Here is a 57332-nt window from a genome sequence, read left to right as displayed (position 1 = left end):
AGCGCATCCGGCGTGGCGGCGAGGGCGTGCCGGATCAGCGCGAGCTTGCCGCTACGGATGGCGGCGTGCGGGGCGGGGATGGCGGCCCCGTCAGTCGGGAAGGGTTCGAATGGGTCGCGCTGCATGGCGGCGTCCTCCGTCGGGACTGGCTCGCCGTCCGCCGCAAGGAGAGGGCGGGAACGGTGGCGGGCTTGGGGGAACGCCAGCCTACGTACCGTGCTGCGCGATTTCTTACGAAAATGTGTCGGTAGTTCAATCTTTCGCAACAACAGCGTCGGTACTGTTGCAGGAAAGCAGCGAACTGCGAATGGGGGTGCCGGGTTGCGTGCTACCGCAGGCGAGGGGAATCAAGGGCGAGCCGGGGGCGCGCCGGAGAACAAGGGGCGAGGCCGCAAGGGGCGAGGCCGGCGGTGGCCTCGCCGTGTTTGGGCGGCGTGCGCGGGCGTCAGGTTCTGCGCCGCACCAGCCCGTAGATGACCAGCAGCACGATCGCGCCGATCACCGAGGCGATCCAGCCGGCCGGCTCCCCGGGGCGATACCAGCCGAGCGCCTGGCCGACATATCCGGCGATCAGCGAGCCGCCTATGCCAAGCAATATGGTCAAGATCCAACCCATCTTGTCGTCGCCAGGCTTGATGGCCCTGGCGATCAGCCCGACGATCAGGCCAACGATCACCGTACCGAGGAATGACAGCATACGCATCTCCCAGTTGCGAGCGGCCGGCGGGTCCGAGCCGCTTCGGCGCCATCTTGCCACGGCTTGCGGCGCAGGGCGAGCGGTCGAGGCCATCCGACATTCAGAGTTTTTGAAACGATCGTCCAGTCCAGGACCGGCCGCAGTGGCCGCAGTGCTGGCAAACTTCGCCCTTATCGCGAATCATCGCGCCATCGATCATTCATCGGGAGACCGCCGTGGGCGAATTGCAAGTCCTGCTGGAACAGCACGGACTGACGCTGGTATTTCTGAACGTCCTGATCGAGCAGGCGGGCCTCCCGGTACCCGCGTACCCGCTGTTGCTGGTCGCCGGCGCGCTCGGCATGCGGGAGACCGGCCCGTCGATCGGCGCGGTGCTGGGCGCCGTGGTGGTCGCCTGCCTGATTGCCGATTCGCTTTGGTACTTCGCCGGCCGGCGTCTTGGCCAACCAATGCTGCGCACCATCTGCAAGGTATCGCTGTCGCAGGACAGCTGCATCCGGCAGACGCAATCGCTCTATCTGCGGCTGGGACCGCGCTCGCTGATCTTCTCCAAGCTGTTGCCGGGCGCGGGCGCGCTGTCGACCGCGATGGCCGGCATGACGGCCACGCCGTTCGCGGTGTTCCTGTTCTACGACGCCCTGGGTGCGGTGGTCTGGGCCGGCGGGGCGCTGATGATCGGCGCGGCGTTCAGCGATGCGATCGACGCCGTGCTGGACGCTTTCGGCACCTATGGCCATCTGGCGCTGATGCTGGCGCTGCTCGCGCTCGCGCTGTTCATCGTCTGGCGTTGGTGGAAGCGGGTCCGGCTGCTGCGCCGCACCCGGAGGATTCCGCGCATGAGCGTGATCGAGCTGGAGGCACGGCGCCAGGACGGCCGCCTGCCGCTGGTGCTCGACGTGCGCGCGCCAGGCAGCGCGGCGCTCGAGCGCATTCCCGGCGCGCTTGCGGTGGACCCCGACGCGCCGCTGGATCTGCTCGCCGAACACCCGCCGGCGGTCGAGATCGTCGTCTATTGCGCCTGCCCCAACGAACTGTCCGCCGCGATGCTGGCCGAGCGCCTGCGTGCCGCGGGCTACGCCAATACCTGGGCGCTAATGGGCGGCATCGACGCATGGAAGCAACTGCACGGAGAGCGGGCGGCGGCGGCTTAGTCGAGCCCCGCACCGGTCGATCGGGGCGGGAGACCCTTCCGACAACGAGGGAAGAGAACGGCTATAGTTGCCGTTCCAATCGATCGCCGCCCCGGCAGAGGCCGTGGCGGCGCCGGGATGTGTCGATGCCTCGATGTGCCAACGTGCCATCGATCGCCACGCCCGGCCACAAACCGTTCCCGCATCGTCTTCCCGCATGACCGCTCCCACCACTGCCTACTCCCTGCTCGACCTTTCGCCGATTCCCGAGGGAAGCGACGCCGCCCAGTCGATGCGCAATTCGCTGGACCTGGCCCAGCACGCCGAACGCTGGGGCTATCGCCGCTTCTGGCTGGCCGAGCACCACAATATGCCGGGCATCGCCAGCGCCGCCACGGCGGTGCTGATCGGCTACGTCGCCAATGGCACCTCAACCATCCGGGTCGGCTCGGGCGGCATCATGCTGCCCAACCATTCGCCGCTGGTGGTGGCCGAACAGTTCGGCACGCTGGCCTCGCTGTTTCCGGGCCGTATCGACCTCGGGCTGGGCCGCGCCCCGGGCACCGATCAACTGACCGCGCGTGCCTTGCGCCGCAGCGCGACCCACGATACGGCCGACACGTTCCCGCAGGACGTCGAGGAGCTGCAGGCCTATTTCGACGAGCCGCGGCCCGGCCAACGGCTGCGCGCGGTGCCGGGCGCGGGCCTGAAGGTGCCGCTGTGGCTGCTGGGCTCGAGCCTGTTCAGCGCCCAGCTGGCGGCATCGATGGGCCTGCCGTTCGCCTTCGCCTCGCATTTCGCGCCGGGCTTCATGCGCCAGGCGGTCGATCTGTACCGGCAGACGTTCCGGCCCTCGGAGGCGCTGTCCAGGCCGTACGTGATGCTCGGCCTGAACGTGTTCGCGGCCGACACCGAGGCCGAGGCGACCCGTCTGTTCAGTTCGCTGCAGCAGCAGTTCCTGGCGCTGGTACGCGGCACGCCCGGACGCATCCGACCGCCGGTCGACGATATCGAATCGATGTGGACCGAGACCGAGGCGGCCCATATCCGCCGATCGCTGTCCTGCTCGGTGGTCGGCGACCTCGAGACGGTGAGCGAGGGCATGCAGCGCTTCGTCGACGATCTGCGTCCGGACGAGCTGATGCTGACGGCGCAGATCTACGATCACCGGGCCCGCCTGCGTTCGTTCGAGCTGGCAGCGCAGGCCGCGCAGCAGTTGCGGCCGGTGAGCGGCGCGCAGACGCTGTAGCACCGCATACTGGCCACCGGCGTCGCCGACGCCCAGCTGCGGCTTCAGCCTCTGCTCATGCCGCGGCGGTGGTGACCCCGGTGGCCGTGCCGCTCGGCGCCTGCCGATGGCGGCGTACGTTCTCGATCAATTCGCGCCGTGCCGCGTCCAGCCATGCGGTGCGATGCCTGACCGGGTCCCTGGGCGACAGCGTCGCCGCGCTGATTTCGCCCAGAAAGTAGCGCACCATGCTGCCGGCGCGCGCCGGCACCGGCATCATGCCAAGCAGCTGGCCGGCGCCGATGACGCCGGCGTCGGCCGCGTGGCACAGGCCCGCCCAGGCGGTGCGGCCGAGCGCGAGATAGAGCGCATCGTTGCGGACACGCGCCAGCCGCTCGAGGAATTGGGTCTCGAACGCGCGGCGCAGCATGGGAACGGCCAGCAGCGCTTCCAGCGTGCCATCGAAGGCCAGTCCCCGCCGCATCGTCGCCTGTGGCAGCAAGGCCAGCGGTTGCAACAGGTGGAAGCCGTCTTCCCACAGGACCGTCGCGCGTTCGACGCCGACCAGCGCGGGGATGTCGAAATGATCGAGCATGCGGATCAGGTTCGGCCGTACCAGTGGCCCGCCGAGTTCGATCTGGCGCTTGTTTTCCAGCTGGACGATCCGGCCAGGAGCGTGCGCGCGCAGCAGTGCCTCGGTCAGTTCGGCGGCGAGCCGCACGTGCATATGTCCTGGGGTCGTGCTGACCAGCACGAGCCGCGCAGTGGCATTGACGTGTTCGAACGGCACGTAGCTCATCACGTAGGTGCCGTCGTTGTCCACGACGATCGGATGCGCGATCACGGCATTGGCGCCGCCTTGCCGGATGCGCCCGCAGTAGTCTTCGATGTAGCTGCTCAAGTTGCCCCCGTTCCACAGCGACGTATTGTTCTGCCTGCTTCTCGGCGGTTGCCGATATCCGTCGGTTGCTTGCATGGTAAGCGCCGGAATGGGGCAGGCAAAGTCGCGGCGCGACGTTTCGGGCGCGGTGCAGTGCGCCATTGGTGGGGCAGCGAACAGATGGCGTCAACCGCGCTTGAGGAAGCCCTGGGCGGTGCGCGCCGTCGGGCGACAAGCGCCGTTCAACCGCCGGTGCAGGCGAGCGTGGCCGGTCCGGCCTGCGGGTCCATCGCCACGATGGTCGGTGCCAGCCCACGCAGCAGCTTGACGGACAAGGCGCTGGTGAAGTTGTAGCGCGCCGCATGCGGGCCGCGCACATGCAGCGTGACGGTGCCGAAGTAGCGCTCGCCGATCGTGAAGACGAAGGTCGCCGAGCGGCTGACCGCGCGCGATGCAATCACGTAGCCGCCGCGGCCGAACACCATGTGCCGATGATCGCCGGTGCCGGTCTTGCCGCCGAGCGCCATGCCGCGTTCGGCAGGAAAGACGCCTTGCGCCGAGCGCGCGGTACCGCCCTCGACGACGTCCAGCAACGAGCGCCGCGCCAGCTCCGCGACGTCCTCCGGCAGCAGGCGCTTCCGTTGCCCAGGTCGCAGCACGAACCGGGTTTCGTAGGGCGTGCCGGTGGCGAAGTCGAGCCAGCGCACGGTCTCGGTGTACGGCTGCACGCCGCCGCTGAGCAGGATGCCGGCCAGTTCCGACAGCGCCGCGGGACGATCGCCGGAGGCGCCGACCGCGGTGCCATAGGAAGGCGTCAGCGTGTCGAAGGGATAGCCCAGCCGGCGCCAGCGCTCGCCGATCCGTTCGAAGGCATCGCGCTCGAGCAGGATGCGGATGCGGTTGTCCTGCCCGGCCTTGCTGCGCGTGCGGAACAGCCAGGTGTAGACCTCCTGGCGCACGTCGGCGCTGGCCTCCAGCACCTGTTTCAAATCGGCCTCGGAGTGGTCGTCCAGATAGTCGATCAGCCACAGTTCGAGCGGGTGAATGCGCGACAGGTAGCCCCGGTCGTTCAGCGAGAATTTGTCCTTGCCGTACTTGTCGTAGAGCGCAAACACATCCTCGTCGTCCAGCTTGGTGCCGAGCTTGGCGCGCAGATGGCGGGCGAAGGTGGCCTCGTCCATGGTGGGATCCGCGCTGCGCAGCGCCACCGCGACGCGTACCGCGATCGGCTTGACCCGCTGCAGCAGCAGCGCGATGCGGGCCTCCTTGTCGAGCGCCTGGTATTTGCGATAGAAGCCGGTCAGGAACTGGCTGCCTTCTTCGTCGGCAAAGCGCACCAGCCATTTGCGCCGCCCGGGGGCATCGCGATCGGCGAGCAGCTCGCTGGCATCGGGATGCGCGCGGTGGACCTCGTAGCGGACGATGTCGCGCATCATGCGGATGAACACCAGATTGACCGAGTGCTGGAAGGCACGACGCACCGTCATGTTCTGCACGCTGGCCGAGCGCTCGAAGTTGGTGAAGGTCTGCAGCCCGCCGCCGGTGAAGAACGCTTCGCCGGCGCCCCCGGCGTACTTGCGTTCGAGCGCGGCCTCGAGCATGGTGCGGCGATCGCTGCCCGGGTTCTTCAGCAGCCAGTCGATCGACCATCGCGTCAGTCCGTCCTGCGGCGAGACGGGGACGCGCTGCAGCTCCGTGCGCGTCATGCCGGCGTAGCGGTCGTGCAGTTCGGCGATCAGCTCGAGATACGTCACCAGCGTGCGCAGCTTGGCGGTCGACCCGAGGTTGAGCCGCGCGCCGCTGTTCAGGTCGAACGGCTGATCGATATTGTCGGCCTGCACGCGCAGATAGCTGGCGTTGCCGACCCGCTCGAACAGCGTGAAGCTGGCCGCGAGCTTCGACGGATCGTCATGGTCGCGCAGCATGTTATGGCCATAGAGGCCGAGCTCGCGCGCCCCCTCCTTGTCGCGCAGCTTCATCAGCGTCGCGGTGATCTGGCGCTGCGCCTCGGTGTTGATGGTGCTGGCGACCGTCAGATCGAGCCGGTCCAGATCGTAGCGGCTCGAGACGCCGAGCAATCGCGACAGGTCGGTGCGTACCTGGTTGATGGCCTTGCGCGTGACGAAGGGATCCGCGGGCGGCAGCGAGGGGATCGGCGCCTTGTCGAGCCGCGCCGCGAGGGCGGCGTCGCGCAGCCGGGGCGTGATTACGCCGGCGCCGGCGAGCAGGCGCAGATAGCTGTCGGTCAGCGGCTCCAGGTTGGTGTCGTAGCGGCGCAGGTGATACGAGGGGCGGCGCTGCGCGATGATCAGCGACAGCGCCTGCTTGAAGACCTGCGCCTCGCGCGGGGTCGGCGGCCTGTGCTCGATCTCGTGCAACATCCGGTTCGCTTCGTCGAAGTCCTCGCCGTACCAGTAGTACATGCCGTCGCCGATGCCGTGGATCTCGCCGCGGCCATTGCGCGCCGACAGCGGTACGGTATTGAGGTAGTCGACCACGATGCGTTCGCGCGCCCGCACGGTATCGCGGCCTTCAAGATAGGCGCGGACCGAGGCCGAGCCCATCTGTCGCAGTTTCTCCGAGATCGACGACGTGCGTCCCTGCGGCGAGTGGCGGTATTTCTCGATCTGCGTGGCGAGCGTGCTGCCGCCCGGCGTATCGCGCTCGCGGTCGACGATGGAGATCAGTTGATCGACCCCGGCGCGCGACAGCCGCCGCCAGTCGAGCGCCGGATTGCGGGTCGGATATTCGGGATTGAGCAGCCCCTGGTTCTCGACGAACAGCAGCGAGTTGGCCAATACCGGCGGCACCTCGCGGTAGTCCTGGTATTGCCGCTCGGGAAAGCGCTGCACCGACACGCTGCGGTCGTTGCAATCGAGCAGCGCCAGCCCGGCGCGGGTCTTCTCGCGATAGGGCGTGTACAGGCCGAGATCGAGGTATTCGAGCATCGCCTCCGACATCCGGGCCTGATGCTCGCGCACGAAGCCGCGCGATTCGAGCAGCTCGGTGTAGTGCGGCAGGCGGGCATAGCCGAGCCGCATGTCGTAGGGCCCGGCGTCGGGGAAGCGGATGCGGTCGCTGGCGCCCGGCGCGATGGTGTAGGTCAGACGCTGACCCCAATCGTGAAAATAGCGCGCCTGCCACCGCGAGGTGCGAACCTCGTCGGCGATCAGATGAGCGGCGAAATAGCAGGCGCCGCCAACCAGGACCAGCAGGACAACGATAGGCCAGACACGACGCGACACAGTTCGCTTCCGGTGCTATTGGTGGTCGATCGAAGCGTCATTGCGCACTACGGGCCGCGCGCCTCCGACCTCTAGTATTGGCGCAAGTCGGCGTTTGCACAGGGCTGCCGACAGAAATTTTTCTGGCCGGGTCGTCGAGGTCGGCGAACGCGAGCGGGCGATCGGCTCGCAGGGCCAAGTATGCCTTGACCGTCGCTCGCCGAGAAGGGAGCCGCCCCGAGTTGGTCTAAGGGCGGCCGTGCGGGCCGGGCGAGCGCGCCCGTCAATGCCGATGGGAAGGGCGGCCTGCCTGGCGCCTGGCCTCCGGCGCAACGCCCAGTCGCCGCGCCAGCCGGTGAAAGTTGCTGCGATCCATGCCGGCCTCGCGCGCGGCGGCCGCATAGGCGCCGCCATGCCGGGCCAGTGCGGCTTCGACCCAGCGCCGCTGGAATGCGTCGGTGGCTTCGCGCAGGGTGCCGCTTCCCGGCTGCGGGTCCGCGTCGTAGGTGCCTGCCGGCTGTGGCTGCGAGGTCCGATGGACGGGGCTCGGGTCCGCCTGCGCCTGCGCCGGCGGCGGCCGGCCGTGATGGCCGACGTCCTCGTTGCCATGCGCGAGCCGGCTGGTGCCGCTGTCCAGCCCGAGGTGGCGCGCCTCGATCGCGATCCAGCGCGCCCCTCGGCGGGATTCGGCCAGCGCGCGCAGGGCCGCCCGGCTGATCAGATGTTCGAGCTCGCGGACATTGCCGGGCCAGGAATAGGCCATCAGCGCCATCGTGGCGTCGGGCGAGAGCCGCAGGTTGCGCGCACCGAGGCGGTGCTGGTTTTCCTCGAGGAAGCCGCCCGCCAGCGCCAGCACGTCGCGGCCGCGTTCGCGCAGCGGCGGCACCCGCAGCGGATAGACCGACAGCCGGTGGTACAGGTCGGCGCGAAAGCGGCCCTCGGCCACCGCCTTGCCGAGGTCGCGGTTGGTCGCCGCCAGCACGCGCACGTCGACGCGCAGCAGCCGGTCGCTGCCGGGCCGTTGGACTTCGCCGCTCTGCAGCACGCGCAACAGCTTGGCCTGCACCGGCAACGGCAGTTCGCCCACCTCGTCGAGAAACAGCGTGCCGCCGTCGGCCAACTCGAACTTGCCGACGCGGTCCTGCACCGCACCGGTGAAGGCGCCGCGCTTGTGGCCGAACAGCTCGCTGTCGGCCAGCGTCTCCGGCAGCGCCGCGCAGTTGATCTGCACCAGCGGCCGGTCGCGCCGGGCGGAGCGGTCGTGCAGCCGCTGCGCGACCAGCTCCTTGCCGACGCCGGTCTCGCCAAGAATCAGCACGCTCAGGTCCGAGCCCGCCACCGTGTCGATTTCCTGCTTGAGGCGCTTCATCGCCGCGCTCTTGCCCAGCAGTTCGCGCGGCTGGCCATGGGCCTGCAGCGCGCGGTTCATTTCGCGCTCGCGCGCGGCCCGCTCGGCCAGCGTCCGGATCGTCTCGTCGGCTTCGATGCCGGATTCGAGCATCGTCACCACCGCCTGCATCTGGGCCCCGGAGACGTCGGCGAACGCGCCTGGCTGCAGCGCGTCCAGCGTGACCAGGCCCCACAGCCGGCCGCCGCAATGCAGCGGCGCGCCCATGCAGTCGTGGATCGGCAGGATGTCGGGCTGACCCTCGATCAGGCCGTCGTACGGGTCCGGCAGGCCGCAATCCGCGGCAAAACGCACGCCGTCCTCGCTCTCGAGCAGTTGCGCCAGCCGCGGGTGGGCCGACACCGGGAAGCGGCGTCCCAGCGCGTCGTCGCTCAGGCCATGTACGGCGACCGGCACCAGCACCTCGCCTTGCAGCCTGAGCAAGGCAGCCGCATCGCAATGGACGATGCCGCGCGCGGCGGCCAGCAACTGGCGGAAACGGCCGTCGTCGGCCAGCGTCGGGAAATCGGAATTCGTGGTCATATGAACAACCGTGTGGTCGTCTGGACCACAGAAGTGACGTTGTCATTAGGACAACTGACCGCCATGGTGCCATGAAAATCAAGGGCTTGCGACGACAGCCGCTGCTGGCACGCCGCTTGATATGTATTCGGTACCCATCGACGTCCAATCACAGGAGCGTTTTCATGCTGTCCCCGAATACCATCGCGCTGGTCAAGGCCACGGTGCCCGTGCTGAAGCAGCACGGCGAAGCGATCACGCAGCACTTCTATCGGCTGTTGCTGACCCGCCATCCGGAGCTGAAGGCCTTCTTCAACGAAGCCCACCAGGTTCACGGCACGCAGGCCCGCGCGCTGGCTGGCGCGGTGCTGGCCTTCGCCAGCCATATCGACCAGCTCGACGCGCTGGCCGGCGCGTTGCCGCGCATCGTGCAGAAGCACGCCGCGCTGGGTGTTCAGCCGGAGCACTACCCGATCGTCGGCGGCTGCCTGTTGCAGGCGATCCGCGACGTGCTGGGCGAAGCGGCGACCGACGAGATCGTCGGCGCCTGGGGCGAGGCCTATGGCGTGCTGGCGAACATCCTGATCGACGCCGAAGAGGCGGTCTATCGCGACAACGCCGCCCAGCCCGGCGGCTGGCGCGGCACGCGGGAGCTACGCATCGCCCGCAAGGTCCAGGAGAGCGAGATCATCACCTCGTTCTACCTGGAGCCGGCCGATGGCGGCGCGCTCCCGGCATTTCGGCCCGGCCAGTACCTGACGCTGCTGCTGACCGTCGATGGCGCGCCGACCCGTCGCCACTACTCGCTGTCGGATGCGCCCGGCAAGCCGTGGTATCGGATCAGCGTCAAGCGCGAGCCGGGCGGCCGCGCATCGAACTGGTTGCACGACCATGCCAATGTCGGCGATGTGCTGCAGGCGCTGCAGCCTTGCGGCGACTTCGTGCTGGAACAGCCCGCCGACAATCGGCCGCTGGTGCTGGTGACCGGCGGGGTCGGTATCACGCCGGCGATCAGCATGCTGGAGGCGGCGGCGCCGGCTGGCCGGCCGGTCCATTTCATCCATGCCGCGCGGCACGGCGGCGTGCATGCCTTCCGCGAGCGCGTCGACGCCATTGCCAGCAACCATGCCAATGTGAGCGTTTGCTACGTCTACGACACGCCGCGCGAAGGGGACGCGCCCCACGCCGTCGGCTTCGTCACGCGCGAACTGCTGGCGAGCCGGCTGCCGGCCGACCGCGACGTCGACTTCTACCTGCTCGGTCCCAAGCCGTTCATGCGCTCGGTCTACGCCGACGGGCGCGCGCTGGGCATCGCCCCCGAGCGGCTGCGCTTCGAGTTCTTCGGGCCGCTGGAGGATTTGCAGGCGGCCTGAGGCCGTCAAGTCTGGGGAGCCGGCGGTCGCCCGCGCTACTGCCCGCCCTCGGGCATGCCGATCGCCGTGGTCTCGATGACCTGCTGTTGATCGCCCTGGCGGATTTCGGTGCGCAGCACGAAGGCTTCGCTGGGGCAGTACCAGTCGGTCACGGTCATGTTGTAGGGGTCCGGCCGTTCGACATCGTCGCCGATATGGACCTCCCCTAGCGAGGCCTGCTTGTCATACCGGATCGGCAGGCATTCGCGGCGGCCGAGCGGCGTGTCGATCTGTTGCCTGCGGCCGACCCGCCGTTCGCTGATGTGGATCGAGGCGCGGGGCACGCGGATGGTCGTCACCGCTTCGCCCGAATGCAGGCTGTTGATCTGCAGGCTGGCGCTCGAGTGCAGCGATTCGCCGGGCAGCGTGCCGCCCTCGCGGATCTCGTGCCCGGCATAGGACAACAGTCCGGTGCCTTCGAACGAGGCCTCGCCGAACAGCCGGGCATAGCGGGCCTGCGCGTTGATGGTGGCGTGCTGGCTGCTGATCCGGCCGTTGGCGGAACCCGTATCGCGGACCAGCGTCAGCCGGTGCATCTGATCCATGACCACCGGCGGGCCCATCATTGCCGCTAGCGCGGACTTCGAGTGGATGTCGAGCCAGGCTGCGCAGCCGCCTGGCACGGGGCCGGGATGGCGCACCGTCATCGTGATCGACATCGGCATCTGGCCATCGGCCTCGAGCTGCGCGCGCGCACCGCCGCGAAACCACGGTGCCTGGCAGACCGGCGGGGCACTGCCGGTCTCGGCGGGCGGCCGGGCAGCGGGCTGGGTAGCGGACGGGGCGGCGGACGGGGCGGCGGGCTGCGCGTGCGAACTCAGGCCCCAGACCGCGGCCAGGATGGCGGCCAGATGCCGCGCCCGGCCGCGTTGCCGGTGAATGCCGCGTCGGTCAGCCAGCGCGGCTGTTGTCATCTCCGCCCCCTCGGTTCATGCCGCCACATTATGCAGACGGGGGGCGGGATTGCCTATGCGGGCCGATCCCCACGGAAGGGGCTCAGGCGCGGGCCCAGGTCAGGCGTGCGCGGGCTCGGCCAGCGGCGAGGGGACCAGTCCGGGGAGGGCGCCATGGCGCGCGGCGCGCCGCAGCTGCTGCAGGCGTGCCTGCAGGCGCGGATCGGGCTGCGTCGGCGGGTACATGCCGTTGGGGCAGGCCACGCCAAGCAGGTCCAGCGCCTGCTTGAAGTCGTCCAGCGTCAGCCCCTTGACCGGGTCCAGTGCGATCAGCCGGGGCTGCAGCGACGCGTCGACGGAGGCGGCATCGGCGGTCAGCACCACGTAGTTCTGGGGAGTCGGGCGAGTCGCGGCGAGGTAGGCCGTGACTTCCGCGCCGAAGCCGCCGGCGGCGGCCGGCGCGAAGGCCTGCACCTGCAGGTCCAGCTGTTGTACCAGCGCTGCACGTGCGCTCGCGCCCCAGGCATGCGGCAGCACCACGCGGGCGCCGGCGAGGCCGAACAGCCGCCGTACGAAGCCCAGTGCGACCGGATCGAACAGGCGCAGTTCGCGCACCGTGCCGGTCTCCGGTTTGCCGCCGAGCCGCGCGGCGGAGCGCTCGGAGAACAGCACCCCGGGCACGTCGAGCATGATCAATCGTTCAGACATGAAATTCCTCTGCATCCATCGGAGCGGTAGGGGAGCGTTCAGGTTACGACGCACGATCGGGCCTGCGGCCGGCCTCGGCGGCGACAACATGAAACAGTTCTGTAACTTGTGGTTCGGTGACGTAAAAACCGCCTGTCAGTGCCGACTTTTGTTTCCCATCGACACAATTCCGGCGGCTTGCGACCCTGTCGATCATGCCCGCTCGTGGTGCACGATCCTGCCTTCCACAACGCACCAACCCGCATTTGGGACGACGAATTCGGGTTCTCCCTAGGTGGGAAAACGGGCAGTTGCGGTATGGTTACGCCTTTTTCCAGGGGGGCGGTTTTGCCTCGACCCCGGGGCGCCTCGACCGCCGACATCGCGGGCACCATCTCGCCCGAACCCGACTCGGAGATTCGCCATGAACGAAATCGTCGATGCCGTCAACGGCATCATCTGGAGCTCGGCACTGATCTACCTGTGCCTGGGCGTCGGTCTGTATTTCTCGATTCGCACCCGTTTCGCTCAGGTGCGCCACTTCTTCGGCATGATCCGCCTGATGTTCGACGGCAAGTCGTCGGCGCAAGGCGTCAGCTCGTTCCAGGCCCTGGCGATGTCGCTGTCGGGCCGCGTCGGCACCGGCAATATCGCGGGCGTGGCCACCGCCATTACCTTCGGCGGCCCCGGCGCAGTGTTCTGGATGTGGGTGATGGCTTTCCTCGGCGCCAGCACGGCGTTCGTCGAATCGACGCTGGCCCAGATCTACAAGGAAGAGGTGGACGGCCAGTATCGCGGCGGTCCGGCCTACTACATCGAGAAAGGGCTGGGCACCAAGTGGTACGCGTGGATCTTCGCGCTCGCGACGATTCTGGCCTGCGGTGTGCTGATGCCCGGCGTGCAGTCGAACAGCATTGCGGCCGGCATGACCAATTCGTTCGGCATCGATCCGGCGGTGACCGGTGCGGTGCTGGTGATCCTGCTGGGCCTGATCATCTTCGGCGGCGTCAAGCGTATCGCCAAGTTTGCCGAGATCGTGGTGCCGTTCATGGCGCTGGGCTACATCCTGGTGGCCTGCGTGATCGTGGCGCTCAATTTCGGCAAGCTGCCCGAGGTCATCAGCCTGATCCTGCGCAGCGCCTTCGGCCTGGAGTCGGCCTTCGGCGCGGTGCTCGGCCTGGCGATCCAGTGGGGTGTCAAGCGCGGCGTCTACTCGAACGAAGCCGGCCAGGGCACCGGCCCGCATCCGTCGGCCGCCGCCGAGGTTTCGCATCCGGCCAAGCAGGGCCTGGTGCAGGCGTTCTCGGTCTATGTCGACACGCTGTTCGTCTGCTCGGCAACGGCCTTCATGATCCTGATCACCGGTGCCTACAACGTCGTCGGCCCCGCCAAGGAGGCCCTGCATAGCGGCCTGGCGGGCGTCGAAGCAGGCCCGGGCTTCACGCAGCATGCGGTGGAAAGCGTGCTGCCGGGCTTCGGCGCCGCCTTCGTCGCGATCGCGCTGTTCTTCTTCGCGTTCACGACCATCGTCGCGTACTACTACATCGCCGAGACCAACGTCGCGTATATCAACCGCAAGATTCACCGCCCCTGGATGGTGTTCCTGCTGAAGGTCGCGATCCTGGCGGCCACGCTGTACGGCTGCGTGCGCACCGCGACGCTGGCCTGGGCGCTGGGCGATATCGGCGTCGGCCTGATGGCGTGGCTGAACATCGTGGCGATCGTGATCCTGCAGAAGCCGGCCTTGAAGGCGCTGCGCGACTACGAGGCACAGAAGCGCCAGGGCATCGATCCGAACTTCGTGCCCGGTCCCTTGGGCATCGATAACGCGGTCTTCTGGGAGCAGCGTGCTGCCGGCGCCCAGCAGCGCCGCCCGGGCGACGACGAGGATGGCGGCGAGACGGTCGTGTCGCCGGTCATCGCGGCGCCGCGCTCCGCCGAATAAGGCGCATCCTCCAGCCGTGCGCCGTCGGCTAACCCGCCGACGGCCGCGGCAGCATCAAATCCTGGCGGGCGGCAAAGTCGAACAGTTCCCTGTCGTTGCTGGCCCCCAGTTTCTGCATCGCGCAGTTCTTCTGCCGGCTGATCGTCTTGACGCTGCGGCTTAGCGCCGTGGCGATCTGCGTCACCGACTTGCCGCTCAGATAGAGCCGCAGCACTTCCGTTTCCCGCACCGACAGACTGCCGATGCCGGCGCGCTCCTCCGGACAGGGGTAGCGCGCACTCGATTCGGCCAGGATGCGCGCCGCCGATTTGCCGATATAGGTCTGGCCGCGTTCGACCTGGACCAGGGTATGGACCAGCTCGTCGAGCGGCGAATCCTTCAGCAGGATTCCCTGCACCGGTACTTCGACGATCGCCCGCAGGATCAGCGGGTTGGTCATCATCGTCAGCACCACGACGCGCATCTGCGGATGCTGCCGTCGCATCTGGCCGAGCATCCGCAATCCGTCCTTCGCCTGGCCGCCGGGCATGTGGTAGTCGGTGACCACGACGTCGGGCGTACACGTCGCGATGGCGCGAAACAGTGCCTCGGGCGTCGTCACGTCAGCGCAGACCTGCCAGCCGGCGTGCCCCTGCAGAACGCTGCGGATCGCCAGGGATATCGCGGGATGGTCGTCCGCGACGACGATGTTCAGTGCCATGCCATTGCTCCTCCGCCCGCTTGCCGAGCAGCATCGCAATGCGCAGCTGGTGCCAGGGGCGTGCGGTCCATCGGAAAAGAAGCGCCGCCCGGCAAATGCCGTGCGGCGCAAAGCGCGTCAAATCTGTATCGGGAAGCCGGTGACACGATGGAGGAACGGACACAACAACACAGCGCCCCGACACAGCGACAGCGCGCATGCCCACCCCCAGACCAAAAACGGGAAATAGTCGGAAAGCGCTGCAATGCCCGGCCAGATTAGCGGGCAAGGACGGGCAGGAGGATAAGAGGAGTCTCAAAACGCGATCCGGGACGAGGGCTCGTGCGCACCGACTCGAGGCGAGCGGCCCGGCTCAGCTCGACAGCGTTCTGGCCCACCGCGCCAGCGCCGGCACCAGTTGCGCCATCGCCGCCGCCACGGCGGCGGGATCGCCGTCGCGACATGCCGCCTCCAGTGCCTCGCAGCCCGCCGCGACCGCATCGGCCGACACCAGCCGCGCGGCGCCCTTGATCCGGTGCGCGATCGCGTGCGCGGCCTGCCAGTCGGCGCGCGCCACGGCGACGCGCAGCGCGGCCAGGTCTGCCGTGTTGCCGGCCAGCAAGGCGGCCCGTATCGCCGCGTCGGGGGCCGCCGCGACGGGCTCCGCGGCGAATGCCGTCGAAGGACAGCGCCCGGCCGGCGGCTCGCCCAGCCAGTGTTGCAATGCACGGCCGAGCGTGTCGAGATCGATCGGCTTGAACAGGCAATCGTCCATGCCGGCCGCCAGGGCCTGCTCCCGGTTATGCGGCCGTGCGTCGGCGCTGTAGCCGAGCACGGGCACGCGGGGCCGCGCCAGCGCCCGCTCCTGCGCGCGCAGCTTGCGCGCCAGCGTGAAGCCGTCCATGCCGGGCATATTGCAGTCGAGAATCACCAGATCGAAGGCGGGATCCGACGCCGCGCACCGCACCAGCGCGTCGTGCGCATCGCCGGTACCGACGGCCTCCACGCCCAGATGCCGCAGCTGGCGGGCCAGCAGCATCCTGCCTGCCGGATGGTCGTCGACGATCAGCGCGCAATAGCCCTTGTGCAGCGGCGCGACGGCGGGCCGGCGGGCGCTCGTCTGATGGCTGGTGCCCCGCAGCGCGCGTCCGGCGCAGGCCTCCGCCGGCAGCGTCAGCGTCAGCAGCGCGGTGGTGCCGTGGCCCGGCCGGCTGGTCAGTTCGAGGTCGCCGCCCATCTGGCGGGCAAGCTGACGCGAGATCGACAGGCCAAGGCCGGTGCCGCTGGTCGCGCCGGCTTCGGCCGCCCGGTAGAAGGGCTCGAACAATTGGGGCATCTGGTCTGCGGCGATGCCCGGTCCGCGGTCGCGCACCACGATGCGTATGGTTTCCCGATTGGCGTCCTCGCCGGCGCTCTCCAGCTTCACCGTGATGTCGCCATGTCCGCTGAACTTGATCGCGTTGCTGAGCAGATTGCCGACGACCTGGCGCAGCCGCTGCGGATCGGCCCGATGGCGCCGCGCCTGCAGCGGCCCGAGCTGCAGCCGGATGCGCAGACCACGCGAGGCCGCCAGTGGCCGAAACGCATGGACCCATTGCCGCAGCAGCGTATCGAGCTGGACAGGCTCGGGCCGGATTTCCATCCGGCCGGCCTCGAGCCTGGCCATGTCCAGCAGATCGCCAACCAGCGCCACCAGCGATTTGGCGCAGTCGTGCGCGGTGTCGATGTAGTGGCGCGCCTCGCCATGGATGGCGGTCTTGTGCTTGAGCAGGTCGAGGATGCCGATCACCGCGTGCATCGGCGTACGGATTTCATGGCAGATCGTCGCGAGCAGGCTTAGTCGATCTGCTCCGGGCGATGCGCCGGCCGATTTGCCAGCCGATGCGCCAACCGAGGCGGAAGGGCGGGGCAAGGCAGCGCGGTGGGCAGCGTCCGCCGAAGGCCGCATGCGGGCGGCGCTGCGGCGGCTGGCGGCCCGCGTGCCGCATAGGCGCCGGTGCAGCGTGCTGGCAGCGCGCGCGATACGCCGGCCGTGCCGATGCAGGGCGACCGCGCAAGCGGCCATTGCCGTCATCCACAGCATGGTGCCGAGCGAGCAGGTCAGCAGCCATGGCCGACGTCCCTGGGACGCCGGCTGCGCCGCCGGCACCGCGGCCCGCAGCCGGGCCGGCATCGCGTCGGACGACGCCCAGTCGGCCTGCAGCGCGTCCCAGTGCGTGGGCGGAATCGCGGCCAGCGCCTTGTTCAGGATCATGCGCAGCTGCGGCGCCGCCGGCGAGACGCCGAAGCCGATCGCGGCCGGCGGCGGACCCAACTGGCCGGCCACGCGCAGCCGTGGCGCAAAGGCGCGCCGGACCATGTAGCGCGCGCATGTCAGCGTGTCGACCGCGGCGTCGGCCTGGCCGTGCGCGACCATGCGGTACGCCTCGGTATTGGAGCTGGTGCGGATGATGGTCGCGTTGGGCACCTGCGCGAGCCGCTCCGCCAGTCCGCGGCTGCCGCGGCGCACGGCGATGCGCATGCCGGCCAGCCCGCTGGCATCGCGAATCGCACCGTTGGCGGCGTGGGTGATGATGACCCAGGGCGTGATCAGATAGGGCAGCGACGGTTGCAAGCGCTGCGACTTGCGACCGGATTCGCGTATCGCGCCGGCATCCGCCGGCACAGAGGAATCGCTCGCCAACGCGGGGACCAGCAGCACCGAGCCGTTGTGCAGGGCCGCGTCGCGCGCCGCGGCGTCTTGCTGCCAGACCGGTTCGAAGCGCAAGCCGGTGATACGTCCGACCTGCTCCAGGGCCTGTACGGCGATACCGGCGGCATGTCCGCCGGTGCCGACGAAGACCATCGGCCCGCCGATCGGGGAGGCGCTGTAGCGCACCACCGGGTGCGCGGCCAGCCAGCGCCGTTCCGCCCCGGTCAGCGTGTCGGCCAGCAGCTCGCGCACGGCTCCGGTATCGTCGCGCTCCGTGTGGGTGCGGCCGAGTTGGGCCGCGACCAGCGCCGCCCACAGCAGGCAGCCGCACGACATCAGCCCGCACAGCCTGCGTTCAGAGCGCTGCATCGACCGGCCGGCGCATCGTCGCCGCCATGCACGTCGTGCGATTGGCAAGATGGGATGACATCGAGGCGACCTCCGCGCAGACACAGTGAAGCGGAGGAATCTAGCCAATGCGCCATGCTGCGACTATCGCAGTTCGACGCGGACGGTGTTCTATCGGACGCGTTGCCCGCAATCCGATGCCGCGATCAATCCTGTTCGCAGCGGCCGGGCGCGATCGAGATTTCGCCAACCGGCCGGTCGCCGATGCCGGTGTAGCGGAACACCAGCGCGATGCCGAGGCGGCCCAGCACCGGCACATCCGGATTGCGGCAGATGCCGCGCACCAGAGCCGGTGTGGCGCTGGCCATGAAGGCCGCGGTGCCCTCGCGGGAGGCGTCGAAGCGGACCAGGTTCAGATGGAAGACCACGCGCTTGCCGCGTTCGCCGCGGCAGCCATCCAGGCGCGTGGCGGTATCGAGCAGGATCGGGCCGGAACGCGTCAGTTCCTGGCAGGCGCTGCCCAGCGCCACGTCGGTATTGCTTCCGGTACCGGTGAGCCGCGTGACGCCATTCATGCCGGTCGGCCGGCCATCGGCCACGCCGACCAGCAGCCGGGCCAGCGCGGACATGCTCGACGGCGCGGTGGTCGACGCGGCGGCGTTGCCGTGCTGGGCCACCGCGGGCCACGATGCGCAGGCGATGAGCGCGGCGGCGCGCCACGGATGGGGCAACGAATTCAAAAGCGAGTTCCGCATGAAGATACCGGTATCGAGGTCGCCTCGAACGGCGGCCGCGGGCGGGCTGCCCGTTCGCCATGGCGAAACCATAGCGAGCCGTTTGCCGGTGTGCTGTCAGTCACTGTCCTACATAGGTAAGTCAAATACGTTGATTTCCATGTGCTATGCTGCAACGCAGCAAAAATGAACCGGGAGCGTTCGCGCGCTTCCCCACTCCGCGCATGGCAAGAAGCTTGATGGGAAATTGGCAGCATCCGTGGCGGCAGCTCGGCATGCTGCCCCGGCAGTCGGCGCGGCACCTTGGCAACTGGCTCGATCGCCTGGACCGCCGGGGGCGCCGGGACCCGGCCGCACCCACGGCCCGCACGCGGGTACCGCCGCCGGTCGCGCTGCCGGCGGGCCCGTTGCCGGGCCAATGGTCGCAGCGGCGCCTGAAGCTGCCGGCTATGGCCGGCGAACTGGTATCGCAGCTCAGCTACTGGCTCTATGAGCCGTCGCGCCGGCACACCGGGCCGCTGCCGCTGGTGGTGATGCTGCATGGCTGCCGGCAGACCGCCGAGGACTTCGCCGCCGGCACGCGCATGAACGCGCTGGCCGAACGCGAGGGTTTCCTGGTCGCCTACGCCGAACAGCCGCTGCGCCGGCAATTGCAGCGCTGCTGGCAATGGTTCGACCTCGCCGCCAGCGAGGGCGCGCGCGAAGCCCAGGCGATCGCCGCGCTGATCGATGCGCTGGCACTGCGGCGCGATGTCTGCCCCGAGCGGGTCTATCTGGCGGGTTTGTCGGCGGGCGCCGCGATGGCGGCCGTGGTGGCCTTGCGCTATCCGGACAAGATCGCCGCGGTCGGCCTGCATTCCGGTGTGGTGGTCGGTGCCGCCGACTCGGCGCGGGCGGGTCTGCGGGCGATGCAGCACGGCTCGCGTGCGGAGCCTGCCGCCTTGCTCGATGCAGCCGGTGTCGCGCTGGCGGGCAAGCCCATGCCGGCGCTGATCCTGCACGGCATGGACGACGAGGTGGTGCACCCGGTCAATGCGCGCCTGCTGGCGCGGCAGTTTCTGGCCTACAACCGCTTGCCGGACCGCGTCGAGGGCGGGCGGCGCAACGGTGAGCCGGCGCCCGGGGCGGCCGGTCCGACCGGGCATGAGCGCGGCGGCGCGCAGAGTGAAGGCGATTCGCCCGACATGCCCGCCGGCCATTATCTGGAGTCCCGCTTCGGCTATGCGCGCCGCGATCTCGTGCAGCTATGCGAAGTGGCCGGGCTCGGCCATGCCTGGAGCGGCGGCGATCCCGCCTATCGCTATCACAGCGACACCGGGCCGGCGGCCAGCATGCTGATGTGGGAGTTCTTCCGCGAGCATCGCCGCTGACGTGCCGGCCCGCGGGCCAATGGTGGCCGAGCGGGGCGCCAGGCATTGGCGCCCCCGATTCGCTTAAATCCGTGCGGACTTGCGCGCGAACAGTGCGGTCACCATGCCGAGCGCGCACAGCGCGACGACATAGTGGGCCGGAGCCAGCGGATCGTTCTTGAGCATCAGCGTCACCGCCATCGGCGTCAGCCCGCCGAAGATTGCATACGACAGGTTGTACGAGAACGACAGGCCCGAGAAGCGGACATGGGCCGGGAAGGCGTTGACCAGCACGAACGGCACCGCGCCGATGGTGCCCACCGCGAAGCCGGCCAGCGCATAGAGCGGCAGCAGCAGGTCGGGGCGGTGGTGGATCACCGTGTAGAACAGATAGCTGCTGACCGCCAGGAACAGGCCGCCGAAGAACAGCGTGCGCCGGGCGCCGATGCGGTCGGCCAGCGCGCCGGCCACCACGCAGCCGATCGACAGGCATAGCGTCGCCACGCTGTTGGCGACCAGCGCCGTGCGCGCGTCGAAGCCATAGAGCTTCTGCAGGAAGGTCGGCGTCATCAGGATCACGACCACGATGCCGGCCGACAGCATCCAGGTCAGCAGCATCGACACCGCCACCGCGCCGCGGTGATCGCGCACCACCGCCTTCAGCGGCATCTCGGCCGCCAGCGCCTTCTTGCGCTGCAGCTCGGCAAACACCGGCGTTTCATGCAGCCAGCGGCGCAGATACATCGAGGCGATGCCGAACACGCCGCCGAGCAGGAACGGCACGCGCCAGCCCCAGTCGGTCAGCTGCTCCGGCGTGAAGATCGTATTGATGCCGGTCGCGACCAGCGAGCCCAGCAGGATGCCGGCGGTCAGGCCGGCCGTCAGCGTGCCGCAGGCGTAGCCGACGTGGCGGCTGGGCACGTGTTCCGAGACGAAGACCCACGCCCCGGGCACCTCGCCGCCGACCGCCGCGCCCTGCAGCACGCGCAGCAGCAGCAGCGCGACCGGCGCCAGCAGGCCGATCGCATGGTAGGTCGGCAGCAGGCCCATCAGCAGCGTGGGCACCGACATCAGCAGGATCGACAGCGTGAACATCTTCTTGCGCCCGAGCAGGTCGCCGAAGTGGGCCATGATGATGCCGCCCAGCGGACGCGCCAGATAGCCGGCCGCGAAGATGCCGAAGGTCTGCAGCTGGCGCAGCCAGTCCGGAATCGAGGGCGGGAAGAACAGCTGCCCGATCACGGTGGCGAAGAAGACGAAGATGATGAAGTCGTAGAACTCGAGGGCGCCGCCGAGAGCGGCGAGGGACAGGGTCTTGTAATCCTGGCCGGTCAGCGGGCGCGCGGCGCGTTCGAGCGACGCGCCGCCGGCGCCAACAGTACTGCTGGTGGTGGACATTGAGGAAACTCGCATGGAAGAGATCGCATGCGAAGCGCGCTAACACGGGTAAGTGTGAGGGTACGGCCGGCGGGTACAGCGCGGGAGAGAGGCAGGGCCAGAGGACGGGTGGGCCTCGGCATGCGACGGAACGCTTCGCAAAGGCGAAACGATACCAGATCGGACGGGCCCGCGCCGACGCGCCGGTCGCAATAATCCCCCGCGCACTGTCATGAAGCATTACCATAATGCCCAAAAAAGTGGGATCCAGAGCACAACTGGAGCCAAGGACGCGCATCGGGAGGGCACAAGGCCGCGGTGACGGCAGGGGGAAACCGCCCCAGGCGCGTGCGGTTGTGGGGGTCAAATTCTTCGGGACGACATGGCATTCAAGATTTCGATGCAGGCCGCCACCGCGACGCCGCGCCGGCGTACGGGCCTGCGCGTGGCAGGGGGCGTGGCCGCGGCAGTGGCGATTTTCGGTCTGGCCGGCTACTTCGGCGGACCGCCGCTGATCCGGTCGCTGGCGGCGAGCCAGGCCAGCGAGGCGCTGGGGCGCAAGGTGACGATCGGCGAGGCGCAGGTGCGGCCGTTTTCGCTGGCCGCCACAGTCGGCGACGTCACCATCTTCGAGCCGGACGGCACCACGCCGATGCTGACGCTGGGCTCGGCCGATATCGATGCGTCGATCGCCTCGCTGTGGCGGCTCGCGCCGGTGGTCGACGCCGTGCATATCGACCGGCTCGCCGTGCATGTCGTACGCGAAGCCGACGGCCGGCTCAGCTTCGACGATATCCGCGACCGCCTGGCCGCCAGGCCCAGGAGCCCGGACGACGGCGAACCGGCCCGCTTCTCGATCAACAACATCGCGCTGACCGGCAGCTCGCTGCGGTTTGAAGACAAGATGCTCGGCGAGACCCAGAAGGTCGACCATCTGACCGTCACGCTGCCGTTCCTGTCCAACCTGCCGCACGACGTCAATATCGTCACGCAGCCGAGCATCAGCGCCCATATCAACGGCTCGCCGCTGGCGGTCAGCGGCACCATGCTGCCGTTCGCCGATGCGCGCGAAGCGAAGCTGAACCTCGATCTGGATGGCCTCGATCTGGTCCGCTTCATGCCGTTCGCGCCGCGGCTGACCGATGCCGAAGTCAAGGCGGGCAAGCTCGATACGCGGCTGGTGGTGGGCTTTCGCCAGCAGCAGGACCAGCAGCAGATCGAGGTGTCCGGCACCGCGTCTCTGCGCGAGGCCGATATCCGCAAGCGCGACGGCACGCCGCTGCTGCGGGCCGGCAAGCTGACGGTCGATATCGCGCGGCTGGCGCCGACCGACAATCTGATCCATCTGCGCGGCGTGACGCTGGACGGTCTCGACGTGCGTGCGCTGCGGCGCGCCGATGGCACGCTGGATCTGGCCACGGCGTTCCTGCCGCGGGCGACGCCAGCGGCAACGGCAGCGGCAGCGGCCAAACCGGCGGCCTCGGCCGCCCCGGCGGCAGCCGCATCGGCCCCGGCAACCGCATCGGCTACCCCGTCCGCTTCGGCCCCGCTCGCTTCCGCCTCCGCCCCGGCCGCCTCTGCCCCGGCTGCAGCACAGGCGGCACGGCCCCCCAGCGACGCCAAGCCGTGGCGCTACACCATCGACCGCGTCGCGCTGAAGCAGGCGCGCGTGACGCTGCGCGACGAGGCGGCCTTCTCGGGCCCCGGCACGCTGGCGCTGGGGCCGATCGACGTGCAGGTCGACGGCCTGTCCGGCGACAGCGACAAGCCGGCCAGGCTCGACGCCACCCTCGCGGTTGCCGCCGGGCAAACCATCGCGCATCAGGGCGCGCTGTCGCTGCGTGACGGCACGCTGGCCGGCACGCTGCGAACCAATGGCCTGCAGCCGCAGACTTTCGCCGCCTGGTTCCCGGCCGAACTGCGGATCCAGTTGGGACAATCCGCGCTCGACGCCGAACTGAATTACCGGATGTCGTGGGCCGCCCCCGTGTTTGCGCTGTCGCTGGAGAATTCGCGCGTGGCCATGAGCGGCGTCCATGTGGCCTTGCGCGACCCGGCCGCGGCGCCGCGCGTTGCCGCGGCACCGTCCGACGAGACCGCCGCCAAGCGTCGCGAGCAACGCGCCCGTCAGCGCGGCGATCTGGTCGGCGACAAGCTGCCGCTGCTGACCGCCGACAAGCTGACGCTCGACGGCCTGAGCTTCGATCTGGCCGCGCAGTCGCTGAAGGTGGGGCAGGTCGGCATCGCCAACCCGCAGATTGCCGCGGTGCGCGACCATCGCGGCGAACTGGTCGAGTCCTCGCGCATCTGGGTGGCGCAGTCGCGCGCCGCCAGCGCGAAACGCGCGCAGCCCGCGCCGCGCCCCAACGCCGCGACAGCGGCTCCCGCCAGGCCGTGGCAGGTCGAGGTCGGCAGTGTTGCAATCGACGGCGGCAAGCTGCGGCTGACCGACTATCAGCCCGCGGCGGCCAACGGCAACCGCCCGGTGGTGCACCAGCTGCGCGGCATCGACGTCAAGACCGGCGCCGTGCGCTGGCCGCTGGCCGCCGCGCCGATTGCGCTGAAGGTCAAGGCCGAATCCGGCCGTCGCGGCGTACTGTCGCTGGACGGCACCGTGCAGCCGACGCTGCCGGCGCTGCAGATGCGCGTCGATGCGAAACAGCTGGATCTGACGCCGTTCCAGCCATATCTCGCCGACCGCTTCAACGCCGCGCTGCGCGCGGGCAACGCCACCGTCAACGGCAAGCTCGCTGTCTCGGTGCCGAGCGGCAAGCCGCTGGCCGCGACCTTCGCCGGCACCGCGCAGCTGAGCAATGTGCGCACGGTCGACCGCCTCAACGGCGAGGACTTCATCCGCTGGCGCTCGCTGGGGCTCAGCGGCATCGACTTCCACATGGACGACAGCAAGGGGCCGTTGCGGCTGGCGCTGGGCCAGATCGCGCTGAACGACTTCTATGCGCGCGTGATCCTGAACGCGAACGGCGGGCTGAATCTGCAGGACGTGGTCTCGGGCGGCGCGCAGCAGGGCCAGCCGGCACCGACCACCAGCCTGACGCAGGCCAATACCGCGCCGGCGCCGGCCAGCGCACCGCAGGCACAGTCGGCTTCCGCGACGGTCGCCGCCAGCGCCTCCGCGCCGGCGGCCGCTTCGGCCAAGGGCACCGCGGCCGGTCCGCAGATCCGCATCGGCGGCGTCAAGATCGACAAGGGCAACATCAACTTCTCGGACTTCTTCGTCAAGCCGAACTACACGGCCAACCTGACCGGCATGCACGGATCGATCTCGAAGGTGTCGACCGGCGATCCGACGCCGGCGGACCTGGTGCTCGAGGGCCGGCTCGACGACGATGCCCCCGTGACGATCAGCGGCAAGCTGAACCCGCTCGGCGAGCAGCTCTATCTCGATATCGCGGCCAAGGCGGCGGGCGTCGAGCTGACGCGGCTGACACCGTATGCGACCAAGTACGCCGGCTATCCGATCACCAAGGGCAAGATGACGGTCGACGTGGCCTACAAGATCGAGAACGGCCATCTGAACGCAAGCAACCATCTGTTCCTGGATCAGCTGACGTTCGGCGACAAGGTCGACAGCCCCACCGCGACCAAGCTGCCGGTGCTGCTGGCGGTCTCGCTGCTGAAGGACCGCAATGGCGTGATCGACGTCAACCTGCCGGTATCGGGCTCGCTGTCGGACCCCGAGTTCAGCATCGGCGGCGTGATCATGCGCGTGATCGTCAATCTGCTGACCAAGGCCATCACCTCGCCGTTCTCGCTGATCGCCTCGGCCTTCGGCGGCGGCGACGAACTGGGCTACGTCGAGTTCGCGCCGGGTTCGGCCAATCTGACCGAGGCAGGCCGCAAGAAGGTCGAGACGCTGGGCAAGGCCCTGAACGATCGGCCGGGGCTGCGTCTGGAGATCACCGGCCGCATCGATCCGGCCACCGACGCCGCGGGCGCGCGCCGGGCGTGGCTGGACGAGCAGGTCGCCGAGCAGAAGGTGCGCGAGCTGCGGCAGTCCGCGCGCGAGCAGCGTGCGGCCGACGACGAGGACGACGAGCAGGGCGCCAAGGTGACGGTCAGCCCGCAGGAATATCCGAAGTACCTCGAGGCGGTCTACAAGCGCTCGTCGATCAAGAAGCCGCGCAATCTGATCGGCATGGCGAAGTCGCTGCCCACCGCCGAGATGGAGGCGCTGCTGCTGCAGAACGCGCCGGTCACCGACGGCGGTCTGCGGCAACTGGCCGAGCGTCGCGCGCTGACGGTCAAGCAGGCGCTCGAACGCGAGGGCAAGGTGCCCGAAGCGCGCCTGTTCCTGACGGCGCCGAAGCTCGATACCGAAGGCATCAAGGACAAGGGCTCGCCGAACCGCGTCGACTTCACGATCCGGCAGTAGTAGCGCCGGATCGCCGGTGCACCAGCCGCACGTCGCGAATCACCATGCGGTCGCGCGGCAGCGCCGGCAGGCGAGCGAAGTCCAGTGTCAGGTCCTGCTGCGGCACGGTGTAGCGCAGCCCGCGCAGCAGGAACTGCACCGCCTGCTTCATCAGCGCCACGGTGATGCCCTCGCCGGGACAGCGATGATGATCGGCGGCCTGCGCGCCGCCCTGCGGGATGAAGTCGAACGGTGCCGGCGCGCGCGAGAGGAAGCGTTCGGGCGCGAATGCCTCGGGGTCGTCCCAGCTGCGCGGATCGCGATTGGTGCCGTACACGTCGAGCATCACGCGCCGGCCGCGCGCAAAGCGATAGCCCTTCCATTCGAAATCCTCCCGCACGCGCGCCACCACTGCCGGAAAGAACGGATACCAGCGGCGCACCTCCTGCACGAAGGCGTCGAGATAGGCCGGATCGCCTTGCTGCAGGCGCTCGCGGCATGCCGGATGCAGGTGCAGCGCGTGCGCGACGAACACGATGAAAACGGACACCGCCACGGTCGGGCGCAGCAGGTTCGCCAGTTCCACGGCGGCGATGCGCGGCGGCATCAGCTGGCCGTCCGCATCGTGGTGCCAGGCCACCGTGTGCATCGGCGTGTGTTCGAGAATCTCGATCTGGCCGGCGCGGGCCTCGTCGATCAGCCGCGACAGCCACGCCTCGACGCGGTCGCGCGCGCGCCGCGAGCGGAAATGCCCGAGCCCCGGTGCGGCCGCCTGATCGAACAGCGCGGTCAACTGCTGGCAGCGGGGCGCGACCTCATGCTCGCGCAACGGCACGCTGGCCCAGCTGCACACCGCGCGGGTCAGCAGCGGATGCAGCGCGTCGTACAGCGCCACCGGCTGACCATCGGACCATGACCGGGCGGATAGCAGCCATTGCTGCGCGACCGCGTCGCACAACGGCGCAATCCGCTCGGGCGCGGTCGCGTGCATGAACAGGGCCTTGCGCATCCGGTGGGCATCGCCGTCGAGCGTCTGCACGCCGCCCTTGCCGAACAGCGTCGCGCGCAGCGGCTCGGGTGCGGCACCGCCACGCTGGAACCGCCTGGGATCGTAGAACAGCGCGGCCGCCTCGGGGCCGGTCATGCACAGAGTCCGGCGCAACAGCAGCCGGCTTTCGAAGACATCGGTTTGCAGGGCGCGGCAACGTTTGGCGATGAAGCGATAGGGGTCGGCAAGCAATGCCAGGCTATGGTCCCCGGGCGCGTCGCGTGGAATGGCGGGCATCGGCGGTGCTCGGATCGGAAGCGTAGTCGCCGATCTGCTGCAACCTGCATGCCAGCGGGCCGCGCCGGCCCCACGCGGACCGGCGAAGCCGCCTTCGCGCCGCATCCGTGCGAGAGCGCCTTCGTGGCGCCGCAGCAAAAACACGTATGATTCGCTCCGGATTGAATAAAGGAGTTTGTTTTGCAGCAGGAAGCCGTCGCCTACAAGACCTGGGTGTGTCTGATTTGCGGTTGGGTCTATGACGAGGAGCAGGGCTGGCCGGAAGACGGCATCGCGCCCGGCACCCGTTGGGAAGCCATTCCCGAGGATTGGCGCTGCCCGGAATGCGATGTGGCGAAGGCCGACTTCGCGATGATCGAGATCTGACGCGGCGCGTCGGCCGTCGACGCGCGCGCTGCCGATGATGCGCCGCAAGGCGCTTCGCTATCCGTGGTGCAGGCGATTGTGCAGCTCGCCATGCGGCCGGTGGCGCGGCATCGGCACGCCGCGCCGCCGCATCTGCCGGCAGCGGCGCCAGCGCATCCGCGCGGGCCGCATGCTGCGCCACAGCGCGCGGGCGACGGTCAGGGTCAGCGCCGCGGCGAGCAGGATGGCGATCCAGAACAGGGACATGTCGGCCTCCCCGCCGGTCGCGTTGCATCGCACCGGCAAGTACCGAGTCGGCTGCGGACCGGCTCGGGCTCGTGGCCAGCTGGTCCGCTAGATCAGTAACGGGATCGCTTCGAGTACGGCCAGTCCCAGCAGCGCGCCGGCGATCGCGCCGAGCGTGCGGCAACTGATCTGCAGTGGCCGCGCTGCAACGGGCACCATGCCCATCACGATAATCCCAACCAGCGCCATCGGAATCAGGAACACGAGGTCGTGCATGTCCAGGGTCGGCATGGCGGTCTCCTTTCCTCTCTCTCTGTGGGTAATTGCTGTTATGCCTGCAGTATAGGCAGCGGGGCGCACTATCCAAGGTCTTTACCGCTCGGGGTTGACCCGAGGCACGCGTGCGGTCGCGCCGATCCCCGCCGCGTGTCCTATGCTGTGCAAATGAACGGGACTCGGTCTCGTCACAGCAGACGGAGGTGGCAATGGAACTTCACATGCATTCGCACCACTACGTGCGCCGCGTGCCTGACTGGAGCGCGGCCGCGGTGTCCGGCCTGGCTGCCGGCGCATTGCTGCTGGTGCTCGAGCTGTTCTGGTCGACCATGATCGCCGGCACCAACCCGTGGCCCACCACGCGCATGATCGCGGCCATCGTCATGGGGCCCGACGTGCTGCAAAGCGGCATGTTCAGCCTGGCCACGGTTACCGCCGCACTGGTGATCCACTTCGTGCTGGGCGCCGTGCTCGGCATGATCCTGGCAGCGATCATGGCGCCGTTCCAGCTCGATTCCAGCCTCGGCATGGCGCTGCTGGTCGGCGCAGTGTTCGGCCTGGTGATCTACCTGATCAACTTCTATGGCATGACGCGCTTCTTCCCGTGGTTTGCCGATGCGCGCGGCTGGCACACGCTGTTCGGCAACATCGTGTTCGGCATGTGCGCGGCCGCCGCGTACTGGAAGCTGGAGAGCAAGGACGTCACGCACTGACGCACTGACGCACCGAGGCACTGAGGCGCGACGGCGAATGCACGGCGGTCGGGGTTTGGTCCCGCCCGCCGTTTTTCATGCGCACCGCCATGCGCCCGCATGCGCTTGTGCGTCGCGTCACAGGCGGCTCGGACCATCGCCTTGAATCGACGGGATCGGATGCACTAGTCTTATCCTACCTGCGTGACTTGGGCAGCCCTCGTGCCGGCGGCACAGAAGGAGGGGTCGATATGGCGCTCGCCATCGCACTCGTGGTCATGGTTGTCGCTTCGGTGCTCTTCCACTTCCTGAGCCCGTGGTGGGCGACGCCGCTCGCGTCCAACTGGAAGCAGATGGACGACACGCTGACCATCACGATCGTCATCACCGGCGCCTTCTTCATCGGCATCAATCTGTTCGTCGGCTACATGCTATGGCGCTATCGCCATCGCGAGGGCAGCCGCGCGGCCTATGAGCCCGTCAATCACAAGCTCGAACTCTGGCTGATCGGCGGCACGACGCTGGGCATCATGGCGCTGCTGGCGCCGGGCCTGTTCGTCTACGCCGACTATGTGCGCCCGCCGCGCGATGCGATGCTCGTCGAAGTGGTCGGGCAACAGTGGTCGTGGGGCTTTCGCTTTCCCGGGCCCGACACGCAATTCGGCACCAGCGATCCGCGCTTTGTCGGCCCCGGCAATCCGCTCGGACTCAATCCCGACGATCCCAACGGACAGGACGACATCGTCGTCGCCGGCCCCGAACTGCATCTGCCGCTGGGCCGGCCCGTCAAGATCCTGGCGCGCTCCAAGGACGTGCTGCACGACTTCTACGTGCCGGAATTCCGCGCGCGCATGAACATGGTGCCCGGCATGGTCACCTCGTTCTGGCTCACGCCGACACGCGCCGGCACCTTCGACGTGCTGTGCGCGCAGCTGTGCGGCGTCGGCCATCACAACATGCGCGGCAAGGTGGTGGTCGACGAGCCCGCCGCCTTTACCGCCTGGCTGCAGAAGCAGCAGACCTTCGTCGCGATGCGCGCCGGACAGCCGGCCGCCGCAGCCACGGTACCGGCCCAGCCGCTCGGCACGCGCGGTCCCGGCCCGGCCGCGGCCGATCTCGCCGAACAGGGCAGGGCGCTGGCGCAGAGCAAGGGCTGCGTCGCCTGCCACAGCGTGGACGGCTCGCCCAGCGTCGGCCCGACGTGGAAAGGCCTGTACGGGCATACGTCGACCTTCGCCGACGGCAGCAGCGCCAAGGTCGACGACGACTATCTGCGTACCGAGATCCGCGAGCCGCAGCAGCGCGTGGTCAAGGGCTTTGCGCCGATCATGCCGAAGATGCCGCTCAGCGACGACGAGGTCAATGCGCTGATTGCCTTCATTCGCGCCAATGCCGGGCCGCCGCGCGAGGCCGCGGGCAAGTAGCGCGACGACAGGCGCGACGACAGGCGCGACGACAGGCGCGACGACAAGCGCAACGCAGCGCACGAGTACAGAGGGCAGCGACGCGTCCGGAGCCGGACGCGGCCTGCCACGACAGGTCACCGACCGCAGGAGAGATCACCATGGCCTACGCCGACGATGCCGTCCACCACGGGCCCACCAGCTTCTGGACGCGTTATGTCTGGAGCCAGGACCACAAGGTGATTGCGGTGCAGTACACGATCGTCGCCATCGTGGTCGGGCTGGTCGGCGTCGTGCTGTCGAACCTGATGCGGATGCAGCTCGGCTTTCCGGGCCGCTTCGAATTCATCGACGCCAACGCCTACTACCAGTACGTCACCATGCACGGCATGATCATGGTGATCTATCTGCTGACCGCGCTGTTTCTCGGCGGCTTCGGCAACTACCTGATCCCGCTGATGGTCGGCGCGCGCGACATGGTTTTCCCCTTCCTCAACATGCTGAGCTTCTGGGTCTACCTGCTGTCGGTGATCGTGCTGCTGGCCAGCTTCTTCGTGCCGGGCGGACCGACCGGCGCGGGCTGGACGCTGTATCCGCCGCAGGCGATCCTGCCCGGCACGCCAGGATACGACTGGGGCATCATCCTGATGCTGGTGTCGCTGCTGATCTTCATCGTCGCGGCGACCATGGGCGGCCTGAACTACGTGACCACGGTGCTGCAGGCGCGCACCGAGGGGATGACGCTGATGCGGATGCCGCTGGCGGTCTGGGGTATCTTCATGGCGACGATCCTCGCGCTGCTGGCCTTTCCGGCGCTGTTCGTCTCCGGCGTGATGATGCTGCTCGACAAGACCATCGGTACCAGCTTCTTCATGCCGTCGATGGTGTCGATGGGGCAGCAGCTCGACTACAAGGGCGGCAGTCCGCTGCTGTTCCAGCACCTGTTCTGGTTCTTCGGCCATCCCGAGGTCTATATCGTCGCGCTGCCGGCCTTCGGCATCGTCTCGGACCTGATCAGCGTGCATGCGCGCAAGAGCATCTTCGGCTATCGCACCATGGTGTGGGCGATCCTGGCGATCGGCGTGCTGTCGGTAGTGGTGTGGGCCCACCATATGTTCGTCAGCGGCATGAATCCGTACTTCGGCTTCTTCTTCGCCACCACCACGCTGATCATCGCGATTCCGACCGCGATCAAGGTCTACAACTGGGTGCTGACGCTGTGGCGCGGCGACATCCATTTCTCGGTGCCGATGCTGTTTGCGATCGGCTTCATCAGTACCTTCCTGATCGGCGGGCTGACGGGGCTGTTCCTCGGCAACGTCAGCGTCGACATCCCGCTGTCGAACACCTACTTCGTGGTCGCGCACTTCCATATGGTGATGGGCGTGTCGCCGATCCTGGTGGTGTTCGGCGGTCTCTATCACTGGTATCCGAAGGTCACCGGGCGCATGCTGAACGACACGCTGGGCCGCGTGCACTTCTGGGTCACCTTCGTCGGTACCTACGCGATCTTCTTCCCGATGCACTATCTCGGCATCCTGGGCATGCCGCGCCGCTACTACGCCTTCGAGAACTACGCGTTCATCCCCGAATCGGCGCATGTGCTGAACGCCTATATCTCGGTGGCGGCCTTTGTCGTCGCCGCCGCGCAGCTGCTGTTCGTCTTCAACCTGATCTGGAGTGCGCGCCGCGGCGAGCCGGCCGGCGCCAATCCGTGGCGCGCCGCTTCGCTCGAATGGCAGACGCCCCATACGCCGCCGGAACACGGCAACTGGGGACCGCATCTGCCCGTGGTGTATCGCTGGGCCTACGCGTACAGCGTGCCCGGCGCGCGCGAGGACTTCATCGCGCAGAACGCGCCGCCCGAAGCGGGCGGCGCCGAACCCGAACCGCACGCCAGCCAGGGAGCCGTCGCATGAATACCGGAGCACTGTATCGAGTCACGCGCGGCGACGACGGTCCGGCCCCGCGCGGCGGCGACGCGATGCGTCAGCATGCTGCAGGCTCGACGCCGGCCAGCGTCGCGTTGTGGGTCTTCATGGGTGTGGTCACGTCGCTGTTCTCGCTGTTCATCGTCGCCTTCGGGCTGCGCATGGACTCGATCGACTGGCATCGGATCGCGCTGCCGTGGCAGGTGTGGCTGTCCACCGGGCTGCTGATTGCCGGCAGCGTGGCGATGTGGCGCGCCTCGCGTGCCGCGCAGGCCGGCGAGCCGGAGGAGGCCGGGCGCGCCCTGGCGTTGGGCGGCATCGGCGCGCTGGGCTTCGTCGCCAGCCAGCTGTGGGCCTGGCAGGCGCTGGGCGCGGCCGACATCCTGCCGGCCAATAATCCTGCCGGCAGCTTCTTCTACATGCTGACCGGGATGCACGGTCTGCATATGGTCGGGGGCCTGGTGGCGTGGATCGCCGCGTGGCAAGGCATCCGCGGCTCCGCGCGGCCCGGTGCCGCGTTGCGCGTGCGGCTGCTGGCGCGCTACTGGCACTTCATGCTGGCGGTATGGCTGGTCCTGCTGGCCGCGCTCGGCTGGCTGACCCCGGAAATCGTGCGCTACATCTGCGGCACCGACTGACCGCAAGGTCCGCGCGGGCAGGCAAGCGAAGGAGGCAATATGGCGACCGAACTGCATCCCGGCGATCGCGTGGCCGATTCCGTGGCTCAGACGGCGGCCCACACCGCGGCCTCCGTGCACGGCGGCTGGCGCGGCATGCTGGCCGACTGGGGTTCGGACCGGCATGCCTTCCAGGTGTCGTGGGGCAAGGCCATGATGTGGATCTTCCTGTTGTCCGACACCTTCGTCTTCAGCTGCTTCCTGATCAGCTACATGACGGTGCGGATGACGACCACGGTGCCGTGGCCCAATCCCAGCGAGGTGTTCGCGCTGACCATCGCCGGCGAATCGATCCCGCTGATCCTGATCGCGATCATGACGTTCGTGCTGATCACCAGCAGCGGCACCATGGCGATGGCCGTCAATTTCGCCTATCGGCGCGACCGTGCCCGCTGCGCGATGCTGATGTTCGGCACCGCCGCGCTGGGTGCGACCTTCGTCGGCATGCAGGCGTTCGAATGGACCAAGCTGATCGAAGAAGGCGTGCGTCCCTGGGGCAATCCGATGGGCGCGGCGCAGTTCGGTTCGTCGTTCTTCATGATCACCGGCTTCCACGGTCTGCACGTGTCGTGCGGCGTGATCTATCTGCTGGTCGTGGCGACGCGCGTGCTGCGCGGCCGCTACGAGCGCACCGGCAACTACCAGATCGTCGAGATCGCGGGCCTGTACTGGCACTTCGTCGACCTGGTCTGGGTGTTCATCTTCGCTTTCTTCTACCTGTGGTGAGGTCCGCCATGTCCGAGCCCATCCTGCACGATTCGCCGATGCCGCCGCACGGCAGCGCGCCGGCCGCCGACCAGGGGCACGGCGCCACCGGCCAGGCCCATCCGATCGGCCTCTATCTGAAGATATGGGGACTGCTGTTCGTGCTGTCGGCCATGTCGTACGCGGTCGACTACTTCCATCTCGAGGGCGCGCTGCGCTGGACGCTGATCCTGATCTTCATGATGGCCAAGGCCGGTCTGATCGTCGCCGTGTTCATGCACATGGCATGGGAGCGGCTGGCGCTGGTCTACGCGATCCTGCTGCCGCCGCTTTGCCTGCTGGTGCTGGTGTGGTTGATGGCGGTGGAGGCCGACTACACGTATCTGTTGCGGGGAGAGTTCTTCCGCTAGCCGCGCATTGGCACACGCGCCCGCTCAAACCGTTTCCGCTTGCCCTGCTGGCTTCAACGCGTCCTCCGCCGGCGTGCCCATGCTGGTGTCCGGCGCCTGGCCGACCACCTCGCCGGCAGCTGGCGCGACCGGCAGCATCTGGCTGGCGCGCCAGTTGCCGAAGCGGTAATAGGCGGCGGCCAGCGTGATCGACACCACCGAGCCCAGCGGGAAACTCCACCACACCGCGTCCGCGCCCATCGTGCGGCCCAGCCACCAGGCGAACGGCAGGCGCACCACCCACATCGAGACGAACAACACTGCCAGCGGCGCTATCACCGCGCCGGTCGCGCGAACCGTGCCGAACAGCACGATGGTGAAGCCGAACAGGATGAACGACCACAGCACGATCGCGTTGATGTGCTGCGCGATCTCGATCGCGCCCCCGTCGTCCGGCAGGAACAGCCCCAGCGAATGCCGGTTGAACAGATAGACCAGTCCGACCAGCGCGCCGGTCATCGCCAGATTGAACGCCAGGCCCATGCCGGTGATGCGCGAAACCCGATCCCAGCGGCCTGCGCCGACGTTCTGCGCGACCATCGACGAGACGCTGGCGCCCACGGCCAGCGCCGGCATCTGGACGTAGGTCCATAGCTGCGAGGCCACGCCATACGCCGCCGCGGTCTGCGAGCCGTACTGGTTGACCAGCGCCATCATCACGATCGCCGACGACGAGATCACCACCATCTGGAGGCCCATCGGCAGCCCCTTGGCGACCAGCGAGCGCAGGATGCCGAGGTCGGGCCGCAGGTAGCGCAACTGGCCGCGATGCAGCGTCAGGAAATGCTTGCGGCGATAGAGCAGCCACATCATTGCGGCCAGGCTGACCAGCTGCGCAATCAGCGTCGCCAGCGCCGAGCCGGCGATGTCCATGCGCGGGATCGGCCCCAGTCCGAAGATCAGCAGCGGGTTCAGCGCGACGTCGAGCACCACCGACAGCAGCATGAAGTAGAACGGCGTGCGCGAGTCGCCTGCTCCCCGCAGCGTCATCATCACGAAGTTGTAGAAGTACATGAAGGGCAGCGCGAGGAAGATGATCCGCAGATAGCGGATCGCCAGCGGCCGCGCATCCGGCGGCGTGCCCATCGCGCTCAGGATGTCGGGCGTGAACAGGTAGCCGAGCGCCGCGGCGATGACCGACAGCAGCACGAAGAACGTGGTGCTGGTGCCGACCACACGGCGCGCCTCGTCGAGGTCGCGCGCGCCGACGGCCTGCCCGATCATGATGGTGTTGGCCATGCTGATGCCGAACACCACGCCGAGCAGGAAGAACAGCACGATATTGGCGTTCGAGGTCGCCGTCAGCGCCGCCTCGCCGAGATAGTGGCCGACCCAGATCGAATTGATCGAGGCATTGAGCGATTGCAGGATGTTGCTGCCCAGCACGGGCAGCGAGAACAGGAACAGGGTGCGGCCGATCGGGCCGGTCACGAGTCTGGCGTCGGGCTTCATTGTTGTTGGTGGTAGCCGAAGGGGACGGAGCGCTGAGCGAGTTCGTATAGCGAGTTCGTATAGTATTCCCGCTGGACCGAAACGGTAGTCGGCAAGAGACCGACATTGACCGACCCCCACTGACACCCCGCTCCCCATGACCCAGCGCATCAGCTCGGCAAGCGCCGCTCCCGCATGGCTCAAGGCCGCGCCCGCGCTGTTCCTGCTGCTGTGGTCCAGCGGCTTCGTCTTCCTGAAGCTGGGTCTGGCCTACGCCGATCCCCTGACCTTCCTGGCGCTGCGCTACGCCTGCGTGGTGGCGCTGCTGATCCTGCCGTGGCTGTGGGTGCGGCCGACCTTGCCGTCGACGCCCGCCGCGTGGGGACATCTGGCGATGGTCGGCCTGCTGATGCAGGCCGGCTATTTCTCGTTCACCTATCTGAGCCTGAAATACGGGCTGTCCTCGGGCACGGTGGCCTTGATTACCTCGCAGCAGCCGATCCTGGTCGGCCTGCTCGCGCCGGCCATTGCCGGCGAACGCGTTGGGCGGGTGCGCTGGATCGGCCTGCTGCTTGGCGCCAACGGTGCCGCGATGGTGATTCTCGCCACCTCGTCGATCGATCTGTCCTCGCGGCTGGCGCTGATGTTCGCCTTGCTGGCCTTGCTGGTGATGACAGCCGGCACGCTATGGGAAAAGCGCTTCGGCCGGGACACCCATCCGCTGACCGCCAATCTGGTGCAGTACTCCGTCGCCCTCGCCGTGACCGCGCCGCTGGCATGGTGGCTCGAGCCGATGCGCGTGCAATGGACGCCGGCATTGTTCGGCTCGCTGACCTATCTGGTGCTCGCCAATTCGATCGTCGCGATGACGCTGCTGCTCGCGATGGTCCGCCACGGCGAGGCCTCGCGCATATCGGCGCTGTTCTTTCTGGTGCCGCCGATGACCGCACTGATCGCCTGGGCCGTGCTCGGCGAAACCATCCCGCTGGCCGCATGGCCGGGGATGGCGATCGCGGCGGCAGGGTTGTATCTGGTGATGCGCAGATCGGCTTAGCAACCCACCCATCCGCATGGAGGACGGCTTGTCCAACGGATCGATTCGTACCATTCTTCCGCTGGCCACCATCACGGCGGCCAGCATGCTGACCATGGATCTATACCTGCCCGCCGTGCCGACGATGCAGCTGGACCTCGGCATCACGGTGGCGCAAGGGCAGCTGACCATCGCGATCTTCCTGCTCGGCCTGGCCGCGTCGCAATTGGTCTGGGGCGAGATGCTGCACCGGATCGGCCCGAAGCGCTGCGTGCAGACCGGCCTGCTGGCCCTGATCCTGACCAGCTTCGGCTGCGCGCTGGCGCCCGATCTGGCGACGTTGCTCGGCCTTCGCCTGGTACAGGGCATCGCGGCCGGCGCCGCGACGGTGGTGGTGCCGACCGTCGTGCGGGCGACGCTGCCCGAGCAGGACGGCGTGCGTGGCATCGCCGCGATCGCGATGATCGAGGCGATCGTCCCTGCTGCCGGGCCCGTCTTGGGTACCGCGCTGCTGCTGATCGCGGATTGGCGCACGACCTTTGCCATCATCGGCGTCATGGCGCTCGCGTCCGCGCCATTCGCGCTGCGGGCCACGCCGGCTGCGCTGCCCGCCACGGAAGAGGGCGGAAGGGTCGGCTACCGCGCGCTGCTGCGCAACTGGCATTTCGTTGGGTTGGCGCTCGCGCATGCGCTGTCGTTCGGCGCGTTGATCGCCTTCGTCGCGAGCGCGCCGCAGGTGCTGCCCGGGCTCGCCAACACCGGCCAGAGCGGCTTTGCGCTGGCGCAGGTCTGCGGCGTGGCGGGCTTTATCGTGGCCGCCAGCCAGGCAGGCCGGGTCAGCGGCCGGCTGGGCCCGCGCCGCGCCATCCAGTTGGGCGCGCTGCTGCACGGGCTGATGTGCACCGCGCTGCTGGCGGCATGGTGGCCGACCGTCTTTCCTTCCCGTGGGTGCTGGCGTTCTGGGCCGCGTTCTGCGCCGTGCTGGGCATACGCGGCCCGACGGCGTTCAGCGAGGCGCTGTCCGTACCGCACGCCCAACTCGGCCGCGCGTCGGCGCTGATGGTGCTGGCGCTGCTGGCAGCCGGCGCCCTGGCGACACAGGCCACGGCACCGTTCCTGCCGAGCGGCCAACTCGGCGCGGTGGCCTTGTCGATGAGCCTGCTCTGTTGGGCGAGCTATGCGCTGGTCGCGCATTATCCCGACAAGCAGGCCAGCGTTCGCCCGCAACGAAGGCCGGAACAGGAGCAGGCCAACCTCTGAGGATGGCCTGCCCCTGCGGCCAATGGAAGCGAGGCCGCTATGCCGCCGGCACCTCGATCTCCAGTGCCACGCCGTCGCGCCCGGGATCGGCACCGCCTTCCAGCCGCCCGTCCACGATGCGCACGGCATGCACCCAGCCGATCGTGTAGTTGTACGGGTTGCGGATCACCTCGTAGCCGCTTTGCTGCAACTCCCGCGTGATATAGCGCGGAATGCGATTGCAGACGTCGATCGCGTTGCTGGTCGACGAGAAACGCGGCGCGGACACCGCGGTCTGCATCGGCATGTCGAAGTCCACCACATTGACGATGCTCTGCAGCACGCCCATCGCGATCTGCGTGCCGCCCGGGGCGCCGAGCACGATCTCCGGCTTGTCGTCCTTGAAGACGATGGTCGGGCACGACGAGGTGAAGCGGCGCTTGCCGGGCGCGATGCTGCCGGCGCGTCCCGGGCGCGGGTCGAATACACCCATGCAGCCGTTGTAGATGAAGCCCAGGCCCGGCGTGATCACCCCCGACGGCATTGCCAGCGAGTGCGTCAGCGAGACGCAGTTGCCGTCGCCGTCGACCACCGACAGATGCGTGGTGTCGCGCGGCACCGCGTGGCCTGGATTGACGCGCGGCACTTCGGCCCGCTGGCCCTCGCGGATGCGCTGCGCGACCTCGCGGGCGTAGTCCGGCGACAGCAGCCGGTCCAGCGGCACGTCGACGAAGGCCGGGTCGCCGATGAAGCGGTCCTTGTCGATGGTCGCCTGCTTCATCGCTTCGCAAACCACGCGAATGTAGTCGGGGCTGTTGTGCCGCAGCGCGCGCAGATCGAACTGCTCGAGGATCGCCAGCATCTGCAGCAGCATCGCGCCGCCGCCCGGCGGACGATTGGTGGTGACGCGGCGGTCGCGGTAGCCGCCGACCAGCGGCGCGGTGCGCACGGCCTGGTAGCCGGCCAGGTCCTCGCGCGACAGCAGCGCGCCGTGCTCGCGCATATCGGCAACGATCTGCTCGGCGATCTCGCCCAGATAGAACGCATCGACGCCGCCGGATGCGATTCGTTCCAGCGTGTCGGCGTAGTCGCGGTTCTTCAGCGGGGTGCCGATCGTATGGGGCGAACCGTCGGGGCGGCAATACAGCTTCCGGCCGCTCTCGCTGAAGGCCAGGCGCTCGCGGTTGCTGGCGCGGCCGAGCGTCGCCTCGTCGATCCAGAAGGAATACATGCCGGGCCGGACGAAGTAGCCGTCGCGTGCCCACTGGATCGCCGGCTGCACCACCTCTTTCCATGGCAGTCTGCCGTGGCCGCGGTGGAGCGCCTCCAGGCCGCGCAGCGTGCCCGGCGTGGCGATCGATTGATAGCCGATGTCGTTGAGGCGGTCCTTGATGAAGAAGCCGAAGCCGTCGCGCGCTTCGCCTTCCAGCAGATCGGCCCACATGTCGGGCCGCGCGGCCGCCGGCGCGGTGGCATGGAAGTCGATGTATTCATGGGCGCCGTTGCCCGGCATATAGACCGCGGCGGTGCCGAAGCCCGCGATGCCGCACATCAGCGGGTCGACCACTGTTTGCGCGAGGGCACAGGCGACCGCGGCATCGGCCGCATTGCCGCCCGCGCGCAGGATCTCGATGCCGGACTCGGCCGCTTCCGGCTGCGGGCAGGACACCATTCCACTACGGGTCATTGCTTGTCTCGATAGGTTGGCGCCGGGACGCGCCCGCGGCGATGCCGACGGCGCATCCCGGCGCGGGATCGTGTTGATGACGGGATTTGCGCGACGTGGCTTACTTCGCGCTCAGGTCCAGATCGCCGATCGCGCCCTGCCACTTGGCGGTATCGCGCACGGTCAGTTCCATCAGCTGGTCCGACGGGCCGGGCATCGGCAGCACCTGCATCGACTTGAGCTTGTCGACCACGGCCGGCTCAGCGAGGAAGGTCTGGGTGGCGGCATGCAGGCGCGCGATCACGTTGGCCGGCGTGCCGGCCTTGGCGGCGATGCCGCTCCAGCCGATATTCTCGAAGCCCTTCAGGCCCAGTTCGGCGGCGGTCGGCACGTCCGGCAATTCCGGCACGCGCTTCGACGCGAACAGCATCAGCGGCGTCAGCTTGCCGGCCTTGATCTGCGGCAGCGCGGTGCTCAGCACCGGCGCCATCACCTGCGTCGCGCCGGAGACCGTCGACACCACGCCGTCGGGCTCGCCGCGATAGGGCACGTGCAGCAGCTTGATGCCTTGCTGCTTCTGCATCAGCTCGACCACCAGGTGGGTCGAATTGCCGTTGCCCGACGAGGCGAAGCTGATGCTGCCGGGCTTGGCCTTGGCGGCGTCAACGAGCTCGCGGTAATTGCGCAGGCCCGATTGCGGATTGGCGACCAGCACGAAGGGCACGGTGGCCAGCATCGACACCGGCGCGAAATCCGACTCCGGCTTGTAAGCCAGCGGCGCGTAGACAAATTTGTTCAGCACCATCTGGGAGACGCCGGCCAGGAACAGCGTGCAGCCGTCGGCCGGCTGGCTCAGCACGTACTTGGCGGCGATGATGCCGCCCGCACCGGCGCGGTTCTCGACCACGATCGGGGTCTGCAGCGTCTTGCCGACGCGCTCGGCCCACATGCGGGCCAGCGTGTCCGTGCTGCCACCGGCCTGCTGCGAGACGACCAGCCGGATCGGGCGCGACGACGCGCCGGGTTCACCGCAACCGTAGCTCGGTGCGGCCACGCCGAAGGCGAGCGCAAGGGGAACAGCGAAGTGGAAGAAGGCAGTTTTTCTCATAGGTGGTGGCAGTGTCCAGGTCCGTCGAATTCCAGGTCTGGCGCCTGGACGCCGGGAAATTATTGGGCCGAACGGCAAACGCACCTAGTGAATTGTTTCGAACCATCTATTAGTATTCGCTCATGGATCCCTCCGACCACAGCATCGCCTGGGCGCGCCGCCTGCGCGTGCGGCACCTCGAGTCCTTCCTGATTCTTCACGATGCGGGGACGCTGTCGGCGGCCGCGACGCGGCTGCACATGACGCAGTCCGCGGTGTCGCACTGGCTCAGCGAAATGGAGGACCTGGCCGGCGTCCGGCTGGCCATCCGCGGCCGCCGCCTGCAACTGACACCGGCGGGCGAGGCGGTGCGCCGGCTCGCCGTCCGCGTGCTCGGCGAGGTATCGCGCGCGCACGACGAGCTCGGCGCGATCGCCAGGGGCGCGGTGGCGCGGCTGCATGTCGGCAGCGTGCTGGCCGGCGTCGCGCATCTGATTCCGTGGGCCATCGTCGCGTTCCAGCGCGCGCAGCCCAATGTGTCGATCCAGGTTACCGAAGGGGCGTTCAACACGCTGCTCGATCGCCTGGAAAAGCGCGAGTTCGATCTGGTGGTCGGCTCGATCGATGCGCGCGCCTATGGTCCGCATCTGGCGCACGAGGTGCTGTTCGAGGACGCGATGGCGGTGGTGGTGGGGCCGCACCATCCGCTCGCGCAGGCCAAACGCCTGCGCTGGGAACAGCTGTTTTCGTATCCGTGGGCGATGCCGCAGCGCGAGACGCTGATGCGCACGCGGCTCGATACCGTGCTGCTCGAGCACGGCGCCGCCGGCCTGCGCCCGGCGGTCGAGACCGGTTCGATCGTCACCATGCAGGCGGTGCTGCGCGAGACCGACTATGTCGGCGTCTGTTCCGCGGCGATGGCCGAGCATCTGGCCTCGCTGGGGCTGCTGCATATCCTGCCGCTGGGCGACCGCGAATCGTTCGGCCCGGTCGGGGCGGTATGGCGCAAGGGCGGCGACGACGAGGTGCTGCACGCCTTCATGCGGGCCTTGCGCGAGGAAGCGGGGCGCATCCGCGCCGCCGAGGCGGGGGCGCTCGCGCGGTAGCGGCACGGACGCAGCGTTCACCGCCGTGCCGTGCCGTGCCGGGGTGCGCCGTGTCCTCTCAGCGTGGGACGCGGATATTGTTCCGGACCTCGTCCACGCCCATCACTTCCTCGGCGATATCCTCGACGCGGTACTTGGCGCGCCGGTCCGATACGGTGCCGCTCAGCGTGACGATGCCCGAGCCGACTTCCACGGTGACCTCCGACACGTCGAGATCGCGCGCCTCGGCCAGGCGCTCGCAGACTTCGTCGCAGATGCGCTCGTCGGTGCGCCGGAAGCCCTTGGGCAACGTGCGCGGGCGTCGTGTGGCCGTACTGCCTCCCATGCCGCCGCCCGTGGCGCTCGGGCCGCGGTCGCCGAATTCGTTGAAGCCGACGCTGCCGCCGCCGGAACCCATCGCCCCGCTGTCGCCGCGCCGATAGTGGTAGGCGTCACGCATGCCGCGCGAGCCGCCGTAGCCGCGGTTGCGCCAGGTTTCCGCGACCTCGCCGGTGCGGGGATCCTCGGGGAACCATTCCATGCCGCCGGTCACGGTGCCGCGCCCGCGGCGGTCCTCGCCGGTGTCGCGCGGCTGCATCGGACGCGTATTGCCGTTGTCTCTGTTGCCGTTCATCTTGGTCTCCATCGATCAGGGACGTATCGGACAAGGGCCGCAAAATCCGTACCGCCGCAGCGTGATGCCGACGCGGTCGCATGGCGGGCGCCAGGCATGGACGGTGCAATCTTTGCCGTGGATGGGTTGTAAATAGAGCTTGTAAATAAATCGCGCAGCTCTGCCCGATCCAAGCCCCGCGCGCGATGTAAAAAGGCCTTCCCGTGTGGGAAGGCCCGGATCGCCGCAGAGCGTCAAGCCGACGTCACGTCGGCCGGCTCATCACACCTGCGTGATGAATTTCGTCACCAGGTAGCCGTCGAAGGTCTCCATGCCGCCTTCGCTGCCGATGCCGGAGTCCTTGATGCCGCCGAACGGTGTTTCGGCCAGTGCCATGCCGAAATGGTTGATGTTGACCATGCCGGCCTCGAGTCCGTTCGAGACCAGCGTCGCGGTCTTCAGCGAGTTGGTGAACACATACGAGGCCAGGCCATAGGGCAGGCTGTTGGCGCGCCGCAGCGCTTCCTCGGCGTCCTTGAAGCGGGTCACCGGGGCGACCGGCCCGAACGGCTCGTCGACCATCAGCTTCGCGTCGTCCGGCAGATCCGTGACCACGGTGGGCGCGAAGAAATAGCCCTTGCTGCCGATACGCGCGCCGCCGGCAACGACCTTGCCGCCGCGATGGCTGGCGTCGTCGAGGAACTGCTCCATCGAAGCGATGCGGCGTTCATGCGCGAGCGGGCCCATCTGCGTGCCGTCCTCCAGGCCGTCGCCGACCTTGATCGAGCCCATCACCTCGGTGAAGCGGGCAAGGAAGCGGTCGTAGGCCTTTTCCTGGACGTAGAAGCGCGTCGGCGACACGCAGACCTGGCCGGCATTGCGGATCTTGAAGCGGGCCAGCATCTCGGCGGCCGGTTCGATATCGGCGTCGTCGAACACCAGTACCGGCGAATGGCCGCCCAGCTCCATCGTCACGCGCTTCATGTGCGCGCCGGCCAGCGCGGCCAGCTGCTTGCCGACCGGCACCGAGCCGGTGAACGAGATCTTGCGCACGATCGGCGATTCGATCAGATAGGTCGAGACCTCGCTCGGCACGCCCCAGACGATGTTCAGCACGCCCGGCGGCAGGCCGGCGTCATGGAACAGCTGCGCCAGCGCGACCACTGCGCTCGGCGAGTCCTCGGGTCCCTTCAGGATCAGCGTGCAGCCCGCGCCCAGCGCCGACACGATCTTGCGGATCGCCTGATTGAAGGGGAAGTTCCACGGCGTGAAGGCGGCGCAGACCCCGATCGGCTCGCGCACCACGATCTGGCGCACGTTCGGATTGCGCGGCGGAATCACGCGGCCGTAGATGCGGCGGCATTCTTCGGCGTGCCAGTCGGCATGTTCGGCGCAGATCATCACCTCGGCGACCGCCTCGGCCAGCGGCTTGCCCTGGTCCAGCGTGATATTGCGGCCGATCTCCTTGGCGCGTTCGCGGGTCAGCTCGCCGACGCGGCGCAGGATCTTCGCGCGCTCCAGCGGCGAGGTCTTCTTCCAGCTATCGAAGGCGCGCTGCGCGGCGGCCAGCGCTCGATCCAGATCCGCGGTGCTGGCGTGCGGCAGTTTGCCCAGCACCTCCTGCGTAGCGGGATTGATCACGTCCTGCTCGCGGCGCCCGCCGCCTTTGACGAACTCTCCATCGATATAAAGGGCGAGGTCCTGGTACATGGCTTCTCCTGTGTCCTGTGTCGTCTGTCGTGAGTTCCGGGTCCTGGGTTCTGGGTCCGCTGTCGGGAATCCGGCCGTGCGTTGCGCGCGCGTCCCGGGTTCCGAACCCGTTAGCTTACCGCGTCGGCCGCAGCCGCGTGCGGCAGGCGATGTCCTGCACGGGTTCGTGCCGTTGGGACCTTCGATGGCGGTTCCTTTCAACGAGCCTACATCTCGCTTTCACATCGCTTTCAAATTGCATCACGTCATGATGAAAGCGTCGTTTCCTTGCCGTGGTTAACCCTGAAACCAGACAACTGAAAGGGCGCTGAAAGCACGCTTCTCTAACGTTGCATCCGCTTTCGGCACAGCGCTGGTGCCGTGCGGCTTTGTATTTAACGAGGAGAATCATGTTGCGCATACGCAGCCAAAAGGACTTCGCCTCCGGCCTGATGTTCGTGCTGGTCGGCCTGGGCTTTTCCTTTGTCGCTCGCGGCTATTCGATGGGGACGGCCGCGAAGATGGGTCCCGGATATTTCCCCTTCCTGCTCGGCCTGGTGCTGGCCGGACTCGGCGCGCTGGTGTTGCTGAGCTCGTTGTCGAGCAAGGGCGAGGCAGACCGGATGGAACGCTGGGACATCAAGATCCTGCTGTGGATCCTGGGCTCGGTGGTGCTGTTCGGCCTGTTGCTCAAGCCGCTCGGCATGGTGCTGTCGGTCTTCGTGCTGGTGGTCGTGTCGTCGATGGCCAGTCATGAATTCAGCTGGAAGGGTGCGCTGCTCAACAGCGTGGTGCTGGTCCTGATCAGCCTCGGTGCCTTTGTCTACGGCATCAACCTGCAGATGCCGGTGTGGCCGGCGTTCATCACGGGCTAAGGAGCGCGCAGATGGAATTGCTTGAACATTTGACGCTCGGGTTCTCGACCGCGCTGTCGTTCCAGAACCTGGCCTACGCCTTCCTCGGCTGCCTGCTCGGCACGCTGATCGGCGTGCTGCCGGGCCTCGGCCCGCTCGCGACCATCGCGATGCTGCTGCCGATCACCTACACGCTGCCGCCGGTCGCCGCGCTGATCATGCTGGCCGGTATTTACTACGGCGCCCAGTACGGCGGCTCGACCACCGCGATCCTGGTGAATCTGCCCGGTGAATCGTCCTCGGTGGTGACCACCATCGACGGCTACCAGATGGCACGGCGCGGCCGCGCCGGCGTGGCGCTGGCCACCGCGGGTATCGGCTCGTTCTTCGCCGGCTGCGTGGCCACGCTGATCCTGGCGGCCTTCGCCGGTCCGCTGTCGGAACTGGCCTTCAAGTTCGGCCCCGCCGAGTACTTCTCGCTGATGGTGCTGGGCCTGATCGGCGCCGTGGTGCTGGCCTCGGGCTCGCTGGTCAAGGCGATCTCGATGATCGTGCTGGGCCTGCTGCTGGGCCTGGTCGGTACCGACGTGAACTCGGGCGCGGCGCGCTTCTCGTTCGATATCCCGGAGCTGACCGACGGCATCGACTTCGTCGCGCTGGCCATGGGCATGTTCGGCTTCGCCGAGATCATCGCCAACCTGGAGCAGAAGGAGAACCGCGAGACCTTCACCGATCGCGTGACCAACCTGTTCCCGACCAAGGACGACTTCAAGCGGATGATCCCGGCCGTGCTGCGCGGCACTGCGCTCGGTTCGGCGCTGGGCATCCTGCCGGGCGGCGGCGCGTCGCTGGCGTCGTTCGCGGCCTACACGCTGGAGAAGAAGTCGTCGAAGTACTCGCACGAGTTCGGCAAGGGCGCGATCGAAGGCGTGGCCGGCCCCGAGTCGGCGAACAACGCGGCGGCCCAGACCTCGTTCATTCCGCTGCTGACGCTGGGCATTCCGCCCAACGCGGTGATGGCGCTGATGGTCGGTGCGATGACGATCCACAACATCCAGCCGGGGCCGCAGGTGATGACCAGCAACCCGCAGCTGTTCTGGGGCCTGATCGCCTCGATGTGGATCGGCAACCTGATGCTGATCATCCTGAACCTGCCGCTGATCGGCATCTGGGTCAAGCTGCTGACCGTGCCGTATCGCTTCCTGTACCCGGCGATCCTGGTGTTCTGCGGCATCGGCGTCTACTCGGTCAACAACCAGACGTTCGACGTCTTCATGGCCGCGGGCTTCGGCGTGGTGGGCTACCTGTTCCTGAAGCTCAAGTGCGAACCGGCGCCGCTGCTGCTCGGCTTCGTGCTCGGACCGATGATGGAAGAGAACTTCCGCCGCACGCTGCTGCTCTCGCGCGGCGAGTTCTCGGTGTTCGTCACGCGGCCGCTGTCGATGGGCCTGCTGATCGCCGCGGCGGCACTGGTGGCGGTGGTGGCGCTGCCGTCGATCAAGGCCAAGCGCGAGATCGCCTTCCAGGAGGAGTAGAGAAAAACCGGGCCGGCCGGCCTTCGGAGCCCTTCCGAGCGCCAGCCGGCCCGGTCGTTTTGCGCATGTCTATCGTTGCATGAAAAGACCAACCATCGATAGTCTCGTTTCCCGGCTCTATATCCTGAAGTTCGTGCAGTCCAGCCCGGCCACGGTGCTCGCTCTCGTCGAGCGGCTGCGCGAACATGGCATCGACAAGAACATCCGCTCGCTGCGCCCCATCCTGCGCAGCCTGCTGATCGCCCGGGCGATCACCGCGGAACTGGTCGAAGGCAATGGCCGGGTCTACTCGATCACCGACAGTGGGCGCGAAGAGCTGGATGCCTACCTGTCCCATCTCGATGTGCTGCAAAACGAAATCGGCGGCGACCGTTGAGGCCGCCGCCGATTGTCGTTTGAGGCTGGCGATGTTTTTCTCCCCTCTCCCGCGTGCGGGAGAGGGGCGGGGGAGAGGGCGGGGCGGTTGCTCTGCGACCGCGCTTCAAGACCACCCCCTCTCCCCGGCCCTCTCCCCCTGAAGGGGAGAGGGAGAACCCGGGCAGCGTTCCCGGATTCCCGCACGGCTTACTGACTGACCAGCTCGATCGCCGTCTGCGAGTCGTCGTTGGCCTTGGCCACCAGCACCTTGATGTTGTTCGGCACGGCCGAGGCGATACCGTCGGCCGGGATCGGCATGATCAGCCAGTCGGCGTTGTTGTCGATGGTGATGGCACCCGAGCTGAAGATCACCTGCTTGGTGCCCGCCGTGGTGACGCGGATCTGATAGTTGTTGCCGCCGTCGAACTCGTTCGAGTCGCGGCCCGAGGCCGGCACCGCCGACTTGTAGCCGACGTTGGCGAAGGTCGGGTTGACCGTATTCAGGTCCACCGACGGCGCGGTCACATAGATATCGACATTCTGCGCGTTGAACGCCGCGTTCACCGCCCGCACCCGGGCCTTGGTCGACAGCAGGCCCTTCTCGTACGGATCGTCGATCACCAGCGTGTCGGCGCGATCGTCGCCCGGCAGCGCCACGATCGTGTACTTGTGGCCGGTGGCGGCATCGACCTGCGCGCGGCCCACTTCGGTTTGCGTGCCCGCGGCGTTGAAGGTGAACAGATGGTTGCCGTCGTCGACGTCCGAATAGCGGGCGACGAACTTGTACGGAATATTCTGCAGAGACGTCCGTGCGCCGTTCTGATAGACGTCGAGATTGAGTTGAGTCGGGATCGGAGGCACGGCGTGGATCACGCGTGTTTGTGGTTCGTTCAAGCCGAGACGGTCGTCGATGCCATCGTCGCCGCCGCCGCATGCCGCCAGCATGGCGCTGGCCGCCACCATCAGTCCCAGTGCAATCCCGGATTTCGAGAACAGCTTCATGGATTTCCCCTTGCAGGTGAAATGAAAAGCGAACAAGTTACGAGGCCGACCGCGTAGTGCCATGGATGGCCAAGGGTTGGCGAATCCGTTGGCATGCATGCCCAACGCATTGCAACAAGTCCTGGTGTGGTCGGGGTCCGGCCGCGTGCCGTGATGGAACGATAGTGGTGGCCCCGATGGGCCGAAACGCTGCGCGCTCCGATATAGCTGTCGGAGAAATCCGACAGCCGAGTGAATCACTCCGGCGAACCCAGGCGCGGCAAGGGCTGGTGGGCGGGTTCCGCACAGCGGAATTACATCAGTAAAAAAAGCCGGTTTGTCTATCACCGTTTGCCATTGTTTTCACTAGCGAGGGCTCTCATCCTTCACCCCGCTTGATTTTTTCCAATTTTTCGTCACACTTGCCGGGATAGCTGACCGAGCACGATGTCGACAATCACAAACGGGGCGGGGATAGTGGCCAGGTCGGAGGCGATGGCGGCTGGCGCGGTTCCGGCGGCGGACACCGATCCGTTGACCGGCGTAGCAAGCCGCCCATTCTTCTTGAGCAAGCTCGAAGCACGCCTGCAGAACGAGGCCGTGCCGCGCTGCGCATTGATCCTGCTCGGCATCGACGACTTCCGCGCCTTCAACGACATGCACGGTCATGGCGAGGGCGACCGAATCCTGCAGCAGATGGCGCGCCGGCTGCGCGACGCCTCGCCGCGCGATGCCGTGATCGGCCGCACCGGCGGCGACGAGTTCGCGGTGCTGCTGCCGTCGATCTACGATCCCACCCTGGTGCGCCACGTCAGCGCGGCGATCCTGTCGCTGCTGTCCGAGCCGTACGACTGCAATGGGCACCGCCACTATGTGCTTGCGAGCCTGGGCGCCTGCGTGATGCCGGCCGGCGGGGACAACGCCTCCGATGCGCTGGCGTCGGCGAGCCTGGCGCTGGCACGGGCCAAGCGCGACGGCGGCCGCACCATCCGCTTCTTCAAGCCGCAGATGCGCGCCGACGTGACCAGCCGGCTGTCGCTGGTGCAGGCCCTGCGCGAGGCGTATGCCAAGCGTCAATTCGAGCTGCTGTACCAGCCGCAGGTCGACCTGCGCGATGGCCGCATCGTCGGCGCCGAGGCGCTGATGCGCTGGCGCCATCCGACCCAGGGCCTGCTGGCCCCGGCCGTGTTTATCGACGCGCTGGCTGCGAGCAGCGTCGCGGTGGACGTCGGCATGTGGCTGCTGCAGACGGCCTGTGCGCAGGCCCGCGCATGGTCGCTGCAATTCGACGAGGCACCGCGCGTGGCGATCAACCTGTTCGCCGCGCAGCTGGCGGAAAGCCGGCTGCTGACCGAGGTCCGGCACGTGTTGCGCGAGCTCGCCCTGGAGCCGCACCGGCTGGAACTGGAAATCACCGAGACGATCGCCCTGCAACAGGGCGACGAGGTATCAGAGCAGCTGCAGACGCTGCGCCGCGATGGCGTGACGCTGACTTGCGATGACTTTGGCACCGGCTACGCGTCGTTGAGCTTCCTGAAGACCTTCCCGGTCGACCGCATCAAGATCGACCAGTCCTTTATCCGCAACGTGACGCAGGACCCGGTCGACGCCGCGATCGTCCGCTCGGTGATCAACGTCGGCGCGAGCCTGCAGATCAGCGTGATCGCCGAAGGCGTCGAGACGGTGGAGCAGCGCGATTTTCTGCTGGCCAACGGCTGTCACGAGGTTCAAGGCTATCTGTATGGCAAGCCGATGCCGGCCGATCAACTGACGGACCGGCTGTACGAGCAGCAGCGAATGACAAAGGACTGAAAGGACGGCAGCACCGGAACGGGCCGAACGCTACAGAACATCCGAACCGTGAATACGACGATCCCCGCCGCAGCGGGGATCGCCAGCGAAAGGGCCCGTTGCGGGCCCTTTCCTTTTGCCGCCTTCGCGGCGTGCCTCCTTACTTCGCCAGCTCCGACAGCCGCACCTGGCTGATCTTGCCGCCCTGAACCCAGCCGACCACGGTATCGGCCATCGAGCCGCCCTTGGCGTCGATGCCATCGATCTCGTTCGGGTTCAGCTCCTTCGGCAGCGTCTTCATCGCGTCGGGCATCTTGGCGCGGATCGCCGCCGCATCGGTGGTGGTGCCGGCCAGCTTCATCGCGTTGGCCAGCGTATGCACCATCGTGTAGTTCAGCGACATCTCGGTGGTCGCGTCCTTGCCCTCGTGCAGCTTCTTGTACTTGTTGTTGAAGGCCTGCGTGGCCGGCCGGCTGTCGCTGTTCAGCGGCAGCACGCCGATGGCGCCCTCCAGCATGCCCAGACCGTTGGTCACGCGCGCCATCTCGTCGAGCTTGGCCTGGTCCATCACGATGAAGCCGCCCTTGAAGCCCAGTTCGCGCGCCTGCTTGACGACCAGCGCCGTGGGCTCCGACGGACCGCCGACGAACAGCACGTCCGGCTTGTCGGCGATCACGCGCGACACGCCGCTGTAGAAGTCGGTCGCCTTGGTATAGGACATCGGGTTGTTGGCCACCACCTTGCCGCCCGCCTTCTCCCAGGCCGGCACGAAGGCCTGCACCCATGCCTTGGCATAATCATGGTCGGCCGGCACCAGCGCGACGTTCTTGCCGAAGCGCTTCATCTGCGCCTTGACGAAGGGCTCGATATAGCCGGTGTACGCCGGCGGGATGCGGATCGTCAGCTTGTTGCCGGCATCGGTGATGCGCGGCACGCTCGAATACGCCATCACCATGAACTTCTCTTGTTCGTTGAACGCCTGCAGCGCGAAGATGCCGCCCGAGTGCGGCACGAACACGGCCGGCGTCTTGTGCTGCTGCACCAGACGGCGCGCGTTGATCGCCGATTCGGCCGGCGCGTACTTGTCGTCGAGCGCGACCACTTCGAACTTGACCTTCTTGCCGGCGACCTCGACGCCGCTGGCGTTGAGCTCGTCGACCGCCATCTGGATGCCCGACAGCACGTTCTTGCCGTACAGCGCGGCGCCGCCCGACAGCGGGCCGGTATAGCCGAGCTTGACCACTTCCTGCGCGAACGCCGCGCCGGAGGCCAGCAGGGCGGCCAGCGCGGTGGCGGCCAGCGGCAACAGCTTGCGGCGGGGTTTGGTGGTGTTCTGCATGTTCCGTCTCCTTAAACGATGGAATTTGCCATCGGGTCGTGGCCCGGATGGTCTTGGTTGAATGCGGTTCGGTTTCGAATCAAGTCGCTTGACCGTTGCGGCGTCAGCCCCCGATATAGGCCCGACGCACGCCCTCGTCATTGAGCAGCGCATCGCGATCGCCCTCCATCACGATGCGTCCGCCCTCGATCACGTAGCCGCGATGGGCGATGCCCAGCGCCGCATAGGCGTTCTGTTCGGCCAGGAGCACGGTGGTGCCGGCGCGGTTGATGCGCTGGATCACCTCGAACATCTGCTTGACCACCAGCGGCGCCAGGCCCAGCGACGGTTCGTCGAGCAGCAGCGCGCGCGGCCGGCCCATCAGCGCGCGGCCGAGAGCGACCAACTGCTGCTGGCCGCCCGACAGCGAACCGGCGGGGTCGTCCTTCTTCTGCTGCAGGATCGGGAACAGTTCGTAGACCTCCTCCAGCGAGCGCTTGATGCCGGCGCTGTCGCGGCGATGCACGTAGGCACCGAGCGTCAGGTTCTTCTGCACGCTCATTGCCGGAAACAGCTTGCGGCCCTCGGGACAGTGCACCAGCCCGGCCTGCACGATCTGCGACGGCTTCATGCCGGACAGCTCGCGGCCGTCGAAGCGCATGCTGCCGCCGCTGGTCCGGTGAATGCCGCTCATCGCCAGGAAGATCGAGCTCTTGCCGGCGCCGTTCGCGCCGAGCAGCACCACCAGTTCGCCGGCCTTGGCGTGCAGCGTGATGTTGTCGAGCGCGCGGAAGCTGCCGTAGGAAAGCGATACGCGTTCAAGCTGCAACATGGTCGGCTCCCAGATAGGCTTCGATGACCTGCGGATTGCGCTGGATTTCGGCCGGCGTGCCCTCGGCGATCTTCTCGCCGTAGTTCAGCACCATGATCTTGTCGGCCAGCCGCATGATCATGTCCATCTTGTGTTCGATCAGGCAGACCGTCTTGCCGTGCCGGACCATCTTGCGGATCAGCTCGGCCAGGCCCACGGTTTCCTCGGGATTGACGCCGCCGGCTGGCTCGTCGAGGAGCAGCAGCTCGGGCCCGGTGGCCAGCGCCAGCGCGAAGGCGACGCGCTTGCGCTCCTCCTGCGTGATGTCGGACGCCACTTCATGCGCGAGGTGCGACAGCCCGACGAAGTCCAGCGCCTCCTCGGCCTTGTCGCGGCACAGCCGCTCTTCCTCGCGCAACCGCTTCGTGTTGAACAGCACGTCGCGCAGGCCCGCATGGGTGCGCAGCCGGTGGCCGACGATCAGGTTGTCGAGCACGGTGGCGCGATCGAACAGCGCGGTGGCCTGGAACGTGCGCGCGATGCCCAGCCGCGCGATGCGGTCGGCGCGCATGCCGGCGACGTTGGTGCCCTTGAACAGCACCTCGCCCGAGCTCGGCGCATGCGTGCCGGCGACCAGGTTGAAGAAGGTCGTCTTGCCGGCGCCATTGGGGCCGATGATGGCGTTGATATGGCCGGCCTCGAAGGTCACCGAGACATCGTTGACCGCGGTCAGCCCGCCGAATTTCTTGGTCAGATTGCGGATCTCAAGCATGGTCGGCTCCGGCGGAGGCGGCAGAAGAGGGGGCCGGCGCAGCCTTGCCGTCGGCGGCGTCATCGGCGCCGTGGCGGCGTGCCGGCTGGCGCTGCCCGCGGCGCGCGGCCGCGGCACGGCGCGCCTGGCGCTTCAGGTACGACCCGACGATCCCGTCGGGCAGGAAGATGATCAGCAGGATCAGCACCGGGCCGAACACCAGCATGCGGTAGTCCTGCAGGAACTGCAGCGTTTGCGTGACCCAGGGCACCAGCAGCGCGCCCAGCAGCGGTCCGAGCAGCGTGCCGATGCCGCCGACCAGCATCGCCATCACCATGTCGAAGGTCAGGTCGGTACGGGCGATATCGGGGCCGAGGAAGCGCACGTGGCCCGCATACAGCGCGCCGGCGAAGCCTGCATAGGCGACCGACAGCACGAACGACAGCACCTTGGTGCGCATCAGGTCGATGCCCAGCGCTTCGGCCAGCGCGTCGCTGTTGCGCACGGCCATGAAGCTGCGGCCCAGCAGCGAGCTGACGATCCGATGCATCAGGAAGGCCCCGACCACCAGGAAGAACAGCACCAGGTAGTACTGCGCCTGCACGCTGTCGAAGCTGAGCGGGCCGATCGCGGCGGGCACCGGAATGCCGATCAGGCCGACCGTGCCATGCGTCAGGCTTTCCCACTTCTCGATCAGCAGATAGATGATGTAGCCGATGCACAGCGTGAAGATCGAGAAGTAATGGCCCTTGAGCCGCAGCGATACCACGCCGACCACGTAGCCGATGATCATGCAGACCACGCCGGACAGCACGAAGGCGGCCCAGAACGGCATCTGGTGATCGACGGTCAGAATGCCCAGCGTATAGGCGCCGATGGCCATGAAGCCGCCGTGCGCGAGATTGAGCTGGCCGGTGTAGCCGGTGATCAGGTTCAGGCCCAGCGTCGCGATCGCGTAGATGAAGGCCAGCGTCATCACCGTCAGGTAATAGCTGTTGGTCGTCAGCAGCGGAAACGCGATGGCCAGCGCCAGCAGCAACGCCCAGCCGGTCTTGCCTTGCAATGCGTTCATGTCGAGTGTTCTCCTACCTATTGCGCTTCGATGCGGCGGGGGCCTCAGGCGGCCTTGCCGGCGAACAGGCCCTGCGGCCGGATCGACAGGATGATCACCAGCAGCACGAAGGCGATGATGTCCTTGTAGTCGGTCGACACGTAGAAGCCGCCGAAGCTCTCGGCCATGCCGATGATGAGCCCGCCGAGAATCGCGCCGGGGATGCTGCCCATGCCGCCGAGGATGATGATCACGAAGGCCTTGGTGATGACCAGGTGACCCATCGCCGGATAGACCAGGTTGATCGGCGCGTACAGCGTCGCGGCAATCGCGGCCAGCGCGCCGGAAATCGCGAACACCAGCAGCGTGACGCGCGTCGCGTCGATGCCGACCAGCGCTGCGCCTTCGCGGTTCTGCGCCATCGCCACGATGGTCGAGCCCGTCACGGTGCGGGTCAGGAACAGATGCAGCACCACCATCAGCGTGAAGGCCGCGGCGATGATCAGCAGACGCTGCAGCGGCGCGGTCAGGCCGAACACCTCGACCAGCTGGCCGTACGGCGTCGGCATGCGGTGGAAGTCGGCGCCCCACAGCGCCTGCGCGCCCGCTTCGAGAAACAGCAGGATGCCGATCGCCGCGATCATGTCGTGCAGCTCGGGCGCGTTGCGCAGCGGATGGAACACCAGCCGCTCGGCCAGCATCGACAGCAGCGCCACGGCCAGCGCCGCGCCCACCATTGCCAGCCAGTAGTTCACGCCCAGCGACGTCATCAGGTAGTACGACACATAGGCACCGGCCATGTAGAAGGCGCCGTGCGCGAAGTTCGGTACGTGCAGGATGCCGTAGACCAGCGTCAGGCCGAGCGCGACGAGGCTGTAGACCCCGCCGAGCGTCAGCCCGTTCAGAAACTGTTGGAAGAACATTGACACCGATTCACCTCATGCAAATCGAAACCGCAAACGGGGCGCGCCTCGGCGAACCGATGCGCGTGGCAGGACAGCGCCGCAAAGCAAGCGGACTGCCGGTCAACGAATGTGGGGGTCAACTGCGCGGCTTGGCGCGCATCGGAAAGGGTTGCATGGCGGTCTCCTGAAACGGTTGAACCGGGCCGCAAAATGCCCAGCTTTCATACCGGTTATGCGTGTCGTGACTGGTGGCTGGTGTCCGTGGCGATGTCTGTCGCCGCGTCTCCGCACGATCGTTCGTTTTCGTTGACTGTTGCATAGGGCTTGAGGCACAGTCAAGGAATACGGAATAGTCTTTCGCACAGCGAAATAGGCCTTTCCGTCCCGGCCGCGCAGCGGTTTTCGCTCTCGCCGCCGGGTGAAATTTCGCGCGGGTTTTCCCCTGTTTTTTGCCGCTGTCGCAGCTGTCGCCGCCTGACTTTCCGCATGGACCGTCGAACATGAAGCGCACCGCCACCGTGATTCCCGTCGTCGCCGAACCGCCCTCGCTGGTGCCGGCGAGCGCGTTGCGCGATGCCGACGAAACGGGTCAGGGAAATCCCGCAGAAGCCGAGGACCGCAGCTTCGTCACGGCGCTCGCACGCGGGCTCGATCTGCTGCGCGCCTTCGGGCCGCACGACGACTATCTCGGCAATGCGGAGCTGTCGCGCCGGACCGGCATTCCGCGGCCGACGGTGTCGCGGCTGACCTATACGCTGACGCGGCTCGGCTATCTGGTCTATGTCGAATCGCTGGAGAAGTACCGGCTCGGCCAGGGCGCGATGGTGCTGGGCCATCGCTATCTGGCGACCTCCGGAATTCGCGAGGTCGCGCAGCCGCTGATGCAATCGCTCGCCTTCGCCACCGGCTGCACCGTCGCGCTGGCCACGCCGGATCGCCACGAGATGGTCTATCTCGAAGTGTGCCAACCGCGTGGCGCGCTGGTGATGCGGCTGACGCCGGGCTCGCGCCTGCCGATCGCGACGTCGGCGATCGGCCGTGCCTGGCTTGCGGGCCTGCCCGCGCCGCGACGCGCCAGCATGTTCGCCGATCTGGAGCGCCACTATCAGACCCGCTGGCCGGCCATCCGCTCGAAACTGGAGCGCGCGTTGCGCGACTACGGGCGGCGCGGTTTCTGTGTCGCGCATGCCGAATGGGACCGCACCGTCAGCGGCGCCGCCGCGCCGGTCGTGCTGGAAGGCGGCACGGAAGTGCTGTCGATCAATATCGGCGGCGCGGCGTCGAGGCTGACGCCGGAGATCCTCGAGGCGAATCTCGGTCCGCGCGTGCGCCAGCTTGCCGAGGCGCTGCAGGGACGGCTGTGGCGCGTCCACGGCTGACGTGGCGTCGCCATCCGGACCATCACCAATATCCACGACATCTCGACCACCACAATCATCAGCACAAGGAGACAAGGATGGAGATCACCAACAAGACCGTCGTCGTCACGGGCGGTGCCACCGGCATCGGGCGCGCCTTGGTACTGGCCTTCGCGAAGGCCGGTGCGCGCGGCATTGCGGTGGCCGATCTGGACGAGCGCGGCGCGCAGCAGGTCGCTCAGGAGGCGTCCGAACTGGCACCGTCGTGTCAGACCTTCGGCTGCCGCACCGACGTCGCCGATGCGGCCGCGGTGCAGGCACTGGCCGACGAGGCGACGCGCCGTTTCGGTCAGGTCGACGTGTTCTGCTCGAACGCCGGCATCATCCTGCGCAAGGGGCTCGATGCCACGGCAGACGAATGGCAGCGGATCTGGGAAATCAACGTGATGGCCCATATCCACGCCGCCAATGCGGTGCTGCCGCAGATGCTCGCGCGCGGCGAGGGCTACTTCGTCAATACGGTGTCGGCGGCGGGGCTGCTGTCGCAGATCGGCTCGGCGCCGTACGCGGTGACCAAGCACGCGGCGATCGGCTTTGCCGAATGGCTGGAGATCACCTACGGCGATCGCGGCATCAAGGTCAGCTGCATCTGCCCGCAGGGCGTGCAGACCAGGATGCTGTTCGGCGAGAACGGCGAGCGCAAGGGCTTCCTGCAGGAAGGCTCGGTGACGCCCGAACACGTGGCCGCGGTGACGCTGGAAGGCATGCGCGACGAGCGTTTCCTGATCCTGCCGCATCCCGAGGTGCTCGAGTACTACCGCCGCAAGGGACAGGACTACGACCGCTGGCTCAAGGGCATGCGGCGGCTGCAGGAGAAGGTCATGAGCGAGTTCGGCGGCATCGGCCGCTAAGGTTCTCGCCGGGGCTCGCCGTTAGCGGTCGACAGGGGCCACAAGAGTCCAAAGCGTCCGAAGAGTCCGAAGACTCCGAAGAGTCCAAAGGGTCCAAAGGGTCGAACACAAAGGAGACAAGAATCATGCGAATTACCCCATTCACGGGCGCGCTGTCCGCGCTCGCCACGGTGCTGGCCACCGCGTTCGCCGCGCCGGTGGCGCAGGCGGAAACCTATCCGGCCCGGCCGATTCGGATCGTGGTGGGCTTCCCGACCGGCGGCGCGCCGGACACGCTGGCGCGCATCGTCTCGGAGAAGATCTCGCCGTCGTGGGGCCAGCCGGTGGTGGTCGACAACAAGCCCGGGGCGGGCGGCAATATCGGCGCGGAAACGGTGGCGCGCGCACCGGGCGACGGCTATACGCTGGCGCTGGGCACCGTCGGCACGCATTCGATCAACGGCGCGGTCTACAGCAAGCTGCCGTACGACATGGTCAAGGACTTCACGCCGGTGATCCTGCTGGCGACGACGCCGAACGTGCTGGTGGTCCATCCGGGCGTGCCGGCCAAGACCACCGCCGAGCTGATCGCGCTGGCCAAGTCGAAACCGGGCGCGCTGACCTTCGGCACGCCCGGCATCGGCACCTCGCCCCATGTGGCCGGCGAACTGTTCAACACGGTGGCCGGGGTCAAGATCACGCACGTGCCCTACAAGGGCCGCGCCATGGCGATTCCCGACCTGCTGGGCGGACATATCACGATGATGTTCGACAACCTGCCGTCGGCGCTGCCGGTGATCAAGGAGGGCAAGCTGCGCGCGCTGGGCGTGACCAGCCTGAAGCGTTCGGCCTCCGCCCCGGATATTCCGACGCTGGCCGAGCAGGGCTTGAGCGGCTTCCAGGCCGACTCGTGGTTCGCGATCTTCGCGCCGGCCACCACGCCGAAGGACGTGGTCGCCAAGCTCAATACCGAGCTGAACCGGATCTTCACGCTGCCCGATGTGCAGGCCAAGCTGAAGATGCTGGGCCTGGACCCGGTGCTCGGTACGCCGGACGCACTGGCCTCGTTCCAGAAGGCCGAGATCGCGAAATGGGCGAAGGTGGTGAAGGATTCGGGGACGACGCCGCAGTAATTGGCGCATTGCCTGAGCCGAAGCGCCTCGCCATTGCGATGTCTTTCTCCCCTCTCCCGCTAGCTGTATGGACCGGGGACATAGGTAACACATGTGCCAGGACATGGGTAACAGTCCAAGGTCCAGGTTAGTCAGCCTGGTGTAGGTCGATCGTGGCGACCTTTTGATGGCAGAAGTAGACATCAAAGG

49 protein-coding genes (1 of these 49 running past the window's edge) are annotated in these 57332 nt (G+C 67.8%); 24 read left to right on the top strand and 25 right to left on the bottom strand.

Translation table 11 applies throughout. The annotated features are described in order from the left end of the window. Nucleotides 1-125: the 5' end (the start) of an ankyrin repeat domain-containing protein gene (locus J5T34_RS16315; RefSeq protein WP_208580767.1), read on the bottom strand. The gene continues 1285 nt to the left of window position 1, outside the view; the window shows 125 of its 1410 coding nt (coding positions 1-125); the start codon lies at nt 123-125; the stop codon falls past the left edge of the window. Between the two features lie 320 nt (nt 126-445). Then, complete coding sequence (locus J5T34_RS16310; RefSeq protein WP_174106157.1) at nt 446-697, bottom strand: GlsB/YeaQ/YmgE family stress response membrane protein; 252 nt, start codon at nt 695-697, stop codon at nt 446-448. A 215-nt stretch (nt 698-912) separates the two neighbouring features. Here J5T34_RS16310 and J5T34_RS16305 point away from each other — a divergent pair, with 215 nt between their 5' ends. Both J5T34_RS16305 and J5T34_RS16300 read left to right on the top strand, forming a co-directional pair. Then, nucleotides 913-1848 (top strand): DedA family protein/thiosulfate sulfurtransferase GlpE, encoded by a 936-nt coding sequence (locus tag J5T34_RS16305; protein WP_208580765.1) that lies wholly within the window; start codon nt 913-915, stop codon nt 1846-1848. A gap of 196 nt (nt 1849-2044) precedes the next feature. After that, nucleotides 2045-3076, top strand: coding sequence for an LLM class flavin-dependent oxidoreductase (locus J5T34_RS16300; protein WP_208580763.1), 1032 nt, complete (start codon nt 2045-2047; stop codon nt 3074-3076). A 55-nt stretch (nt 3077-3131) separates the two neighbouring features. Here J5T34_RS16300 and J5T34_RS16295 read toward each other — a convergent pair whose 3' ends face one another. The 3 genes from J5T34_RS16295 to norR all read right to left on the bottom strand — a co-directional run bounded on the left by J5T34_RS16295 (nt 3132) and on the right by norR (nt 9089). Continuing rightward, entirely contained in the window at nt 3132-3956 is an 825-nt protein-coding gene (locus tag J5T34_RS16295) for a hypothetical protein (protein ID WP_208580761.1), read from the bottom strand. A 221-nt stretch (nt 3957-4177) separates the two neighbouring features. Then, a complete protein-coding gene (locus tag J5T34_RS16290; RefSeq protein ID WP_208580759.1) occupies nt 4178-7180 on the bottom strand; it encodes a transglycosylase domain-containing protein in 3003 nt (1000 codons plus the stop codon). A 262-nt stretch (nt 7181-7442) separates the two neighbouring features. Then, nucleotides 7443-9089, bottom strand: coding sequence for a nitric oxide reductase transcriptional regulator NorR (norR, locus tag J5T34_RS16285; protein WP_208580757.1), 1647 nt, complete (start codon nt 9087-9089; stop codon nt 7443-7445). Nucleotides 9090-9253: 164 nt separating this feature from the next. Between norR and hmpA the strand changes: the two genes are divergently transcribed. Then, the gene (gene hmpA, locus J5T34_RS16280) at nt 9254-10441 is read left to right on the top strand and encodes an NO-inducible flavohemoprotein (RefSeq protein ID WP_208580754.1); all 1188 of its coding nucleotides are present in this window, start codon (nt 9254-9256) and stop codon (nt 10439-10441) included. A gap of 35 nt (nt 10442-10476) precedes the next feature. Here the strand turns inward: hmpA and J5T34_RS16275 are convergent, their stop codons facing one another. Then, a complete protein-coding gene (locus J5T34_RS16275; RefSeq protein WP_244258990.1) occupies nt 10477-11394 on the bottom strand; it encodes a hypothetical protein in 918 nt (305 codons plus the stop codon). Nucleotides 11395-11493: 99 nt separating this feature from the next. After that, on the bottom strand, nt 11494-12081 hold the full coding sequence (locus tag J5T34_RS16270) for an HAD domain-containing protein (RefSeq protein ID WP_244258989.1): 588 nt from the start codon (nt 12079-12081) through the stop codon (nt 11494-11496). A gap of 403 nt (nt 12082-12484) precedes the next feature. On the opposite strand from J5T34_RS16270, the gene J5T34_RS16265 reads away from it, so the two are divergent. Continuing rightward, nucleotides 12485-14005, top strand: coding sequence for an alanine/glycine:cation symporter family protein (locus J5T34_RS16265; RefSeq protein ID WP_208580752.1), 1521 nt, complete (start codon nt 12485-12487; stop codon nt 14003-14005). 28 nt (nt 14006-14033) lie between these two features. On the opposite strand, the gene J5T34_RS16260 is transcribed toward J5T34_RS16265, so the two are convergent. The 3 genes from J5T34_RS16260 to J5T34_RS16250 form a co-directional block, all read right to left on the bottom strand. Then, nucleotides 14034-14705: a response regulator gene (locus J5T34_RS16260; protein WP_174106149.1), complete on the bottom strand. Its 672-nt coding sequence runs from the start codon at nt 14703-14705 to the stop codon at nt 14034-14036. 352 nt (nt 14706-15057) lie between these two features. Further along, nucleotides 15058-17745 (bottom strand): ATP-binding protein, encoded by a 2688-nt coding sequence (locus J5T34_RS16255; protein ID WP_208580750.1) that lies wholly within the window; start codon nt 17743-17745, stop codon nt 15058-15060. A gap of 185 nt (nt 17746-17930) precedes the next feature. After that, entirely contained in the window at nt 17931-18464 is a 534-nt protein-coding gene (locus J5T34_RS16250) for a hypothetical protein (RefSeq protein ID WP_208580748.1), read from the bottom strand. A gap of 233 nt (nt 18465-18697) precedes the next feature. Here J5T34_RS16250 and J5T34_RS16245 point away from each other — a divergent pair, with 233 nt between their 5' ends. After that, a complete protein-coding gene (locus J5T34_RS16245) occupies nt 18698-19828 on the top strand; it encodes an extracellular catalytic domain type 1 short-chain-length polyhydroxyalkanoate depolymerase (RefSeq protein WP_244258987.1) in 1131 nt (376 codons plus the stop codon). 63 nt (nt 19829-19891) lie between these two features. Here the strand turns inward: J5T34_RS16245 and J5T34_RS16240 are convergent, their stop codons facing one another. Beyond that, a complete protein-coding gene (locus tag J5T34_RS16240) occupies nt 19892-21205 on the bottom strand; it encodes an MFS transporter (protein WP_208580744.1) in 1314 nt (437 codons plus the stop codon). Between the two features lie 361 nt (nt 21206-21566). On the opposite strand from J5T34_RS16240, the gene J5T34_RS16235 reads away from it, so the two are divergent. Beyond that, on the top strand, nt 21567-25577 hold the full coding sequence (locus J5T34_RS16235) for a DUF748 domain-containing protein (protein WP_208580742.1): 4011 nt from the start codon (nt 21567-21569) through the stop codon (nt 25575-25577). Here J5T34_RS16235 and J5T34_RS16230 read toward each other — a convergent pair. Next, nucleotides 25561-26841 (bottom strand): cytochrome P450, encoded by a 1281-nt coding sequence (locus J5T34_RS16230; protein ID WP_244258986.1) that lies wholly within the window; start codon nt 26839-26841, stop codon nt 25561-25563. The genes J5T34_RS16235 and J5T34_RS16230 overlap by 17 nt on opposite strands. A 180-nt stretch (nt 26842-27021) precedes the next feature. On the opposite strand from J5T34_RS16230, the gene J5T34_RS16225 reads away from it, so the two are divergent. After that, nucleotides 27022-27207, top strand: a complete 186-nt coding sequence (locus J5T34_RS16225; protein WP_208580740.1) for a rubredoxin — start codon at nt 27022-27024, stop codon at nt 27205-27207. 57 nt (nt 27208-27264) lie between these two features. Here J5T34_RS16225 and J5T34_RS16220 read toward each other — a convergent pair whose 3' ends face one another. Together J5T34_RS16220 and J5T34_RS16215 are read right to left on the bottom strand one after the other, a co-directional pair. Continuing rightward, the gene (locus tag J5T34_RS16220) at nt 27265-27453 is read right to left on the bottom strand and encodes a hypothetical protein (RefSeq protein ID WP_208580738.1); all 189 of its coding nucleotides are present in this window, start codon (nt 27451-27453) and stop codon (nt 27265-27267) included. A gap of 87 nt (nt 27454-27540) precedes the next feature. After that, a complete protein-coding gene (locus J5T34_RS16215; RefSeq protein ID WP_006578697.1) occupies nt 27541-27723 on the bottom strand; it encodes a hypothetical protein in 183 nt (60 codons plus the stop codon). A 194-nt stretch (nt 27724-27917) separates the two neighbouring features. Between J5T34_RS16215 and J5T34_RS16210 the strand changes: the two genes are divergently transcribed. The 6 genes from J5T34_RS16210 (at nt 27918) to J5T34_RS16185 (ending at nt 33526) form a co-directional block, all read left to right on the top strand. After that, complete coding sequence (locus J5T34_RS16210; protein WP_208580736.1) at nt 27918-28421, top strand: hypothetical protein; 504 nt, start codon at nt 27918-27920, stop codon at nt 28419-28421. Between the two features lie 230 nt (nt 28422-28651). Then, nucleotides 28652-29824: a c-type cytochrome gene (locus tag J5T34_RS16205; protein WP_208580734.1), complete on the top strand. Its 1173-nt coding sequence runs from the start codon at nt 28652-28654 to the stop codon at nt 29822-29824. Nucleotides 29825-29964: 140 nt separating this feature from the next. Then, entirely contained in the window at nt 29965-31722 is a 1758-nt protein-coding gene (gene ctaD, locus J5T34_RS16200) for a cytochrome c oxidase subunit I (protein WP_208580732.1), read from the top strand. Next, nucleotides 31719-32372 (top strand): cytochrome c oxidase subunit 3, encoded by a 654-nt coding sequence (locus J5T34_RS16195; RefSeq protein WP_208580730.1) that lies wholly within the window; start codon nt 31719-31721, stop codon nt 32370-32372. The genes ctaD and J5T34_RS16195 overlap by 4 nt, the downstream gene beginning before the upstream one ends. 39 nt (nt 32373-32411) lie before the next feature. Continuing rightward, a complete protein-coding gene (locus J5T34_RS16190; RefSeq protein ID WP_432207674.1) occupies nt 32412-33137 on the top strand; it encodes a heme-copper oxidase subunit III family protein in 726 nt (241 codons plus the stop codon). Between the two features lie 8 nt (nt 33138-33145). Next, a complete protein-coding gene (locus J5T34_RS16185; protein WP_432207673.1) occupies nt 33146-33526 on the top strand; it encodes a cytochrome C oxidase subunit IV family protein in 381 nt (126 codons plus the stop codon). 24 nt (nt 33527-33550) lie between these two features. On the opposite strand, the gene J5T34_RS16180 is transcribed toward J5T34_RS16185, so the two are convergent. Further along, nucleotides 33551-35017, bottom strand: a complete 1467-nt coding sequence (locus tag J5T34_RS16180) for an MATE family efflux transporter (protein ID WP_208580728.1) — start codon at nt 35015-35017, stop codon at nt 33551-33553. A 136-nt stretch (nt 35018-35153) separates the two neighbouring features. Between J5T34_RS16180 and J5T34_RS16175 the strand changes: the two genes are divergently transcribed. From J5T34_RS16175 to J5T34_RS16165, 3 genes are read left to right on the top strand one after another with little or no spacing between them, the layout of a single operon-like run. After that, nucleotides 35154-36050, top strand: coding sequence for a DMT family transporter (locus J5T34_RS16175; protein ID WP_208580726.1), 897 nt, complete (start codon nt 35154-35156; stop codon nt 36048-36050). 28 nt (nt 36051-36078) lie between these two features. After that, nucleotides 36079-37089, top strand: a complete 1011-nt coding sequence (locus J5T34_RS16170) for an MFS transporter (RefSeq protein ID WP_208580724.1) — start codon at nt 36079-36081, stop codon at nt 37087-37089. Beyond that, nucleotides 37089-37289 carry a hypothetical protein gene (locus J5T34_RS16165; protein WP_208580722.1) on the top strand — a complete coding sequence of 67 codons (201 nt, stop codon included), beginning with the start codon at nt 37089-37091 and terminating at the stop codon, nt 37287-37289. The genes J5T34_RS16170 and J5T34_RS16165 overlap by 1 nt, the downstream gene beginning before the upstream one ends. Nucleotides 37290-37326: 37 nt before the next feature. On the opposite strand, the gene ggt is transcribed toward J5T34_RS16165, so the two are convergent. Both ggt and J5T34_RS16155 read right to left on the bottom strand, forming a co-directional pair. Next, nucleotides 37327-38955 carry a gamma-glutamyltransferase gene (gene ggt / locus J5T34_RS16160; protein ID WP_208580720.1) on the bottom strand — a complete coding sequence of 543 codons (1629 nt, stop codon included), beginning with the start codon at nt 38953-38955 and terminating at the stop codon, nt 37327-37329. A gap of 100 nt (nt 38956-39055) precedes the next feature. After that, complete coding sequence (locus J5T34_RS16155) at nt 39056-40042, bottom strand: Bug family tripartite tricarboxylate transporter substrate binding protein (protein ID WP_023264195.1); 987 nt, start codon at nt 40040-40042, stop codon at nt 39056-39058. Between the two features lie 122 nt (nt 40043-40164). Here J5T34_RS16155 and J5T34_RS16150 point away from each other — a divergent pair, with 122 nt between their 5' ends. After that, on the top strand, nt 40165-41127 hold the full coding sequence (locus J5T34_RS16150) for a LysR family transcriptional regulator (protein WP_208580718.1): 963 nt from the start codon (nt 40165-40167) through the stop codon (nt 41125-41127). 58 nt (nt 41128-41185) lie between these two features. Here J5T34_RS16150 and J5T34_RS16145 read toward each other — a convergent pair whose 3' ends face one another. Continuing rightward, nucleotides 41186-41740 carry a BON domain-containing protein gene (locus J5T34_RS16145; protein WP_244258984.1) on the bottom strand — a complete coding sequence of 185 codons (555 nt, stop codon included), beginning with the start codon at nt 41738-41740 and terminating at the stop codon, nt 41186-41188. A gap of 261 nt (nt 41741-42001) precedes the next feature. Further along, nucleotides 42002-43429 (bottom strand): NAD-dependent succinate-semialdehyde dehydrogenase, encoded by a 1428-nt coding sequence (locus J5T34_RS16140; RefSeq protein ID WP_208580713.1) that lies wholly within the window; start codon nt 43427-43429, stop codon nt 42002-42004. Between the two features lie 392 nt (nt 43430-43821). On the opposite strand from J5T34_RS16140, the gene J5T34_RS16135 reads away from it, so the two are divergent. The 3 genes from J5T34_RS16135 to J5T34_RS16125 all read left to right on the top strand — a co-directional run bounded on the left by J5T34_RS16135 (nt 43822) and on the right by J5T34_RS16125 (nt 46173). Further along, nucleotides 43822-44283, top strand: coding sequence for a tripartite tricarboxylate transporter TctB family protein (locus J5T34_RS16135; RefSeq protein ID WP_208581026.1), 462 nt, complete (start codon nt 43822-43824; stop codon nt 44281-44283). An 11-nt stretch (nt 44284-44294) separates the two neighbouring features. Next, entirely contained in the window at nt 44295-45797 is a 1503-nt protein-coding gene (locus tag J5T34_RS16130) for a tripartite tricarboxylate transporter permease (RefSeq protein ID WP_208580711.1), read from the top strand. A 79-nt stretch (nt 45798-45876) separates the two neighbouring features. Further along, nucleotides 45877-46173, top strand: a complete 297-nt coding sequence (locus tag J5T34_RS16125; protein WP_208580709.1) for a helix-turn-helix transcriptional regulator — start codon at nt 45877-45879, stop codon at nt 46171-46173. A gap of 188 nt (nt 46174-46361) precedes the next feature. Here J5T34_RS16125 and J5T34_RS16120 read toward each other — a convergent pair whose 3' ends face one another. Then, the gene (locus J5T34_RS16120) at nt 46362-47156 is read right to left on the bottom strand and encodes a DUF4397 domain-containing protein (RefSeq protein WP_208580707.1); all 795 of its coding nucleotides are present in this window, start codon (nt 47154-47156) and stop codon (nt 46362-46364) included. 453 nt (nt 47157-47609) lie between these two features. On the opposite strand from J5T34_RS16120, the gene J5T34_RS16115 reads away from it, so the two are divergent. Then, entirely contained in the window at nt 47610-48947 is a 1338-nt protein-coding gene (locus J5T34_RS16115; RefSeq protein ID WP_208581024.1) for a putative bifunctional diguanylate cyclase/phosphodiesterase, read from the top strand. A gap of 139 nt (nt 48948-49086) precedes the next feature. Here J5T34_RS16115 and J5T34_RS16110 read toward each other — a convergent pair whose 3' ends face one another. The 5 genes from J5T34_RS16110 to J5T34_RS16090 all read right to left on the bottom strand — a co-directional run bounded on the left by J5T34_RS16110 (nt 49087) and on the right by J5T34_RS16090 (nt 53786). Beyond that, nucleotides 49087-50265, bottom strand: a complete 1179-nt coding sequence (locus J5T34_RS16110) for an ABC transporter substrate-binding protein (protein WP_208580705.1) — start codon at nt 50263-50265, stop codon at nt 49087-49089. 103 nt (nt 50266-50368) lie between these two features. Further along, nucleotides 50369-51076 (bottom strand): ABC transporter ATP-binding protein, encoded by a 708-nt coding sequence (locus J5T34_RS16105; RefSeq protein WP_208580703.1) that lies wholly within the window; start codon nt 51074-51076, stop codon nt 50369-50371. After that, nucleotides 51063-51827, bottom strand: coding sequence for an ABC transporter ATP-binding protein (locus tag J5T34_RS16100; protein ID WP_208580701.1), 765 nt, complete (start codon nt 51825-51827; stop codon nt 51063-51065). Before J5T34_RS16100 ends, J5T34_RS16105 begins: the two co-directional genes overlap by 14 nt. After that, a complete protein-coding gene (locus J5T34_RS16095; RefSeq protein ID WP_208580699.1) occupies nt 51820-52878 on the bottom strand; it encodes a branched-chain amino acid ABC transporter permease in 1059 nt (352 codons plus the stop codon). Before J5T34_RS16095 ends, J5T34_RS16100 begins: the two co-directional genes overlap by 8 nt. Before the next feature lie 44 nt (nt 52879-52922). Continuing rightward, entirely contained in the window at nt 52923-53786 is an 864-nt protein-coding gene (locus J5T34_RS16090; protein WP_208580697.1) for a branched-chain amino acid ABC transporter permease, read from the bottom strand. Between the two features lie 476 nt (nt 53787-54262). On the opposite strand from J5T34_RS16090, the gene J5T34_RS16085 reads away from it, so the two are divergent. The 3 genes from J5T34_RS16085 (at nt 54263) to J5T34_RS16075 (ending at nt 57143) form a co-directional block, all read left to right on the top strand. Next, a complete protein-coding gene (locus J5T34_RS16085) occupies nt 54263-55141 on the top strand; it encodes an IclR family transcriptional regulator (RefSeq protein ID WP_208580695.1) in 879 nt (292 codons plus the stop codon). A gap of 77 nt (nt 55142-55218) precedes the next feature. Then, nucleotides 55219-56031: an SDR family NAD(P)-dependent oxidoreductase gene (locus J5T34_RS16080; protein WP_208580693.1), complete on the top strand. Its 813-nt coding sequence runs from the start codon at nt 55219-55221 to the stop codon at nt 56029-56031. Between the two features lie 125 nt (nt 56032-56156). Continuing rightward, on the top strand, nt 56157-57143 hold the full coding sequence (locus J5T34_RS16075) for a Bug family tripartite tricarboxylate transporter substrate binding protein (protein ID WP_208580691.1): 987 nt from the start codon (nt 56157-56159) through the stop codon (nt 57141-57143). The last annotated feature ends 189 nt before the right edge of the window (nt 57144-57332 follow it).

The organism is Cupriavidus gilardii (genome assembly GCF_017598945.1).
Taxonomy (GTDB): domain Bacteria; phylum Pseudomonadota; class Gammaproteobacteria; order Burkholderiales; family Burkholderiaceae; genus Cupriavidus; species Cupriavidus gilardii_E.
Note: the sequence above shows the minus strand (reverse complement) of the source record. Positions and strands in the feature narration are given on the sequence as shown.

Excerpts from the sequence above, each read along its gene's own strand:
- J5T34_RS16310 (WP_174106157.1), bottom strand. The coding sequence starts at position 697 with ATGCTGTCATTCCTCGGTACGGTGATCGTTGGCCTGATCGTCGGGCTG.
- J5T34_RS16300 (WP_208580763.1), top strand. The coding sequence starts at position 2,045 with ATGACCGCTCCCACCACTGCCTACTCCCTGCTCGACCTTTCGCCGATT.
- norR (WP_208580757.1), bottom strand. The coding sequence starts at position 9,089 with ATGACCACGAATTCCGATTTCCCGACGCTGGCCGACGACGGCCGTTTC.
- hmpA (WP_208580754.1), top strand. The coding sequence starts at position 9,254 with ATGCTGTCCCCGAATACCATCGCGCTGGTCAAGGCCACGGTGCCCGTG.
- J5T34_RS16275 (WP_244258990.1), bottom strand. The coding sequence starts at position 11,394 with ATGACAACAGCCGCGCTGGCTGACCGACGCGGCATTCACCGGCAACGC.
- J5T34_RS16270 (WP_244258989.1), bottom strand. The coding sequence starts at position 12,081 with ATGTCTGAACGATTGATCATGCTCGACGTGCCCGGGGTGCTGTTCTCC.
- J5T34_RS16265 (WP_208580752.1), top strand. The coding sequence starts at position 12,485 with ATGAACGAAATCGTCGATGCCGTCAACGGCATCATCTGGAGCTCGGCA.
- J5T34_RS16260 (WP_174106149.1), bottom strand. The coding sequence starts at position 14,705 with ATGGCACTGAACATCGTCGTCGCGGACGACCATCCCGCGATATCCCTG.
- J5T34_RS16255 (WP_208580750.1), bottom strand. The coding sequence starts at position 17,745 with ATGCAGCGCTCTGAACGCAGGCTGTGCGGGCTGATGTCGTGCGGCTGC.
- J5T34_RS16245 (WP_244258987.1), top strand. The coding sequence starts at position 18,698 with ATGGGAAATTGGCAGCATCCGTGGCGGCAGCTCGGCATGCTGCCCCGG.
- J5T34_RS16240 (WP_208580744.1), bottom strand. The coding sequence starts at position 21,205 with ATGTCCACCACCAGCAGTACTGTTGGCGCCGGCGGCGCGTCGCTCGAA.
- J5T34_RS16235 (WP_208580742.1), top strand. The coding sequence starts at position 21,567 with ATGGCATTCAAGATTTCGATGCAGGCCGCCACCGCGACGCCGCGCCGG.
- J5T34_RS16230 (WP_244258986.1), bottom strand. The coding sequence starts at position 26,841 with ATGCCCGCCATTCCACGCGACGCGCCCGGGGACCATAGCCTGGCATTG.
- J5T34_RS16220 (WP_208580738.1), bottom strand. The coding sequence starts at position 27,453 with ATGTCCCTGTTCTGGATCGCCATCCTGCTCGCCGCGGCGCTGACCCTG.
- J5T34_RS16215 (WP_006578697.1), bottom strand. The coding sequence starts at position 27,723 with ATGCCGACCCTGGACATGCACGACCTCGTGTTCCTGATTCCGATGGCG.
- J5T34_RS16210 (WP_208580736.1), top strand. The coding sequence starts at position 27,918 with ATGGAACTTCACATGCATTCGCACCACTACGTGCGCCGCGTGCCTGAC.
- J5T34_RS16205 (WP_208580734.1), top strand. The coding sequence starts at position 28,652 with ATGGCGCTCGCCATCGCACTCGTGGTCATGGTTGTCGCTTCGGTGCTC.
- ctaD (WP_208580732.1), top strand. The coding sequence starts at position 29,965 with ATGGCCTACGCCGACGATGCCGTCCACCACGGGCCCACCAGCTTCTGG.
- J5T34_RS16195 (WP_208580730.1), top strand. The coding sequence starts at position 31,719 with ATGAATACCGGAGCACTGTATCGAGTCACGCGCGGCGACGACGGTCCG.
- J5T34_RS16190 (WP_432207674.1), top strand. The coding sequence starts at position 32,412 with ATGGCGACCGAACTGCATCCCGGCGATCGCGTGGCCGATTCCGTGGCT.
- J5T34_RS16185 (WP_432207673.1), top strand. The coding sequence starts at position 33,146 with ATGTCCGAGCCCATCCTGCACGATTCGCCGATGCCGCCGCACGGCAGC.
- J5T34_RS16180 (WP_208580728.1), bottom strand. The coding sequence starts at position 35,017 with ATGAAGCCCGACGCCAGACTCGTGACCGGCCCGATCGGCCGCACCCTG.
- J5T34_RS16175 (WP_208580726.1), top strand. The coding sequence starts at position 35,154 with ATGACCCAGCGCATCAGCTCGGCAAGCGCCGCTCCCGCATGGCTCAAG.
- J5T34_RS16165 (WP_208580722.1), top strand. The coding sequence starts at position 37,089 with ATGGTGCTGGCGCTGCTGGCAGCCGGCGCCCTGGCGACACAGGCCACG.
- ggt (WP_208580720.1), bottom strand. The coding sequence starts at position 38,955 with ATGACCCGTAGTGGAATGGTGTCCTGCCCGCAGCCGGAAGCGGCCGAG.
- J5T34_RS16155 (WP_023264195.1), bottom strand. The coding sequence starts at position 40,042 with ATGAGAAAAACTGCCTTCTTCCACTTCGCTGTTCCCCTTGCGCTCGCC.
- J5T34_RS16150 (WP_208580718.1), top strand. The coding sequence starts at position 40,165 with ATGGATCCCTCCGACCACAGCATCGCCTGGGCGCGCCGCCTGCGCGTG.
- J5T34_RS16145 (WP_244258984.1), bottom strand. The coding sequence starts at position 41,740 with ATGAACGGCAACAGAGACAACGGCAATACGCGTCCGATGCAGCCGCGC.
- J5T34_RS16140 (WP_208580713.1), bottom strand. The coding sequence starts at position 43,429 with ATGTACCAGGACCTCGCCCTTTATATCGATGGAGAGTTCGTCAAAGGC.
- J5T34_RS16130 (WP_208580711.1), top strand. The coding sequence starts at position 44,295 with ATGGAATTGCTTGAACATTTGACGCTCGGGTTCTCGACCGCGCTGTCG.
- J5T34_RS16125 (WP_208580709.1), top strand. The coding sequence starts at position 45,877 with ATGAAAAGACCAACCATCGATAGTCTCGTTTCCCGGCTCTATATCCTG.
- J5T34_RS16120 (WP_208580707.1), bottom strand. The coding sequence starts at position 47,156 with ATGAAGCTGTTCTCGAAATCCGGGATTGCACTGGGACTGATGGTGGCG.
- J5T34_RS16110 (WP_208580705.1), bottom strand. The coding sequence starts at position 50,265 with ATGCAGAACACCACCAAACCCCGCCGCAAGCTGTTGCCGCTGGCCGCC.
- J5T34_RS16105 (WP_208580703.1), bottom strand. The coding sequence starts at position 51,076 with ATGTTGCAGCTTGAACGCGTATCGCTTTCCTACGGCAGCTTCCGCGCG.
- J5T34_RS16100 (WP_208580701.1), bottom strand. The coding sequence starts at position 51,827 with ATGCTTGAGATCCGCAATCTGACCAAGAAATTCGGCGGGCTGACCGCG.
- J5T34_RS16095 (WP_208580699.1), bottom strand. The coding sequence starts at position 52,878 with ATGAACGCATTGCAAGGCAAGACCGGCTGGGCGTTGCTGCTGGCGCTG.
- J5T34_RS16085 (WP_208580695.1), top strand. The coding sequence starts at position 54,263 with ATGAAGCGCACCGCCACCGTGATTCCCGTCGTCGCCGAACCGCCCTCG.
- J5T34_RS16080 (WP_208580693.1), top strand. The coding sequence starts at position 55,219 with ATGGAGATCACCAACAAGACCGTCGTCGTCACGGGCGGTGCCACCGGC.
- J5T34_RS16075 (WP_208580691.1), top strand. The coding sequence starts at position 56,157 with ATGCGAATTACCCCATTCACGGGCGCGCTGTCCGCGCTCGCCACGGTG.